General features: G+C 72.1%; 45 protein-coding genes and 2 pseudogenes (1 of these 47 running past the window's edge). 27 read left to right on the top strand and 20 right to left on the bottom strand.

What is annotated here, in order from left to right; all coding sequences use genetic code 11:
- The 3 genes from G4G93_RS10670 to bcsS form a co-directional block, all read left to right on the top strand.
- Positions 1 to 327 carry the 3' portion of a UDP-phosphate alpha N-acetylglucosaminyltransferase gene (locus tag G4G93_RS10670; RefSeq protein ID WP_165083942.1) on the top strand. Its footprint begins 891 nt before the window's first position, so 327 of the gene's 1,218 nt are visible here — the last part of the coding sequence; the start codon falls outside the window, past its left edge; its stop codon occupies positions 325 to 327.
- A 106-nt stretch (positions 328 to 433) separates the two neighbouring features.
- Positions 434 to 2,971 carry a response regulator gene (locus tag G4G93_RS10665; RefSeq protein ID WP_246736682.1) on the top strand — a complete coding sequence of 846 codons (2,538 nt, stop codon included), beginning with the start codon at positions 434 to 436 and terminating at the stop codon, positions 2,969 to 2,971.
- 201 nt (positions 2,972 to 3,172) lie between these two features.
- Positions 3,173 to 3,931, top strand: coding sequence for a cellulose biosynthesis protein BcsS (gene bcsS, locus G4G93_RS10660; RefSeq protein WP_395413816.1), 759 nt, complete (start codon positions 3,173 to 3,175; stop codon positions 3,929 to 3,931).
- 35 nt (positions 3,932 to 3,966) lie between these two features.
- On the opposite strand, the gene G4G93_RS35875 is transcribed toward bcsS, so the two are convergent.
- Positions 3,967 to 4,353 (bottom strand): tautomerase family protein, encoded by a 387-nt coding sequence (locus G4G93_RS35875; protein ID WP_165083937.1) that lies wholly within the window; start codon positions 4,351 to 4,353, stop codon positions 3,967 to 3,969.
- Between the two features lie 469 nt (positions 4,354 to 4,822).
- Between G4G93_RS35875 and bcsA the strand changes: the two genes are divergently transcribed.
- The 6 genes from bcsA to G4G93_RS10625 all read left to right on the top strand — a co-directional run bounded on the left by bcsA (position 4,823) and on the right by G4G93_RS10625 (position 15,073).
- On the top strand, positions 4,823 to 7,237 hold the full coding sequence (bcsA, locus tag G4G93_RS10650; protein WP_246736695.1) for a UDP-forming cellulose synthase catalytic subunit: 2,415 nt from the start codon (positions 4,823 to 4,825) through the stop codon (positions 7,235 to 7,237).
- Positions 7,238 to 7,244: 7 nt separating this feature from the next.
- Positions 7,245 to 9,884, top strand: coding sequence for a cellulose biosynthesis cyclic di-GMP-binding regulatory protein BcsB (locus G4G93_RS10645; RefSeq protein ID WP_165083933.1), 2,640 nt, complete (start codon positions 7,245 to 7,247; stop codon positions 9,882 to 9,884).
- A 24-nt stretch (positions 9,885 to 9,908) separates the two neighbouring features.
- Positions 9,909 to 11,141 carry a glycosyl hydrolase family 8 gene (locus G4G93_RS10640; RefSeq protein ID WP_246736681.1) on the top strand — a complete coding sequence of 411 codons (1,233 nt, stop codon included), beginning with the start codon at positions 9,909 to 9,911 and terminating at the stop codon, positions 11,139 to 11,141.
- Positions 11,126 to 13,072, top strand: coding sequence for a hypothetical protein (locus G4G93_RS10635; RefSeq protein WP_165083931.1), 1,947 nt, complete (start codon positions 11,126 to 11,128; stop codon positions 13,070 to 13,072). Before G4G93_RS10640 ends, G4G93_RS10635 begins: the two co-directional genes overlap by 16 nt.
- Positions 13,069 to 14,160, top strand: a complete 1,092-nt coding sequence (gene bcsN, locus G4G93_RS10630; RefSeq protein WP_312891877.1) for a cellulose biosynthesis protein BcsN — start codon at positions 13,069 to 13,071, stop codon at positions 14,158 to 14,160. Before G4G93_RS10635 ends, bcsN begins: the two co-directional genes overlap by 4 nt.
- 343 nt (positions 14,161 to 14,503) lie before the next feature.
- Positions 14,504 to 15,073: a PAS domain-containing protein gene (locus tag G4G93_RS10625; RefSeq protein ID WP_165083929.1), complete on the top strand. Its 570-nt coding sequence runs from the start codon at positions 14,504 to 14,506 to the stop codon at positions 15,071 to 15,073.
- 120 nt (positions 15,074 to 15,193) lie between these two features.
- Here G4G93_RS10625 and G4G93_RS10620 read toward each other — a convergent pair whose 3' ends face one another.
- The 3 genes from G4G93_RS10620 to G4G93_RS10610 all read right to left on the bottom strand — a co-directional run bounded on the left by G4G93_RS10620 (position 15,194) and on the right by G4G93_RS10610 (position 19,871).
- Entirely contained in the window at positions 15,194 to 16,930 is a 1,737-nt protein-coding gene (locus tag G4G93_RS10620; RefSeq protein WP_165083927.1) for a thiamine pyrophosphate-binding protein, read from the bottom strand.
- 184 nt (positions 16,931 to 17,114) lie between these two features.
- Positions 17,115 to 18,701: a class I adenylate-forming enzyme family protein gene (locus G4G93_RS10615; RefSeq protein WP_165083925.1), complete on the bottom strand. Its 1,587-nt coding sequence runs from the start codon at positions 18,699 to 18,701 to the stop codon at positions 17,115 to 17,117.
- A 150-nt stretch (positions 18,702 to 18,851) separates the two neighbouring features.
- Complete coding sequence (locus G4G93_RS10610) at positions 18,852 to 19,871, bottom strand: TRAP transporter substrate-binding protein (RefSeq protein WP_165084271.1); 1,020 nt, start codon at positions 19,869 to 19,871, stop codon at positions 18,852 to 18,854.
- 192 nt (positions 19,872 to 20,063) lie between these two features.
- On the opposite strand from G4G93_RS10610, the gene G4G93_RS10605 reads away from it, so the two are divergent.
- Positions 20,064 to 20,783, top strand: coding sequence for a GntR family transcriptional regulator (locus G4G93_RS10605; protein ID WP_165083923.1), 720 nt, complete (start codon positions 20,064 to 20,066; stop codon positions 20,781 to 20,783).
- A gap of 220 nt (positions 20,784 to 21,003) precedes the next feature.
- Here G4G93_RS10605 and G4G93_RS10600 read toward each other — a convergent pair whose 3' ends face one another.
- From G4G93_RS10600 to G4G93_RS10575, 7 genes and pseudogenes are all read right to left on the bottom strand, one after another.
- A complete protein-coding gene (locus G4G93_RS10600; RefSeq protein ID WP_165083921.1) occupies positions 21,004 to 22,140 on the bottom strand; it encodes a sulfate/molybdate ABC transporter ATP-binding protein in 1,137 nt (378 codons plus the stop codon).
- A gap of 1 nt (position 22,141) precedes the next feature.
- Positions 22,142 to 23,038 carry a sulfate ABC transporter permease subunit CysW gene (gene cysW / locus G4G93_RS10595; RefSeq protein ID WP_165083918.1) on the bottom strand — a complete coding sequence of 299 codons (897 nt, stop codon included), beginning with the start codon at positions 23,036 to 23,038 and terminating at the stop codon, positions 22,142 to 22,144.
- Entirely contained in the window at positions 23,031 to 23,900 is an 870-nt protein-coding gene (gene cysT / locus G4G93_RS10590) for a sulfate ABC transporter permease subunit CysT (protein ID WP_165083916.1), read from the bottom strand. The genes cysW and cysT overlap by 8 nt, the downstream gene beginning before the upstream one ends.
- Complete coding sequence (locus G4G93_RS35870; RefSeq protein ID WP_246736692.1) at positions 23,897 to 24,871, bottom strand: sulfate ABC transporter substrate-binding protein; 975 nt, start codon at positions 24,869 to 24,871, stop codon at positions 23,897 to 23,899. Before G4G93_RS35870 ends, cysT begins: the two co-directional genes overlap by 4 nt.
- 33 nt (positions 24,872 to 24,904) lie before the next feature.
- Positions 24,905 to 26,314: pseudogene (gene cysN, locus G4G93_RS35865) on the bottom strand (sulfate adenylyltransferase subunit CysN); the annotation flags it as partial.
- Positions 26,314 to 27,249, bottom strand: a complete 936-nt coding sequence (gene cysD / locus G4G93_RS10580; RefSeq protein ID WP_165083912.1) for a sulfate adenylyltransferase subunit CysD — start codon at positions 27,247 to 27,249, stop codon at positions 26,314 to 26,316. The gene cysD and the pseudogene cysN, both read right to left, overlap by 1 nt.
- Positions 27,246 to 28,079 carry a phosphoadenylyl-sulfate reductase gene (locus G4G93_RS10575; protein ID WP_165083910.1) on the bottom strand — a complete coding sequence of 278 codons (834 nt, stop codon included), beginning with the start codon at positions 28,077 to 28,079 and terminating at the stop codon, positions 27,246 to 27,248. Before G4G93_RS10575 ends, cysD begins: the two co-directional genes overlap by 4 nt.
- Positions 28,080 to 28,292: 213 nt before the next feature.
- Here G4G93_RS10575 and G4G93_RS10570 point away from each other — a divergent pair, with 213 nt between their 5' ends.
- The 3 genes from G4G93_RS10570 to G4G93_RS10560 all read left to right on the top strand — a co-directional run bounded on the left by G4G93_RS10570 (position 28,293) and on the right by G4G93_RS10560 (position 32,723).
- Positions 28,293 to 28,784: an Lrp/AsnC family transcriptional regulator gene (locus G4G93_RS10570; RefSeq protein WP_165083908.1), complete on the top strand. Its 492-nt coding sequence runs from the start codon at positions 28,293 to 28,295 to the stop codon at positions 28,782 to 28,784.
- 108 nt (positions 28,785 to 28,892) lie between these two features.
- Positions 28,893 to 30,668 carry a sulfite reductase flavoprotein subunit alpha gene (locus G4G93_RS10565; protein WP_165083906.1) on the top strand — a complete coding sequence of 592 codons (1,776 nt, stop codon included), beginning with the start codon at positions 28,893 to 28,895 and terminating at the stop codon, positions 30,666 to 30,668.
- A 240-nt stretch (positions 30,669 to 30,908) separates the two neighbouring features.
- The gene (locus G4G93_RS10560; RefSeq protein WP_165083904.1) at positions 30,909 to 32,723 is read left to right on the top strand and encodes an NADPH-dependent assimilatory sulfite reductase hemoprotein subunit; all 1,815 of its coding nucleotides are present in this window, start codon (positions 30,909 to 30,911) and stop codon (positions 32,721 to 32,723) included.
- Between the two features lie 127 nt (positions 32,724 to 32,850).
- On the opposite strand, the gene G4G93_RS10555 is transcribed toward G4G93_RS10560, so the two are convergent.
- Complete coding sequence (locus G4G93_RS10555; RefSeq protein ID WP_165083902.1) at positions 32,851 to 33,417, bottom strand: glutathione peroxidase; 567 nt, start codon at positions 33,415 to 33,417, stop codon at positions 32,851 to 32,853.
- Positions 33,418 to 33,604: 187 nt separating this feature from the next.
- Here G4G93_RS10555 and G4G93_RS10550 point away from each other — a divergent pair, with 187 nt between their 5' ends.
- Both G4G93_RS10550 and G4G93_RS10545 read left to right on the top strand, forming a co-directional pair.
- A complete protein-coding gene (locus G4G93_RS10550) occupies positions 33,605 to 33,802 on the top strand; it encodes a hypothetical protein (protein ID WP_060847913.1) in 198 nt (65 codons plus the stop codon).
- Between the two features lie 95 nt (positions 33,803 to 33,897).
- Complete coding sequence (locus tag G4G93_RS10545) at positions 33,898 to 34,527, top strand: TetR/AcrR family transcriptional regulator (protein WP_165083900.1); 630 nt, start codon at positions 33,898 to 33,900, stop codon at positions 34,525 to 34,527.
- 73 nt (positions 34,528 to 34,600) lie between these two features.
- Here G4G93_RS10545 and G4G93_RS10540 read toward each other — a convergent pair whose 3' ends face one another.
- The gene (locus tag G4G93_RS10540) at positions 34,601 to 36,034 is read right to left on the bottom strand and encodes a trehalose-6-phosphate synthase (RefSeq protein ID WP_165083898.1); all 1,434 of its coding nucleotides are present in this window, start codon (positions 36,032 to 36,034) and stop codon (positions 34,601 to 34,603) included.
- 312 nt (positions 36,035 to 36,346) lie between these two features.
- Here G4G93_RS10540 and G4G93_RS10535 point away from each other — a divergent pair, with 312 nt between their 5' ends.
- From G4G93_RS10535 to G4G93_RS10495, 9 genes are all read left to right on the top strand, one after another.
- Positions 36,347 to 36,979 carry a hypothetical protein gene (locus tag G4G93_RS10535; RefSeq protein ID WP_246736680.1) on the top strand — a complete coding sequence of 211 codons (633 nt, stop codon included), beginning with the start codon at positions 36,347 to 36,349 and terminating at the stop codon, positions 36,977 to 36,979.
- Positions 36,980 to 36,994: 15 nt separating this feature from the next.
- Entirely contained in the window at positions 36,995 to 37,420 is a 426-nt protein-coding gene (locus G4G93_RS10530; protein ID WP_165083896.1) for a phage holin family protein, read from the top strand.
- Entirely contained in the window at positions 37,417 to 37,812 is a 396-nt protein-coding gene (locus tag G4G93_RS10525) for a DUF3618 domain-containing protein (RefSeq protein ID WP_165083894.1), read from the top strand. The genes G4G93_RS10530 and G4G93_RS10525 overlap by 4 nt, the downstream gene beginning before the upstream one ends.
- A 96-nt stretch (positions 37,813 to 37,908) precedes the next feature.
- Positions 37,909 to 38,739, top strand: coding sequence for a hypothetical protein (locus tag G4G93_RS10520; protein WP_246736679.1), 831 nt, complete (start codon positions 37,909 to 37,911; stop codon positions 38,737 to 38,739).
- A gap of 242 nt (positions 38,740 to 38,981) precedes the next feature.
- Positions 38,982 to 40,103, top strand: coding sequence for a UV damage endonuclease UvsE (locus G4G93_RS10515; RefSeq protein WP_165083892.1), 1,122 nt, complete (start codon positions 38,982 to 38,984; stop codon positions 40,101 to 40,103).
- 54 nt (positions 40,104 to 40,157) lie between these two features.
- Positions 40,158 to 40,706, top strand: coding sequence for an RBBP9/YdeN family alpha/beta hydrolase (locus tag G4G93_RS10510; protein ID WP_165083890.1), 549 nt, complete (start codon positions 40,158 to 40,160; stop codon positions 40,704 to 40,706).
- 3 nt (positions 40,707 to 40,709) lie between these two features.
- On the top strand, positions 40,710 to 41,660 hold the full coding sequence (locus G4G93_RS10505; RefSeq protein ID WP_165083888.1) for a class I SAM-dependent methyltransferase: 951 nt from the start codon (positions 40,710 to 40,712) through the stop codon (positions 41,658 to 41,660).
- Positions 41,661 to 42,259: 599 nt separating this feature from the next.
- A complete protein-coding gene (locus G4G93_RS10500; protein ID WP_165083886.1) occupies positions 42,260 to 42,922 on the top strand; it encodes a hypothetical protein in 663 nt (220 codons plus the stop codon).
- Positions 42,923 to 42,989: 67 nt separating this feature from the next.
- Positions 42,990 to 45,650 carry an AbfB domain-containing protein gene (locus G4G93_RS10495; RefSeq protein ID WP_165083884.1) on the top strand — a complete coding sequence of 887 codons (2,661 nt, stop codon included), beginning with the start codon at positions 42,990 to 42,992 and terminating at the stop codon, positions 45,648 to 45,650.
- 141 nt (positions 45,651 to 45,791) lie between these two features.
- On the opposite strand, the gene panE is transcribed toward G4G93_RS10495, so the two are convergent.
- The gene (gene panE / locus G4G93_RS10490) at positions 45,792 to 46,730 is read right to left on the bottom strand and encodes a 2-dehydropantoate 2-reductase (RefSeq protein WP_165083882.1); all 939 of its coding nucleotides are present in this window, start codon (positions 46,728 to 46,730) and stop codon (positions 45,792 to 45,794) included.
- Positions 46,731 to 46,842: 112 nt separating this feature from the next.
- Here panE and G4G93_RS10485 point away from each other — a divergent pair, with 112 nt between their 5' ends.
- Positions 46,843 to 48,168, top strand: a complete 1,326-nt coding sequence (locus tag G4G93_RS10485; protein ID WP_312891869.1) for a chloride channel protein — start codon at positions 46,843 to 46,845, stop codon at positions 48,166 to 48,168.
- Between the two features lie 399 nt (positions 48,169 to 48,567).
- Here the strand turns inward: G4G93_RS10485 and G4G93_RS10480 are convergent, their stop codons facing one another.
- The 6 genes and pseudogenes from G4G93_RS10480 to mutL form a co-directional block, all read right to left on the bottom strand.
- A complete protein-coding gene (locus G4G93_RS10480; RefSeq protein WP_165083880.1) occupies positions 48,568 to 48,735 on the bottom strand; it encodes a hypothetical protein in 168 nt (55 codons plus the stop codon).
- A gap of 309 nt (positions 48,736 to 49,044) precedes the next feature.
- Positions 49,045 to 50,901 carry a GumC family protein gene (locus G4G93_RS10475; protein WP_165083878.1) on the bottom strand — a complete coding sequence of 619 codons (1,857 nt, stop codon included), beginning with the start codon at positions 50,899 to 50,901 and terminating at the stop codon, positions 49,045 to 49,047.
- A 414-nt stretch (positions 50,902 to 51,315) separates the two neighbouring features.
- Positions 51,316 to 52,050: an aquaporin Z gene (gene aqpZ, locus G4G93_RS10470; protein WP_165083876.1), complete on the bottom strand. Its 735-nt coding sequence runs from the start codon at positions 52,048 to 52,050 to the stop codon at positions 51,316 to 51,318.
- 333 nt (positions 52,051 to 52,383) lie between these two features.
- Positions 52,384 to 52,956, bottom strand: a pseudogene (locus G4G93_RS35525) (hypothetical protein); the annotation flags it as partial.
- 12 nt (positions 52,957 to 52,968) lie between these two features.
- Positions 52,969 to 53,220, bottom strand: a complete 252-nt coding sequence (locus tag G4G93_RS36570) for a Uma2 family endonuclease (protein ID WP_165083874.1) — start codon at positions 53,218 to 53,220, stop codon at positions 52,969 to 52,971.
- 62 nt (positions 53,221 to 53,282) lie between these two features.
- Positions 53,283 to 55,256, bottom strand: a complete 1,974-nt coding sequence (gene mutL, locus G4G93_RS10455) for a DNA mismatch repair endonuclease MutL (protein WP_165083872.1) — start codon at positions 55,254 to 55,256, stop codon at positions 53,283 to 53,285.
- Positions 55,257 to 55,342: 86 nt separating this feature from the next.
- Here mutL and G4G93_RS10450 point away from each other — a divergent pair, with 86 nt between their 5' ends.
- Entirely contained in the window at positions 55,343 to 55,882 is a 540-nt protein-coding gene (locus G4G93_RS10450) for a GNAT family N-acetyltransferase (protein ID WP_206289683.1), read from the top strand.
- A gap of 117 nt (positions 55,883 to 55,999) precedes the next feature.
- On the top strand, positions 56,000 to 57,610 hold the full coding sequence (locus tag G4G93_RS10445) for an outer membrane beta-barrel protein (protein WP_312891867.1): 1,611 nt from the start codon (positions 56,000 to 56,002) through the stop codon (positions 57,608 to 57,610).
- The last annotated feature ends 61 nt before the right edge of the window (positions 57,611 to 57,671 follow it).

Genomic DNA, 57,671 nt, shown 5'->3' with positions numbered 1-57,671 from the left:
TGGGCCGCCCTGCTCGTCACCTCGCTGCCGCCCGAGGGCGTGATGGGCGTCCTGCCCGACAAGCTGTTCCTGTCCGATTCCGGGTACGCCTACGCGCTGACCCAGATCGGCGTCGCCGGCATCCTGGTGGCCTGGGGCCTGTTCGTGCTCATGCCGGCCCGCAATCCGGACGGCTGGCGCCTGCGCTGCGCCATGGCGATCTACCTCTGCCTGCTCCTGGTGATCAGCGACTCGCCGTTCTCGATCAAGACCGCGGCCCTGGTGTGGTTCATGCTGGGGGCGGCGGACGGGGCGGAGCCGGGGGCGGAGTACGCCCGGGAGGCGTGATACCGGCGGCCCGGGATGCCGACGCATCGACCTCCCGCGCGGTCGTTACCGCCCGGCGCGACGACGATGCCGCAAGTGCAGACATCGTTAACCCGACCTTAAGCGGATGCCTGCCCTGGTTGCAGGACGCGAGCGCCGCCTGCGGGGCCGGGGCTCGCGGCTGGCGCGATGGAACCCGTTCATGCTGGACTCGGTCCGGATCTCGCTCAAGGTGCTGAACGCGGCCCAGCTCGCCGGGGTGGCGGCGGCGGCCTTCGGGCTGGCCTGGTTCGGGGGGGCGCTGTCGCGCGCCCCGCAGGGCGGCGGGACCGAGCGCCCCGCCCTCGTCCAGGCCGCCCGGGCCTATGCCGACGCCCTCGACGAGGAACTCGGCGCCTCGATCGCGGAGGCCCGCAACGCGGCCCTGCTCCTGCGCCTCGACGATCCCGGCGTGACCGATGCCTGGCGCGCGTCGCGGCTGCAGGACTGGCTCTCCTTCAACCCGCGCTACCGCGACGCCGTGCTGCTCGCCCCGGACGGGACCCCGCGCGCCTCCGGCCGCGGCGTCCCGCTGCCGCAGGCAGCCACGCTGGTGCCGGCCCGCCGGGCCGAGGTCGCGGTCGCGGCCGGCCCCGAGGAGGCGCCCTTCGCCCTGACCCTGGCGCTCGGGGTTCCGGGCCGCTCGGACAGCCTCGTGCTGCGGGCCGCGCCCGCCTATTTCGACGGCATCGGCGAGCGCGTCCGACACGGCGTCGGCCAGGGAGGCGGGATCCGGGACGGGATCCGCTTCGCGGTGGCCGGGGCGGACGGGCGCGCCCTCCTCGGACCGCTGCCGGCCGCCGGCGACCCGCGCCCGCACGAGGCCGCGCCGACCCGCGGCAGCCGCGACCTCGCCAGCCCCGGCTGGATCGTCACCGCCTCGTCGCCCGGGATCCCGCTCGCGGCGCCGGCGGGGCCGGACCCGCGCCTGATGGCCCTGGGCCTCGCCCTCGTGCTCGGCGCCGGCGGCCTCGGCTACGCGCTGGGCGGGCGGGTCTCGGCGCGGCTGCGGCGCCTGGCCGACGACGTCCCGGGCGACGCCCTCGACGCGGCGCCGGTCTCGCGGGTGCGCGAGATCGCGGCGATCTCCGGCACCGTCCGCGACCGGACGCTGAGCCTCGATTCCCGGCTCGCCGGGACCGGGACCGGCCTCGACCGCGTCCGCGGCCGGCTCACCACCTTCGAGGCGATGTCGGGCTGGACCTGCTGGGAGATCGACCCCGAGACCCGGCAGGTGGCGTGGTCGGATCCCGCAGGTCCCGGCGCCCTGGCGGGCGCCGACCGCGTCGCCACCATGGCCGACCTCGCGGCCCGGTTCGAGCCCGCCGACCGTCCCCTCCTCGACCTCACCCTGGCGGCGGCGCTCGAGGCCGACGGCCCCCACGACGTGGCCCTGCGCCTGCGCGGGCCGGGGCCCGACTCGGCCCGCCGCCTCCTGGTGCGGTTCCTGCGCGGCCGCGACGCCGCCGGCCGGGTGCGGGTCCACGCGCTCAGCCGGGCGATCCGCGAGGAGGACGCCCCCGACACCCCGGCCGGCGCCAACGAGCGGCGCCGCAACCTCGTCCTGCGCCGGGTCACGGACGGCATCGTCCACGATTTCAACGACGTGCTGACCGTGGTGCTCGCCAATCTCGGGGTGCTGCGGCGCCAGACCGCGCTGGATCCGCGCCAGGCGGCGCTCACCGACGCGGCGCTCGCCGGCGCCCATCGCGGCGCGGCGCTCACCCGCCGCCTGCTCGGCCTGGTGCGCGGCGGTACCGAGGCCGCGGGGAGCGATCAGCCACCCTCGCCCCTGGCCTCCTCCGACCTCGCCGCGACCGTGGCGGCGTTCCTGCCCTTCCTGCAGGCGAACGTCCTGCGCGAGGCCCCCCTCGTCACCCGCATCCCCGACGACCTGCCGCGGGCGCGGTGCGGCGAGCGGCTGCTCGAGCTGGTGCTGCTCAACCTCGCCTTCCACACCCGCGACCTCGGCCTGCACGGCTTCGCGATCGGCGCCGCCGCGCATCCGGCCGGCGCGCCGCCGCTGCCCGGGATGCCGGAGGGACCGGCCCTGCGCATCCTGTTCGCCAGCGGGCGGCGGGCGCCGGGGGCGGCGACGCGGCCCTCGCCGCGGGCGCTCGACACCGTGGCGCAGCTCGTGCGCGATGCCGGCGGCGCCTGGCGCCTCGTCTGCGACGGGCGCGGCGAGGAGGCGTTCCTGGCCGAGATCTGGCTGCGCGCCGAGGCGCGCGCGCCGGAGGTGACCGCCGCCCCGGGCCGGGCGCCGTTGCGCATCCTGCTCGTCGAGAGCGACAGCCTCGTGCGCGCCAGCGTCGCGGAGGCCCTGGGCGAACTCGGCCATGCGGTGGTCCAGGCGGCGTCGGGCGAGCACGCCCTCGGCCTGCTGGCGCAGGACGCCGCCTTCGACGCGATGATCGCCGATCAGGCGATGCCGGTGATGACCGGCCTCCAGCTCGCCGCCACCGTGGTCGAGCGCCATCCCGGCATCCGCGTCGTCCTGGCGAGCCCGCACGGGCAGCTGCCGGCCTCGGCCCGCCGCTTCCTGCGCCTCGACAAGCCGTTCCGGCCCGAGGACCTCGCCTCGGTGCTCGGCAGCGCCGGGCCGGCGGCCGACCGCGCCGCCTGATCCGCCGCCCGCCGGCCAAGGCAGGACAAGACTATTCGTTTCCCGGCCGGTAAAAATTGCCCACGTCTCTCGCGTCGAATGAAAGCTAATTTTTAACCGTCCCCCTGCATAAACCGGTGTGCAATCGTTCGGTATCTTGCAGAGGAGGCGGCGTTGATTGCCTCGGTCCAGCATCGAACCCGGCCGCTCTTCGGCGCCGGCCTGTCGGTCCTCGTCGGCGCGGTCGCACCGGGCCAAGCCCTGGCGGCCGACCTGCGGGCACCGGCGCCGGCGGCGAGCGCCGACTGGTATACCGGCGCGCAGGCCCAGGCCGTCGACGACAGCTGGGCGATCGCCGTCGACGGCTCGACCAGCGTGACCTCGAACAGCTCGGCCTTCGGCTCGATCACCGTCACGGCGCCGCTCGCCGGTCCGCCGACCCAGAGCGGGCCGCGGGTGCGGGTCGAGGCCATCGCCGGCACCTATTCCTATCCGGGCCAGGCCGTCGCCTCGCGGGTGACGGGCTACCAGGAGGAGGGCTCGGTGATGGCCGGCTACGAGTGGGTCTGGCGCGACGCGGCGCTCGCCGGCTTCATCGGCTTCAACGCCCGCAGCAACCAGCTCTCGATCCCCGATCCGGGCAACCCGGTGGTCGGCACCGGCCTCGGCCTGCGCGTGGCCGCGAACTTCTACGCCAACCCCACCGACCGTACCATGGTGTCGGCCTACGGCTCCTACTCGACCAAGTTCAACGCCTACTATTCCCGCCTGCGCGTCGGCTACATGGTCGCCGACGGCGTCTATATCGGCCCCGAGGCCCTGTTCCTCGGCGACGACTTCTTTCGCCAGTACCGCATCGGCGCCCATCTCTCCGGCGTGAAGTTCGGGCCGGTGCAGATGTCGCTGGCGGCAGGCTACGTCCAGGACCGCGTCCAGGGGTCGGGCTATTACTCGAGCATCGAGGCGCGGGCGAACTTCTGATGCCAAAGGTCGTTTCCAACGACCGTCGGTATCGCTCACACGTCGATCCTGAAGCCGAGGTCGATCCCGCTCGCCGGCTTGCCGGACAGGCCCCAGTTGACCGGATCGACGTCGACCAGGATGATCTTGATGTCTCCGGCCGGCACCTCGAAGCGGGCCAGCTCGTCCGGGATCGCCCGGTAGAGCCGGCGCTTCGCGTCCATCGACCGCCCGGAGAAGAGCGTGATCTCGATCACCGTATAACGGGGGCCCTTCGTCGGGGGCGTGATCAGCGCGTCGTCATCGAACTGTTGCAGGACGATGCAGCGGTCGTGCTCGGGGACGAGCAGCCCCGTCGACAGGGCCCGCTGCACGGCCTCGATGATGTCGCGCCGCCGGCCGGCGATTCGGCCCTGGCGGGTGCTGATACGGGTCGATGGCACCGTCGCCGCTCCCCCGATCCTCCGCCGATTCCGCGGGAAGAACCTTGTACCCGCAATGGTCTGGGAGCCGGCCTGCGATCGGCCCGCCCCTCGCCTTCCCGGCGCCGCCGGGGATCGCGCGAGGTGGCCGGTGATACAGCCGCGTTGCGGCAGCGCTTATCCCTCAAGCCCCAGGAAGCCTTCCGCAAGGTTGCCGCACGTTCCGCTCAATCCTGCGCCCGCGATGCTAACACACTAATCAAATAAAGCGTTCAGCGTATCTGCGTGGATCGCGAACGTTCTGCGTCAAGTGAGGTTCTTCGATTTGCGAGCAAATGCGACTTTTTTGCACGTGATGATGGAGATTCCAGGCTTGAGTTGCTGGTGAAAATCAGGTTCTCGTAACGAGAAATCGACATAATCTGATGGCTTAGGGGCTGGCGATTCTGGAGAGGCGGGCGTGGTGCGTGCATTGCGATGGCTGGCCTGGATGGGGACGACGGCGGCCGGCCTCCTTCTGCTGAGCCAGCCGGTCGGCACCCAGAACCAGCTCGCGATGAGCCTCGCCGCCATGGCGGCGATGGCCGCGCTCTGGCTCGCCTTCGACGGGCCGCGGGCGCGCTTCGTCTTCCTGGCGATGGGCAGCCTGGTGGTGCTGCGCTACATCCTGTGGCGGGTGACCGACACGCTGCCCTCGCCGGGCGACCCGGTCAGCTTCGGCTTCGGCCTGTTGCTGCTGCTGTGCGAACTCTACTGCGTCTTCATCCTGTTCGTCAGCCTGATCATCAACGCCGAGCCCCTGCGCCGCCGCCCGCCCCCGGCCGCGCCGGCCGCCGACCTGCCCGCCGTCGACGTCTTCGTGCCGAGCTACAACGAGGATGCCGGGATCCTGGCGATGACGCTGGCGGCGGCGCGCCAGATGAACTACCCGCCCGAGAAGCTGACGGTCTGGCTCCTCGACGACGGCGGCACCGACCAGAAATGCAACGACCCGAATCCCGAGAAGGCTGCGGCCGCGAAAGGACGGCGGGTCGAGCTGCAGGCGCTCTGCGCCGAGCTCGGCGCCCGCTACCTGACGCGCGCCCGCAACGAGCACGCCAAGGCCGGCAACCTCAACAACGGCCTTGCCGCCGCCGCCGGCGACCTCGTCCTGGTGCTCGACGCCGACCACGTGCCGTTCCGCTCGCTCCTGAACGAGACCGTCGGCTACTTCGCCGAGGACCCGAAGCTCTTCCTGGTCCAGACCCCGCACGCCTTCCTCAACCCGGACCCGATCGAGCGGAACCTCAAGACCTTCGAGCGGATGCCGTCCGAGAACGAGATGTTCTACGCGGTGACGCAGGCCGGGCTCGACAAGTGGAACGGCTCGTTCTTCTGCGGCTCGGCGGCCCTCCTGCGCCGCGCCGCCCTCGATGAATCCGGGGGATTTGCCGGTATCACCATCACGGAGGATTGCGAGACCGCCTTCGAGCTGCATTCCCGCGGCTGGACCAGCGCCTATGTCGACCGGCCGCTGATCGCCGGCCTCCAGCCCGACACGCTGACCGATTTCATCGGCCAGCGCTCGCGCTGGTGCCAGGGCATGTTCCAGATCCTGCTGCTCAAGAACCCGGCCTTGCAGAAGGGGCTCAAGCCGATCCAGAAGCTCGCCTACCTGTCGAGCATGACGTTCTGGTTCTTCCCGATCCCGCGGCTCGCCTTCATGTTCGCGCCGCTGCTGCACATCTTCTTCGATCTCAAGATCTTCGTTGCCAGCGTCGACGAGTCGATCGCCTATACGGCGACCTATATCGTCATCAACCTGATGATGCAGAACTACGTCTACGGCAAGTTCCGCTGGCCGTTCGTCTCCGAGCTCTACGAGTACGTCCAGGGCCTGTACCTGTCGAAGGCGATCGTCTCGGTGATCTGGTCGCCGCGCAAACCCACCTTCAACGTCACCAACAAGGGCGCGACGCTCGACCGCGACCACCTGTCGTCGCTGACCCTGCCGTTCTTCGCGGTCTACGGCCTCCTGCTGGTCGGCTGCCTGGTGGCGGGCTGGCGCTACCTGTTCGAGCCCGGCGTGACCAACCTGATGCTGGTCGTCGGCCTGTGGAACTTCTTCAACCTGCTCACCGCCGGCGCCGCGCTCGGGGTCTGCGCCGAGCGCCGCCAGCTCGAGCGCACCCCCTCGCTGGCGATCAGCCGCCGCGGCCAGGTCGCCCTCGGGGGCCGGGCCGTCGACGTGGCGATCGAGCGGGTCTCGGCCGAGGCCTGCACGATCCGGATGCCGGCCGCGGCCCTCGCCCCCGGCGTCGGCCACCGCCCGGTCCGCGGCACGCTCACGGTGGAGCCGGTCGCCGGCGCACGTCCCGCCGGCGCCCTGCCGGTGATCCTCGGGCCGGTCGCCCGCGCCGGGACCGACGCGGTCTGCAGCCTCGCCTTCGGGACCCTGCGTACCCGGGATTACGTCGCGCTCGCCGGGCTGATGTACGGCGACGCCGAGGCGATGCGCCGGTTCCAGCTGCGCCGGCGCCGCCACAAGGACCTGTTCACCGGGACGCTGCAATTCGTCTGGTGGGGCCTCGCCGAGCCCTTCCGCGCCCTGCGCTACGCGCTCGCCGGCGAGGCGCCCCGCCCCGCCGCCGTCGAGGCCCCGGCCGCGGCGGCGCCGGTCTACGACGAGCCCGTCCGGGATGCCGGTCCCGCGCCGGTCCCGCCGCAGCCGATCGACCTGCCCCTCGCCGCCCCCGCGCGGCCGGTCCTGCCGGTGCGCCCCGCGGCGCCGGTCCAGGCCGGGGGTCCCGCCCATGCCGAGGTCCACGCCCAGGCGCAGGACGACGGCGACTGGGTCCGCCTGATGCTCGACTACGAGAACGACCGCGCCCTCGCCGAGAGCGGCCGGCGCACCGATGCGGCGTGAGGCTGCGATGATCCCGCGCCACCCCTTTCCCCGGACGGCTCCGTCCCACAGGACCGATCGACCTCGGGCGCGTCCGGGTTCGGTCGGGTGGGAGAAGCGCGGACCCGCGATCCTGGCGCTCCTCCTCGCCGCCCTCCTCGCCCCCCCCGCCCTCGCCCAGAGCTTCCTCGGCACCGGCCCGGCCGAGCGCCTGACCCTGCCGCCCACCGGCGAGCCCCTGCGCACGCCTCCTCAGAAGCCGCCGGTGCCGGAGGCCGATCCGGCGCGTCGCGGCGTGCCGGTCGCGGCCGCGGTGGCGGCGGCGCGGCGGTTTCCCGCCGGCACGCGGGGCTACCGCCTCGCCGGCGAGGAGGCTTCGCTGCAATTCCCCGTCTACCTGACCGAGGCGCAGGCGCGGGGACAGACGAAGCTGCGCGTGTCGTACCTCTCGGCGATCTCGGTCGCGCCGGAGGCGTCCGAGTTGTCGGGCAGCGTCAACGGCACCAGGGTCGGCTGGACCCGGATCCAGGCGCCCGGCGCCGTGAAGGTGGTGGAATTTCCCCTGCCCGAGGGCCTGCTGAAGCCCGGCTACAACGCCGTCGGCCTCGCGGCGAGCCAGCGCCACCGGGTCGATTGCTCGACCGGCGCGACCTACGAGCTGTGGACGCAGATCGACCCGTCGCGCTCCGGCCTCGTCGTGGCGCAGGCCGGCGACCTCGACCTCAAGACCCTGGCGGCGCTCGAGCCCGACGAGAGCGGCGCCCTGCCGATCGCCGTGCTGCTCGCCGAGCGGCCGAGCCCGGAGCGGCTCGAACGGATGATCGGCGCCGTGCAGGCGGTGGCCCTCGTCGCGCGGCTCGCCCGGCCGGCGGTGACCTTCGGGGCGCCCCTCTCGGGCCGCGCCGGGCTCAACCTCCTGGTCGGCACCGCCGCGGAGATCCGCGGCACGGAGGGAGTGGAGGAGCTCGGGCCGATCACCGGGCCCCGGGTCGCCCTCATGCCCCCCCGCGGCAGCCGCGCGCCCGTGCTCGTCGTGACGGGTGCGAGCGCGGACGACCTGCGCCAAGCGATCCAGACGCTCGCGACCTCCGGCGACGCGGGCGGCACGCCGGTCGGCGCCCGGACCGCCGAGCTGACCCGGGGCTATCCGGTGCGGGGCGGCGAGAGCCTGACCCTGGACCAGTTCGGGGTGACGAGCCGCGAGTTCAACGGCCGGCTCCTGCGGGTCGGCTTCGAGGTGCGGTTCCCGGCCGATTTCGTCCCGGCCGATTACGGCAAGGCGATGCTGCACCTCGCCGGCGGCTACGCGGCGGGGCTCGACTCGAGCGCCCAGATCGTCGTCGACATCAACGGCCGCAACGCCGCGAGCGTGCCCCTGCCCTACGGCCGCGGCGAGGTGTTCACCGACAGCGCGATCCCGCTGCCCTTGAGCCTGTGGCGGCCCGGCCTGAACCGGGTCGAGATCAGCGCCCTGCTCCCCACCGCCGCCGACCGGACCTGCGACACCCTCGCGCCGGCCGCCCGGCGCGCCCGCTTCCTGTTCCTCGACCGCACCCGCCTCGACGTGCCGGCGCTCGCCCGCGCGGTGCGCAGCCCCGACCTCGCCGCCGTCAAGGCCGGGGCGGTGCCGTTCCTGAACCCGGATCCCTCGATTCCCGGACCCCGCCCGCGCCTGGTCCTGCCGACTCCCGACCGCGATTCCACCTCCGCCGCCGCGACCCTGGCGGCGCGCCTCGCCATCGCGGCCGGGCGGGTGATCGATTTCGAGATCGGCAGCGACGACCGCGCCGCGGGCGGCGGGGCCCGCCTCGTCGTCGCCCCGGTCCGCGCCCTCACCCCGGCCGCTCTCGACTCGGTCGGCCTCGATCCGGGCCAGGTCCGGAGCATCTGGGAGGGCCGGGCCGAGACCGTGGCCACCCCCGGCCCGTTCGGGGCCGAGGGCGTCGTCACCCTCGACCGCCTGCGCCGCAACCTGCCGATGCGCTGCGCCCTGCCGGCCTTCACCACGCCCCTGCGGACGGCCGCCGCGCCTGCGCCGGCGGCGACGCCGGTCTCGATGCAGGCGCCCCTGCCGCCGCAATCCCCCGCCGGGGCCGCCCAAGCCCCCGCCGGGCCCCCCGACGACAGCGAGGCCGACCTCGTCGCCCGCTGGGACGAATCGGCCCGCGGCGTCACGATCCCGGCCGTGCTCGCCAATGCCTGGACGGCGCTGTCCCGCTGGAGTGCGGAGGCCCGCGACCTCGGCCTGCGGGCCGCCGGCGGGCCGGCGCCGGAGGCGGTGCCGCTCAATCCCCGTGCCTCGCTGATCATCGCGCAAGGCGACGGCACCGGCGGCCGGCTCGAGGATGGCACCGTGCTGGTGACCGCCCCCAACGCCTCGATGCTGCGGGCCTCGGTCTCCTGCCTCGTCGATCCGGTGGTCTGGACCGGCCTGACCGGCCAGGCGGCCTTCCTCGACGCCTCGGACGGCAGCCTCACCACCGTGCAGCCCAGGCGCGTCGGGCTGATCGAGACCCAAGGGCGGGGCCTGGCGAACCTGCGCCTGGTCGCGGCGGCCTGGCTCTCCCTCAATCCGGGCGCCTACGTGGCGATGACGCTCGTCATGGCGCTCTGCCTCGGCCTCGCCACGACCAGCCTGGTGCGCCAGCTCGGCAGGAGAAACCCGTGATGAGGAACCCATGAGGTGGACAGCATGAGGCGCCCGATGCTCCTCGCCGCCCTGCTCCCGCTTCTGGCCCTCCGGGTCCAGGCCCAGGCGCCGCAGCCCGACCCCGCGGCGGAGCCTCCGCAGCTGACCCAGGCAGGACCGGTGCAGGGCGGGCAGGAGGCGACCCCCGTGCCCCCCGCCACCGCGGTGCCGAGCCTGCCCCGGCCGACGCCTCCGGCGGGCTCCCCGGGCGAGGCGCCCCGCGCCGCCGGGCCGGCGCTCGCCGGCAGCCTCGGCGACGATCCTTCCTGGCGCGCCTACCGGGCCCGGTTCGTCACCGAGAAGGGCCGGATCGTCGACACCGCCAACGGGCTGATCAGCCACAGCGAGGGCCAGGGCTACGGGATGCTGCTGGCGGTGGCGGCGGGCGACCGGGCCGCCTTCGAGCGGATCTGGGGCTGGACCCGCGCCAACCTGATGGTGCGCTCCGACGAGCTGCTGGCCTGGCGCTGGGCGCCGGACCAGCGCCCGGCGGTCGCCGACATGAACAACGCCACCGACGGCGACATCCTGGTCGCCTGGGCGCTGACCGAGGCGGCGGAGGCTTGGGGCGAGCCGTCCTACCGCACCGCCGCGCGGCGCATCGCCGTGGAGTTCGGCCGCAAGACGATCCTGTTCCGCGACACCCACGGCCCCCTGGTGCTGCCGGCGGTCGCGGGCTTCGCCGCCCGCGACCGTGCCGACGGGCCGCTCGTCAACCTGTCCTACTGGGTGTTCCCGGCCTTCCAGCGTCTCGGCATCGTCGCGCCCGAATACGACTGGGCCTCGGTGATCCGCAGCGGCGTCGAGATCCTGCGCCGGTCGCGCTTCGGCCCGAGCAGCCTGCCGACCGAGTGGATCTCCGCCCGGGACGAGGCGCTTCGCCCGGCCGACGGCTTCCCGCCGCTGTTCTCCTACAACGCCATCCGGATCCCGCTCTACCTCGCCTGGGCCGGCATCGGCCGGCCGGAGGACTACGCGCCGTTCCGGACCCTGTGGGGCGGGATCGACCGCGAGCGCCTGCCGATCGTCGATACCGGCGACGGCCGCCCGGTCGAGTGGCTGACCGAGCCGGGCTACACCGCCTTGCCCGCCCTCGTCGCCTGCGCGCAGGACGGCACGCCCTTCCCCGAAGGCCTGCGGACGATTCAGGACGGGCAGAACTACTATCCCACCACGCTCCACCTCCTCGCCCTGGTCGCGGCCCGGATGCGCTACCCCTCATGCCTCAGATCGTGACCACCCCCCTGGCGGTCCTCGCCATCGTGCTCGCCGCCTCGCCCGCTCTCGCGCAGGCGCCCGAGGCCGCCCCGCGGGTCGTCTACGGCGACGGGGCGCGGGCGCCGGCGATCATGGTCGATCCCGAGACCTCCCGCACCCCGGGCATGGTCGACGAGAGCGCGCTGCGCTACTACGCCTCGCAGAAGCAGACCGCTCGGATGAAGGCGGAGATCGCCCGCCTGAAGCGGCTCTATCCGGGCTGGACCGAGCCGCCGGACCTCGACAGCCTGCAGCCGAGCCCGCCCGAGGAGGCGCCGCTCTGGGACCTGTTCACCGCCGGCCGCCTGCAGGACCTGCGCGCCGCGATCAATGCCCGCCACTCCCTCGATCCGGCCTGGCAGCCCTCCGAGGAGCTGGCGCGCAAGCTGCGCCGGGCCGAGTTCCGCTCCAGCGTCGCGGCGGCTTCGGGCAAGAATCCGGAGGAGATCGTCGCGCTCTACCGCGGCGATCCGGGCGCCCTCGACCCGGCCGACGTCGAGAGCATCTGGACCATCGCCGACGGGCTGGCCGCCACCGGCGCCACCGAGGACGCCTTCACGCTCTACAAGTCGGTGCTCGACGGCAATGCCGATGCGGGGGCGCGCCTCGCCACGATCCAGAAGGCGATGGCCCACATCAAGATGGACCAGGCCGAGCGGCTGATCGCGATGGGGCGGCAGGACCAGGCGGGCCAGTCCGAGTTCGACCCGATCCGCCTCGACATCACCCGGGCGCGCATCGCCGCCTTCCTGCACGACGAGCCGGCCCAGACCCCCACGCTGTCCGACCTCACCGCCTTCCAGGCCTATGCCCGCAAGGCCGCCGAGCCGAGCCAGACGGGGCTTCTCGGCTGGTACGCCTACAAGCGGCGCCAGTTCCGCGAGGCGCTGGAATGGTTCAAGCAGGCGATCGCGCGCGGCGGCGACGCCATGGTGGCGCACGGCCTCGCCCACACCCTGCGCGAGCTCAACATGATGCGCGAGGCCGAGGAGGTGGCGTTCGCCTGGCGCGACCGCTTCGTCGGCAACGAGCTGCTGTTCATCGATCTGCTCGAACGCAAGCTGACGCTGGCGAGCCCGCCCTTCATCGAGCCGGCCCGGATCGAGCGCTACGCCCGGGTCGTCAACGCCACCGCCTCCGGCGAGGGCGCCCAGGGGCTGGCCTGGTACGCGTACAATTCCTGCCAGTTCGACGCCGCCCTCGAATGGTTCCAGCGGGCGGTCGCCTGGATGCCGAGCGAGAGCACGGTGTTCGGCTACGCCCTGACCCTGCAGCGGCTGAGGCGCCAGCGCCCCTATCTGGAGGTGGTCAACCGCTACGACGGGCTGTTTCCGAAGGTGGTCGACCTGCTGTTCCGCGAGAGCCAGGGCGGGCCGCCGCTCCCTTGCGCGGTGCAGGCCGCCGCCTCCGCCCCGGCCGGCCGGAGCCCCGCCCCGCCGGCCGGCGCCCCGCGGCAGGAGCCCCCCGCGCCGCAAGCCTCCTACGGCCGCGTGCCCCGGCCGGATGCCCCGGGTGCCGGCGGCCGGGCCGAGGCGGTGCCGGCGGCGGTCCAGCGCGGCGAGTTCCCCCTGGCGGTACCCCTCGACAACCCGTTGCGCTATCCCCCCGCCGGACTTCCCGCCGCCTCGGGCACTTACGCCCGCGAGCCGGCGACGCAGGCCCCGCCCCTCGTGGCGCGCCGGGTGCCCGGCGCCGGGGCGATGCCCTACGAGCGCTACGGCTACGCCCTGCTGCCCGGCTATAACGGCCTCGACAAGCCGGAGGGCCTGGGCGCACCCCCGCCCGGGACCCTGTGGCAGGACCAGCAGGGCGAGCGCAACCGGTCGGCGGCGCCCGAGAGCGTGCGCTTCTCGGTGCCGGCCCGCACCACCTCGGAGCGCACGCTGCCGCCCGAGAAAGGGTATCCGTGAGCGGCCGCACCCTCGCACGCCCCTTCGCCCGCCTCTTCTCGCGCTTCTTGGCGCTCGCCCTGGTGGCCGGCCCCGCTCTCTCCTCTCCGGCCTCGGCCCAGACGGTCCCGGCCCTGCGGATGCCCGGCGCCGGCCGGGTCGCAGCGGTGATCGAGACGCGCCAGCGCGACGGCTTCGACCAGCGCATTGCCTACGAGGGCGGTGACGGGCGCAACCACGCCGAGATCGCGCTGCGCACCGAAACCGGCGACCTGCTCCTCGCCTTCCCGCCGCGCCTCGCCAAGCCGAGCGAGTTCGGCATCGCCGGCGAGATCGCCGTGCGCTTCCCCGGCGAGGCGATGCGGGTGGTGGCGCCGCGGCGCAACGCCTACGGCCCGGTCGGCATGGCGCTCGGCGTCGACTGCCTCTACGCCTGGCAGTGGTTCGAGCGGCCGCGGCCCGGCGCCCAGGGGCAGAGCCGCGACGGCCTGCTCGGCCTCGCCGATCCGTCCGCCCTGCGCCGCGCCCTCTCGCTGCGGATCCGGCTCTGCCGCACCGCCCAGGCGAGCCTCGACCAGCTCGTGGCGGCGGTCGAGCGCCTGACGATCGCGCTGCCCGCCGACGGGATCGCCCGGCCGGTCCCCGCCCCGCGCCCGCCGCCCCGCCGGCGCCCACCCCGCCCCGCCCCGGAGGCCCGCAAGGCGCCCCCGCCGGATCGGACCTCGCCGGAGCGGCCGCCGCAGGAGCGCCCCGCGCCGGATCGGACCTCGCCGGAGCGGCCGCCGCAGGCGGAGCCGGCGCCGACACGCCCGACCGTCCCGGTGCCGCCGGCCGAGGGCGGGCGCCGCTACCTCGCGCCGAGGGCTCCGGACTCGCGGGCTCCGGACACCAGGCCGGCCGAGCCCCCGCCCGCCCCGGAGGCCGCGCCCCGCGGCGGCTCCCAGCGCTACATCACCGACGGCCCCCAGCCCGCCGAGCCCCCCGGCGCCACCCCGACGCCGAGCCCCGCCCCGAACGCCGTCCCCGGCCGCGGCACCGGCGAGACCCTGTCGCGCGACCTGCCGCCCGAGGCCTACCGGCCGCCGCCGGAGCGCGGCCCAGGGCGGTAGATCCAACGGCCCAGGATGCTGCCGCATCGATCCGATCTCGGGCGAGCCCGAGATCGACGGGGCCGTCGACCCATCTCGAACTTTCGCTGCCGAGGTTCGATGCCGAGGTTCGATGCCAAGCCCGGAAGTCCGGGACCGTGTCCTCGACGAGCCGGGAGCCGCTCCGTTGGAGAGCGCCCGGCCCGCAGCGTTCACGGGAAGACCCGGGTTGATCACGAAGGCGTGATCCGACTGCCACTCCTGCGTGTTCTCCTGGTTGGATTACCCTGGGTTGTCGTTCGGGATGCGGGGGTGGCGGGTGCCAAGGTCGGACCATGTGCCTCGGAAGGCGTCGCACGCTCTCGTGGCGACCGATTTCACTGACCTGACCGGCAGCTGGGTCTGGGACATCCCGGCCGACCAGGTCTATGCCGACGACGCGGCGGCCTTCCTGTTCGGGCTCGATCCGGACCAGGGGCAGACCGGCTGCCCGGTCGACGCCTTCGAGGCCGGCATCCACCCGGACGACCGGGAGGCGGTGGCGTCGCTGTTCCGTGCCACGGTCGCCACCGGCGGCGTCTTCGTCGCCGAGTACCGGACCTGCCCGCGGGACGGGTCGGTCCGCCGGGTCCTGGAGCGCGGCCACTTCTACCACGACGCGGCGGGGTGCCCGCGCCGCGCCCACGGCATCATCGTCGACATCACCGACCGCAAGCTCGGTGGCGGAGGCTTCGCGACTCGCCAGGCTCAGGGTGACGACCATCCGGCCGATCATCCGCTCGAGCGCGCGGCCGACCTCTGCATGGCAGCCCGGCAGGCGGTGCGGGAGGCCAACCGTCCCTTCCTGCTCAAGCTCGTCGACATGGTCTTGCTCGAGCTCGGCCGCGAGCTCAAGGGGCTGATGGATGCCGAGCGCCGGCGGCGGCTGAGTTGAGTCGGACCGCGGCGGCCGTGGCCGCCGGCCCGCGGCACCCCGGGTGAGGGACGGTCCGCGGATGTCCCCGTCCGCTCCGGGACGGGGACGCGCTTCGTCCGATGCCGCGAGGGCGAGCGCCTACACCGCCTCCCCGCGCCGCCGCCGCTCGGCATCGTCCCAGGCGGTGAGGGGCTGGTAGTCGGGCACGAAGCCGAGGCCCTTGCGGGCATCCGACGACACCGCGACCTGCGAGGTGGCGACGTCGATCAGCGCCGGGGCGTTGGCCAGCGCCCGCTCGATCGCCGGGGCCAGATCTTCCGGCCGCTCGACCCGCTCGCCATGGGCGCCGAGCGCCCGGGCCATCCCGGCATAGTCGGAATCGGCGAGCAGCGTGCCGACGACCCGGCCGCCGTAATTGAACTCCTGATCGTAGCGCTCGATGTTCCAGGCGGCGTTGTTCGACACGATGATGACCGGCTTCGCGCCGTGGCGGACCGCGGTGTCGATCTCCATCGCGTTGATGCCGAAGGCGCCGTCGCCGGTGACGCAGATCACCTGCCGGTCGGGATGGGCGAGCGAGGCCGCGGTGGCGTAGGGCACGCCGATCCCGAGGCAGCCGAAGGCGCCGGCATCGAGATAGGTCCGCGCCTCCAGGCCGACCCGGGCGAAGCTCAGGAGGTCGCCGCCATCGGCGACCGCGATGTAGTCGGGCGACGCGACCTGCCGGATCGCCTCGAAGATCGCCGCCGGGTGGACGCGGCCGTCCTCGCCGGTCTGCGGCACCGTCGCGCCGGTCGAGCGCTTGACGTGGCGCGCCCGCAGGCCCTCGGCCCAGGCCCTGTCGAGGGCGGGCGCCCGGTTGCCGGCGGCCTCCACGATCGCCGCGAGCGCGAGGCTCGGCGTGGCGAGCAGCTCCGGCTCGCCGCGGCGGTTGTCGACGAGCTCGCCGGCGGTGTCGGCGATGCGCACGAAGCGGGCGCTCGGGAATACGGCCGGCGAGCCGTAGCCGAGCTGGTAGTCGAGCTTGCGGCCGACCACCAGGACCACGTCGGCCTCGGTCATCGCGGCGGCCCGCATGGCGCCGACGGTCGCCGGATGGTCGGCCGGCACCAGGCCGCGGCTCTCCTGGGTGTCGAGGTAGACGGCGCCGAGGGCGTCGAGGAGGCGGACCAGCTCGGGACCGGCCGTCCTGGCGCCGCGGCCGCTCACCACCAGCGGGCGCTTCGCGCCCCACAGGACCTCGACGGCCTTCGCGACTCCGTCCGGATCGGGCGGCAGCACGCGGGGGGCCTTGGGCCGCATCCAATCGTCGAGCACCAGCTGCGGCGGCACGTGGGCGCGCAGCACGTCGGTCGGGATCTCGATGTAGACCGGGCCGGGCTCGCCGAGATCGCCCATGGCGCGGGCCACCGCCTCGTCGAGCTCGCGGATCACCTGGTCGGCGACCCGGGCGGTGCGCGACTGGCGGGTGACCGGGCGCAGGATGTCGACGTGCGGGATGTCCTGGAGCGGCCCGAGATTGGCCTGCGGCCGCGAGGTGCAGCCCCCGATCAGCAGCACCGGGACGCGGGCGAGCGAGGCGTTGGCGATGCCGGTGACGCAGTTGGTGACGCCCGGCCCGGCGGTCGCCATGCAGACCCCGAGTTCCCCGGTCAGCTCGGCATGGGCGTGCGCCATGTGGACGGCGGCACCCTCGTCGCGCACGTCGACGATGCGGATGCCGAGGCGGGCGCAATGGTCCCAGATCGGCTGGATATGCCCGCCCTGGAGCCCGAACACCCGGTCGACGCCCCGCGCCTTCAGGAACTGGGCGATCCAGGCGGCGCAGGATTGCGCGTCGGCGTTGAGGTCCTGGACGGTGGCCTGCTGGCTCATGGGTTTCTCCCTCCCGTTGTGTTGTTTTCCCCTCCCCCGGCGATCCCGGGCCTGCCCGAGATCAGTGCGAGTTGTGGGGAGGGGTCAGGGGTGGGGATGACGCCGGATCGAGCGCCGGACTTCTCCGGCACAACCCCCACCTCCAGCTCCTCCCCACGAGGGGGAGGAGAGGCGTTCTGTTCTCTTAGGATCGGGGTGGCGGCAGCGACGGCCCCTCCCCCCGCACCAGCCTTTCCTTCAGCTTCCGGTGCAGGTTCTTGCCCGTCGCCGTGCGGGGCATCGCGTCGTCGGCCATGAACGAGACGGTCCGCGGGCGCTTGAAGCCGGCGAGCCGGTCCTTGCACCAGCCGAGGATCTCGCCCTCGCTGGCTGAGGCGCCGTCGCGCAGCACGATCACGGCGTGGACGCGCTCGCCCCAGGTCTCGTCCGGCAGGCCGACCACCGCCACGTCGTGCACCGCCGGATGGCTGCCGAGCAGAGCCTCGACCTCGGAGGGATAGATGTTCTCGCCGCCGGAGATGATCATGTTGCTCTTGCGGTCGACGAGGTGGATGAACCCGTCCGCGTCGCGCCGAGCCATGTCGCCGACGGTGCAGTATTCGCCGCGGAACGCCTCCCTGGTCTTCTCCGGCAGCTTCCAGTAGCCGTCGAACAGGTAGGGATTCGAGCAGAACAGCTCGCCGGCCTCGCCGTCGGGCACCTCGTTGCCGGATTCGTCGAGCAGCCGGATCGGCGCCGAGCCGACGCATTCGCGGCCGACCGAGCCGAGCTTGGTGAATTGCTCGGGCGGGTGCAGCATCGTCGCCCAGCCGACCTCGGTGGCGCCGTAGAGTTCGTAGAGCCCGGAATTCGGGAAGAACTCCATCACCGCCCGCTTGGTGTCGGGCCGGGCCGGGGCCGAGGAGATCATCAGGCGGGTGATGCGGGTGAGGTCGTAGCGCGCCGTCGACTCCCGGCTCAGGCCCAGCATCATCGCGTAATGGGTCGGCACCAGGGAGGTGAAGCTCGCCCCGCCCTCGGCGAGCGCCCGCACGCAATGCTCCGGGTCGAAGCTCTTGCGGGAATAGACGCCGGTGACGCCGCCGCAATAGCTGAACGCTCCGAAGAAATAGAGCGAGTTGGCGTGGCACATGGGCATGACCAGCAGGGCCGAATCGCGCCGGTGGATGCCGAGCTCGATCTCGGTGATCATCGACAGCATGGCGGCGCCGCGATGCGAGCGGATCGCCCCCTTCGGCTTGCCGGTGGTGCCCGAGGTGTACATCAGCATCCACGGATCGGCCGGATCGACGGCGGTGCCGGGCTCGTCCTCGCGCGCCTTCCCGATCAGGTCCTCGTAATCCGAGAAGCCCGCCGGACAGGGCGTCCGCCCGAACCACACCACGCGGGATTCGGCGACCGGCAGGTCGGCGCGGATCTCCTCGATCGTGCCGGCGAGCTCGTCCTGGAGGATGAGGGCGGAGACCTCGGCATCCTCCAGGATGTAGCGCACTTCCCCGCCAACCAGCCGGAAGTTGATCGGCACCGCGACGAGGCCGGCCTTCGCCATCGCGGCGTAGATCTCCAGCCACTCGACGCAATTATAGGCCAGTACCGCCACCCGCTCGCCCTTTCGCAGGCCGAGGCCGAGCAAGGCATTGCCCAGGCGGCAGGCGCGGGCGTTCCACTGCCGGAACGTCATCTCGCGCTCGAGGTCGCGCGCGCCGATCCGGTCGGGCTGCAGGCGCGCCTGGACGGCGAGCATCTGCCCGGGCGTGAGCACATCCCTCATCGTGGTCGTCCTCGTCTGGTCTCTCGGTGCGAGATGGATTCGGTATTCTCGACGGCCGTGCCACCCTCCGTGTCATCCCGGGTTCCGCTTTCGCGGCCCCGGGATGACACGGTGAAACTCAAGCCGATTTGTATGCTCTGGTGATCGTGCTCAGCCGATATCCCCGGCATATTTCTGCACCAGCGCCCAGGCCTCCGGCCCGAACTTCTCGCGCCACTGGCCGTAGAACTTCGTCGCCTTGAGCGCACCCTGGAAGGCGGCCGGATCGGTGGTGTTGAACACCAGCCCCCGCCCCTCCAGCTCCTTCCGGGTGTCGCGGTTGGCCTGGGCGATGTCGTCGCGCTCCTTCAACGCCGCGGCGTTGAGGTGCTTCTCCATGATGGCCCGCACGTCGGCCGGCACGCCCTTCCAGACGCGGCCGCTCGCCATCATCCAGAACCCGTCCCAGGCGTGGTTGGTGAGCGAGCAGTATTTCTGCACCTCGTAGAACTTGGCGAAGTTGATCAGTGCCAGCGGGTTCTCCTGCCCGTCGGCGATCCTGGTCTGGAGCGCCGAATAGGCCTCGCTCAACGGGATGCTGACCGGCGACGCGCCGAGCGCCGAGAACATCGAGACCCAGAGCGGCACCACCGGCACGCGGATCTTGAAGTTCTTGAGGTCGTCGGGCGTGCGGATCGGCTTGGTGCTGGTGGTGATCTGGCGAAAACCGTTGTCCCAGGTCGTCTCGAACGGGACGAGGTTCGCCTTCTCGATCGACTTGCGGATATAGCCGCCGACTTCGCCGTCCATCGCGGCCCAGACCTTGTCGTAGCTCGTGAAGGCGAAGCCGATGCCGGTGAGCGAGGTCGCCGGCACCAGGGTCGAGACCACGGTGCCCGGGAAGGTCGCGAGTTCGAGCGCGCCGGAGCGGATCTGGGACAGCATGTCCGAGTCGCTCCCCAGCTGGTTCGACGGGAACAGGCTGATCTCGACGGCGCCGTTCGTTTCCTGGCCGATCGCCGCGATCGCCTCCTTGAGGCGCACGTTCACCGGATGCGGCACCGGCAGGTCGGTGCCGAGCTTGAAGGTGAGCTTCTGCCCTTGCGCCAGCGCCGGCCGGGGAAAGCCGGCGGCGATTGCTGCGGCGGCACCGAGGCCGGAGGCCAGCAGGTGGCGCCGGTGGAGACCCATCGGGCCGGGGGTGCTGGGGCGGGGGTGGTTCATGGCGTTTCTCCCTCGACCGAATCCCGATGCCGTCATTCCGGGAGCTTCCCGCCGCGGCATTTATTGAATTCAGAATTCGAATTTCGAATTCGGTATTGCACGAGCCTCCGGTTTGCGCAACACGTCCGGAACGAGTTTTCGCGTGAAGGGGGATCCGGCATGGCCGGCGAGTCTGATGCCCGCCAGCTGACGCGCCACCGGCTCGTCGAGCAGGTCTACGGCGCGATCTTCAGCGAGATCACCGAGGGGCGGCTGCCGCCCAACGCCCGGCTGATCCAGGACGAGCTGGCGGAGGCCTACGGGGTGTCGCGCCAGCCGGTGCAGCAGGCGCTGCTGCTCCTGCGCAACCACGGCATCGTGCGCGACGCGCCGCGCCGCGGGCTGGTGGTGGCGCCGCTCGAAGCCGCGTTCGTGCAGAACCTCTACGAGGTGCGCGGCGTGCTGGAGGGCCTGACGAGCCGGCTCGCCGCCGAGCGCAACCCGGCCCGTGCCGGCCGCGAGGGCCCTCCCCTGGTGGCCGCGGGGCGCGCGGCGGCGCAAGGAGGCTCGGTGGCGGAGCTGATCGAGGCCGACATCGCCTTCCACCGCTTCCTCGGCGACATCGCCGAGAACCCGATCATCGTCGAGACTGCGGCGCCGCATTTCAACCATCTGCGGCGGATCATGGGCGAGGTGCTGCGCGAGGACGAAACGATGCCGGCCCGCATCTGGGACGAGCACGCGGCGATCCTCGACGCCATCGCGGCGGGCGAGGCCGAGACCGCCGACCGGCTGTCGCGCCAGCACATCGCCCGGGCGGCCACGATCTTCGTCGAGCGGCTCCAGGCGCAGGAGGACGCGTTCGCCCTGGAGGCGCGGAGCCGGCGGGTGCGGCGGTAGGCGCCGGCATCCTACCGATGCGATCTGCCCACGGAGGTGCCACCCTCCGGGTCATCCCGGCGCTCGCCGAAGGCGAGAGCCCGGGATCCCAGAACCGCCGGTGGTTCTGGATCGAGCGGAGCGCGGTTCGTCCAGCCTCGAAGGCTCGGCGATTCTGGATCCCGGGCTCCGCTTCGCGGCCCCGGGATGACCTTGAACTCGGTAGAGCGGTCGCGCGAGATTATCCCCGCGGAAACACCCGCGCCGCGCCCACCGCCAGGGCCACCCGGTCGCCCGGCTCGTAGACGTCCGTCACCTTCACCTCGACCGGCGCCTCGGCACCATCCAGGAGGATCTCCGCCACGGTGCCCCGCCCGGTGCGGCGCCACTCGCGCACGGTGCCCGGCAGCGTGCCGGGCCCCTGCCCGACCGTGAGGTCCCACGGCCGCAGGCAGAGATCGACCGGCCCTTGCGGCCAGCCGGCCTCCGCGGCGATGACCGGGCGGCCGGCGACCCGGACCTCCCCGCCCGCGACCTCCGCGGCCAGGCGGGCGGTCTCGCCGACGAAGGACATCACGAAGCGCGAGGCCGGATGGTCCTGCACCTCGTGCGGCGCGCCGACCTGCTCGATGCGGCCCTTGTTGAGGATCGCGATCCGGTCGGCGAGCTCCAGCGCCTCGTCCTGGTCGTGGGTGACGAAGATCGTGGTCTGGCCGGTCTCGCGGTGGATCTCGCGCAGCCAGCGCCGCAAGTCCTTGCGGACCTGGGCGTCGAGCGCCCCGAACGGCTCGTCGAGGAGCAGCACCGAGGGCTCGACGGCGAGAGCCCGGGCGAGCGCGACGCGCTGGCGCTGGCCGCCGGAGAGCTGGCCGGGATAGCGCTTGGCGAGGTCGGGCAGCTGCACCAGCTCCAGCAGGCGCTCGACCCGGCGGCGGATCTCGTCCTCCTTCGGGCGGTGGGCCCGGGGGCGCGAGCGCAACCCGTAGGCGATGTTCTCGAACACCGTGAGGTGGCGGAACAGGGCGTAGTGCTGGAACACGAAGCCGACGCCGCGGCGCTGCACCGGGATGTCGGTGGTGTCCTGCGAGCCGAAGAACACTCTTCCGCCATCCGGGATCTCGAGCCCGGCGATGACGCGCAGCAGCGTCGTCTTGCCGGAGCCCGACGGACCGAGGAGGGCCAGAAGCTCGCCCGGCTCGATCGCCAGGCTGACGCCTTCGAGGGCCGCCGGGCCGGGGCCGCCGTAGCGCTTGACGATGCCGTCGACCCGCACCGCCGTGCCGGCATGGTGCAGGCGCTCGGCGGAGGCCGACTCGACCGGGCGGGCGGATGCCTCGCGGCGCAGGGACAGGGCGGTGGGAGCGAATCCTGCCGTCATCTCAGTGGGCTCCGCGTCCGGCCAGCGCATCGGCGTGGCGCCATTCCAGGAAAGACTTGCCCGCCAGGGTGACGAGCGCGAGGAGCGCCAAGAGCGAGGCGATCCCGAACGCCGCCACGTAATTGTACTCGTTGTACAGAATCTCGACGTGGAGCGGCATGGTGTTGGTGAGCCCCCGGATGCGGCCGGACACGACCGAGACGGCACCGAACTCCCCCATTGCCCGGGCGTTGCACAGGAGCACGCCGTAGAGCAGCGCCCAGCGCACGTTGGGCAGGGTCACGGTGCAGAAGACCCGCCACGGGCTGGCGCCGAGGGTCAACGCGGCTTCCTCGTCGGTGGTGCCCTGGTCCTGCATCAACGGGATCAGCTCGCGGGCCACGAACGGGAAGGTGACGAACACCGTGGCGAGCACGATGCCCGGCACCGCGAAGATGATCTCGATCCCGTGGCGTTGCATGAACGGCCCGAACAGCCCCTGCGCCCCGAAGATCAGCACGTAGATCAGGCCGGCGACCACCGGCGAGACCGAGAACGGCAGGTCGATGAGGGTGATGAGCAGGTTACGGCCGCGGAAGTTGAACTTGGCGATGGCCCAGGAGGCGCACAGGCCGAACACCACGTTGAGCGGCACCGCGATCGCCGCGACGAGGAGCGTCAGGCGGATTGCCGCGAGCGCATCGGGGTCCGTGAAGCTGGCGAGGTAGGGGCCTAAGCCCTTGCTCAGCGCCTCGACGAACACCACCGCCAGGGGCAGCAGCAGGAACAGCCCTAGGAAGCCGACCGCCGTCAGCGTCAGCGCGATGCGGACCGGGCGGGGCTCGGTCAAAGCCGCGTGCCGGCCGCGGGACCCGCGGGACGCGGGTCCCTGGATGGAGGGAACGGTGGTCTCAGACATGCCCGAACCTGCGGCGGCTGAAATCCTGCAAGAGGTTGATGGCGAGGAGCGCGGTGAAGGACATCAGCAGCATCACGGCGGCGATGGCCGTGGCGCCGGCATAGTTGAACTCCTCGAGCTTGATCACGATCAGCAGGGGCGCGATCTCCGAGACGAAGGGAAGGTTGCCGGCCACGAAGATCACCGAGCCGTACTCGCCGACGGCGCGCGCGAAGGCGAGCGCGAAGCCCGTCAGCATCGCCGGGATCAGGGGCGGCAGGATCACCGTGACGAGGGCCCGGAAGCGCGAGGCGCCGAGGATCGCCGCGGCCTCCTCGCTGGACTTGTCGATCTCGGCGACCAGCGGCTGCACCGTGCGGACGCAGAACGGTAGGCCGACGAAGACGAGGGCCACCAGGATGCCGAGCGGCGTGTAGGCGACCTTGATGCCAAGCGCCATCAAGGGCTCGCCGAGCCAGCCGTTCGGCGCGTAGAGGCTGGCGAGCGCGATGCCCGCCACGGCCGTCGGCAGCGCGAAGGGCAGGTCGACGAGCGCGTCGATGATGCGCCTTCCGGGGAAGCGGTAGCGGGTCAGCACCCAGGCGATCAGGAGCCCGAACACCGCGTCGATCGCCGCGGCGGCCAGCGACAGGCCGAACGAGGTCTTGAGGGCCGCGAGGTTGCGGGCATCGGTGACGAGCGCCCAGAGACCGGCCGGGCCGACGCTGGCGGCGCGCAGGAGCAGCACCGCCAGCGGCAACAGGACGATCAGGGTCAGGTAGGTGAGCGTGATCCCGAAGGTTAGGCGGAAGCCGGGAAGCGCGCTCGGTCGCCGGAAGCGGGCCGCTCCCCGCCCCGCGGGCAGGGCCGCGGCTTTGCTCATTGACGGGACTTCAGGATGGCGTCGAACACGCCGCCATCGTCGAAATGGGTTTTCTGGGCCTTGGCCCAGCCGCCGAACTCCTCGTCGATGGTGACGAGCTTCAGCTTGGGAAAGCGGGCGAGATCCGCCTTGTCCGCCGCCGCCTCGTCGCGCGGGCGGTAGAAGTTCTTGGCGATGATCCGCTGCGCCTCGGGAGTATAGAGGAATTGCAGGTAGGCCTCGGCCTGCTTGCGGGTGCCCTTCTGGTCGACGTTCGCGTCGATGAGCGCGACCGGCGGCTCGGCCAGGATCGACAGCGAGGGCACGACGATGTCGAACTTACCCTTGCCGAATTCCTCGTCGGCCAGGAACGCCTCGTTCTCCCAGGCGATCAGCACGTCGCCGAGGCCGCGCTGCACGAAGGTGGTGGTGGCGCCCCGCGCACCCGTGTCCAGCACCGGCACGTTCTTGAACAGGGCGGTGACGAACTCGCGCGCCTTGGCGTCGTCGTTGTTGTTCTTCGACAGCGCATAGGCATAGGCGGCGAGGTAGTTCCAGCGCGCCCCGCCCGAGGTCTTGGGGTTCGGGGTGATGACCTGGATCCCCGGCTTCACCAGGTCGTTCCAGTCCTTGATGCCCTTCGGGTTGCCCTTGCGGACCAGGAACACGATGGTCGAGGTGTAGGGCGTCGAGTTGAACGGCAGGCGCTTCTGCCAGTCGGCCGGCAGCTTCTTCGAGCGGGCGGCGATGGCGTCGATGTCGCTGGCCAGCGCCAGCGTCACCACGTCGGCCGGCAGCCCGTCGATCACCGAGCGGGCCTGGGCGCCGGAGCCGCCATGCGAGGCGCGCACCGTCACGGTCTCGCCGGTCTTGGCCTTCCACTCCTTGGCGAAGGCCGCGTCGATCGCCCGGTACAGCTCCCGGGTCGGGTCGTAGGAGACGTTGAGCAGCGTCTGCGCGCGAGCGGGGGCCGGGGCCCCCGCCTGCGCCAGGAGCGAGGCCCCGGCGGCAAGCGCCAGGGACGAGCCCCGGAACAGCCGGCGCAGGGAGCCGAGGAGGCCGCCGCGGGCCGGCTCGGCCTTCGCCTCGGCACCACCCTTCACATCGGTCTTCGCACCACCCTGCGGCGCGACTTGCGGCGCCTGGACGAGGCCGAGGGCCGCGGTGTCGGTGGTCGCCCGGTCGATCAGGATCAGGCTGCCGGTGTCGCGGTTCTGGCGGTAGGCGTCGACCGCGACCTTGCGGTCGAGGCTCAAGGTCACGTCGCCGATGTCGTTGGCACTCAACGACCCGGCCGGCACGCCCTGCCCGGTCTCGGTGTCGATGCGCGCGCGCACCGACTCGACCACGGCATTCGCCGTCACGGTGCCGATCTTGGCGAGGTAGGTGGCGCCGGGCGTCAGCTCGGCCTCGTTGGCCCAGAACAGCCGGACCTCGAGCCGGTCGCTGACGATCGGAGCTTGCGCCGCCGCCGTGATGACGCTGCCGCGCGAGGCGTCGACCTCGTCGGCGAGCACCAGGGTCACCGACTGGCCGGCGATGGCCCGCTCGAGGTCGCCGTCATAGGTGTAGATCCGGGCGATCGTGGACGGGGTGCCGGCGGGCGCCACCACCACCGCGTCGCCGACCGCGACGCTGCCGGAGGCGATCAGCCCCGAGAAGCCGCGGAAGTCGGAATTCGGCCGGTTGACCCACTGCACCGCCATGCGGAAGGGCGCGGCCTCCTCCTCGACATGGGCCGGCACCTCCTCGAGGTATTGCAGCAGCGGCGCGCCGGTGTACCAGGGCGCGGCCGTGCCCGGCAGCACGACGTTGTCGCCGTTCGCCGCCGAGAGCGGGATGCCGGTGACATCCGTGAAGCGCAGATCCTTGGCGAAGGCCTGGAACTCGGCGACGATCGCCTCGAACCGACTTTCGGACCAGCCGATCAGGTCCATCTTGTTGACCGCCAGCACGACGCGGCGGATGCCGAGCATCGAGACCAGGAGCGCATGGCGCCGGGTCTGCGGGCTGAGGCCCTTCCTGGCATCGACCAGCAGCACCGCGACCTCGGCGGTCGAGGCGCCGGTCGCCATGTTGCGGGTGTACTGGACGTGGCCGGGAGTGTCGGCGACGATGAAGGAGCGCCGCTCGGTCGAGAAGAACCGGTAGGCGACGTCGATGGTGATGCCCTGCTCGCGCTCGGCCTGGAGGCCGTCGACGAGGAGCGCGAGATCGAGTTCCCCGCCCCGCGTGCCGTGGCGGCGCGAATCGCGCTCGAGCGCGCTGACCTGGTCGTCGAAGATCTGCTTGGTGTCGTGCAGCAGGCGCCCGATCAGGGTCGACTTGCCGTCGTCGACCGAGCCGCAGGTGATGAACCGCAGCACTTCCTTGCGCTGGTGGGCGGCGAGGAACGCCTCGTAGCCGAAGGCGCGGGTGGATTGGTGCACGGTCATCAGAAGTAGCCTTCCTGCTTCTTGCGCTCCATGGCGCCGGCGCCGTCCTTGTCGATCACGCGGCCCTGCCGCTCGGAGGTGCGGGCCGCCAGCGTCTCGCCGATGATCTCCGGCAGGGTCGCGGCGTCGCTCTCCACCGCCCCGGTCAGCGGGTAGCAGCCCAGCGTCCGGAACCGCACCAGACGCATCTCCGGGGTCTCGCCGGGATTCAGCGGCAGGCGCTCGTCGTCCACCATGATCAGCTGCCCGTCGCGCTGCACCACCGGACGCTCGGCCGCGTAATAGAGCGGCACGATCGGGATGTTCTCCTGTTCGATGTAGAGCCAGATATCGAGTTCGGTCCAGTTCGACAGCGGGAAGACGCGCAAGCTCTCACCGCGTTGCTTCTTCATGTTGTACAAATGCCAGGGCTCGGCGCGCTGGCGCTTCGGGTCCCAGCGGTGCTGCGCGGTGCGCAAGGAGACGATGCGCTCCTTGGCCCGCGAGGCCTCCTCGTCGCGCCGCGCGCCGCCGAAGGCCGCGTCGAACTTGTGCTTGTCGAGGGCCTGGCGCAGGGCCTGGGTCTTCATCACGTCGGTATGGACCTCGGAGCCGTGGCTCACCGGCCCGATGCCGCGGGCGAGCCCGTCCGGGTTGGTGTGGACCAGGAGGTCGAGGCCGAGTTCCTTGGCGCGCCGATCGCGGAACGCGATCATCTCGCGGAACTTCCAGGTCGTGTCGATGTGGAGCAGCGGGAACGGCAGCCGGCCCGGGGCGAACGCCTTGAGGGCCAGGTGCAGCAGGACCGAGGAATCCTTGCCGATCGAGTACAGCATCACCGGGTTCTCGGTCTCGGCGACCGTCTCCCGCATGATGTGGATGCTCTCGGCCTCCAGGCGCTGGAGGTGGGTCAGGCGGTCGAGCCCGTCGGTACGGACTTTAAGGGCGGCGCTCATGCGGCCAGCTCCGGGTTGTGCTTGGTCGAGGATGATTCGGACGGTTGTCTATTGCCGGACTGTGCCGGCTCGAAGGCGCGAGGCTCCTGCCCCGCCTTGATCTCGCTGCCCGGGGCGCCCGCGACGTGCAGGCCGCATTCCTGCTTGCCCGCCTGCTCCCACCACCAGCGGCCGGCGCGCTCGGGCTCGCCGACCTTCACGGCGCGGGTACAGGGCGCACAGCCGATCGACGGGAAGCCGCGGTCGTGCAGCACGTTGTAGGGCACGTAGTTCTGGTGGATCAGCTCGGCCAGCGCCTCGCGGGTCCAGTCGGCGATCGGGTTGAGCTTGATCAGGCCGCGGGCGTGGTCGGCCTCGGCGAGCGGCGTCTCGGCCCGGTTGGCCGACTGGCCGGCGCGCAGGCCCGTGAGCCAGCCGGCGGCGCCGGCCAGCGCCCGGCTGAGCGGCTCGACCTTGCGGAAGCCGCAGCAGGCCTGGCGCGCCGCCACCGAGTGGCGAAAGCCGTTGATGCCGGATTCCTCGACGAAGCGCTCCTCGGCCTCGCGCTCGGGCGCGTAGGCGCGGATGCGGAAGCCGTAGGCGGCCTCCGTGTCGGCCCAGGTGTCGTAGGTCTCGGGGAAGAGCCGGCCGGTATCGAGAGTCACGATCTCGGCCCGCGACTTCGCCATGCGGAGCGCGTGGGTGAGGGCCTGGTCCTCGAGGCCGAAGCTCGTGGTGAAGACCAGGCGGCCGTCCACCGTCGCGTCGATCAGCGCGAGGCGCTCCGGCAGGGCGAGGGGACGCAGACGCGTCGCCAGATCCTGCGCCGCGCGGTCGAGGGAAAGGGTCATGGAGAGCCCGGGATTGGCTGCTTGTGTGAGGCGGTAACTGTTCGCTATACCGAACACTGTCAAGGCATGGCTGGGATGCGATCCCGGAGTTTTTCGCGACCCCTTGCCTGAAACCGCCGGCTATACCAGCCCTGGCGAACGCCCAGGTCGGAAATCTGTTCCCTGACCATGGGGCAACCCTAAAAGAATCTTCTCCAAAATCGGAGCCGCGCAGTGGATGCCATCGACCTGAAGATCCTCGCCCTGCTCCAGAACGACGCCACGCTGTCGATCGCCCAGATCGGGGAGCGCGTCGGCCTGTCGCAGACCCCCTGCTGGAAACGCATCCAGCGCCTCGAGGCCGACGGAGTCATCGACCGTCGGGTGGCTGTGCTCGACCCGGTGAAACTGGGCCTAGGGTTAACGGTCTTCGTCTCGATCGAGACCAGCGACCATTCCCGCGAATGGCTGGAGCGCTTCGCCGCCACCGTCTCGGCGATGCCGGAGGTGCTGGAATTCTACCGCATGGCCGGCGACGTGGATTACATGCTGCGCGTCGTGGTGGCCGACATGCAGGCCTACGACGCCTTCTACAAGCGCCTGATCGCGGTGCTGCCGCTGAAGAACGTGACGTCGCGCTTCGCCATGGAGAAGGTGAAGAGCACCACCGCCCTGCCGCTGCCGACCGCGCCCTTCGTCCAGCCGCTGGCGGCCTCCGGGAAATAATATTCTCCTGCGGCGCTCGCGAGCGATAACGATGATCTCCCGCGGACGCGTTCTTCAAAAAGAACATTTCGGTTGACTCCGGCGCGGCGCGGGCACATCTGTGCGGGCATGTCTCGCCCCGCGCTTCTCCCCCGCACGGCTCCCTTCGGCGACGCCGAGCGGGCCCATCTCGATGCCGCCCTCGGCTCCACCACCGCCCTGCAGCGCGCGTGGCTGGCCGGCTTCCTCGCCGGCCTCGACGCCGCGGGCGGTGCCGTCGCCGCCGAGGCGCCCGCCCCGGCCGCGCCGCCCCGCGCCGCGGAGCCGCTGACGATCGTGTTCGCCAGCGAGTCGGGCAACTCGGAGAAGCTGGCCGGCGACGTGTCCAAGCTCGCCCGCAAGAACGGCTTTAAGCCGAAGGTCGTCGATTTCGCCGACCTCGACGTGGCGGCCCTGGGCAAGGAGAAGCGCCTCGTCGTCATCGCCGCCACCTGGGGCGAGGGCGAGCCGCCGGCCCGCGCCGTGCGCGCCTATGGCGAGATCATGGGCGAGGGCGCGCCGCGCCTCGACGGGGTCGAGTTCGGCGTCCTGGCGCTCGGCGACACCTCCTATGCCGAGTTCTGCGCCATCGGAAAGCGCCTGGACGCCCGGTTCGAGGAGCTGGGCGCCAAGCGCGTGCTGCCGCGGGTCGATTGCGACCTCGATTTCGACAAGCCGGCCGCCGCCTGGATCAAGGACGCCCTCAAGGCGCTCGCGCCTCCTGAGCCCGCCGGCAACGTCGTGGCGGTGGATTTCGCCCGTACGGCCGGCGCCGACGAGGAGGTCGAGGTCAGCCGCGAGCCGGTCACCGTCGAGGTGATCGAGCACGTCAATCTCAACTCGTCGCGCTCCGACAAGGAGACGATCCACCTCGCCCTCGCCTTCGAGGATACCGCCCCGGCCTACCAGCCCGGCGATTCCCTCGAACTCTATCCGGAGAACGATCCGGCGCTGGTCGACCAGATCCTGAAGGCCGCCGGCCTCGAAGGCGATTCGGTGCTGCGCCAGGCCCTGCTCGCCGAGCGCGACATCACCACCCTGTCGGCCGCCACGGTCGAGCGCTTCGTCAAGGCCACCGGCCACGAGGAGGCCCGCCGCCTGATCGAGTCGAACGAGGTCCGGGCCTGGATCGAGGGCCGTCACCTCATCGACCTGATCGAGACCTATCCGGCGAAGCTCTCGGCGCAACACCTCAACGACATCACCCGGCCGCTGCCGCCGCGGGCCTACTCGATCGCCTCCTCGCGGGCCGAGGTCGGCGACGAGGCCCACCTCGCCATCGCGGCGGTGCGCTACACCACCCATGGCCGTGACCGGGCGGGCGTCGCCTCCGTCCACGTGGCGGACCGGATCCGCACCGGTGCCAAGCTGCGGGTGCGGGTGAAGCCGAACAAGCATTTCCGCCTGCCGGCGAACCCGGCGACCGACATCATCATGGTCGGCCCCGGCACCGGCGTGGCCCCGTTCCGTGCCTTCGTGCAGGAGCGCCGCGCCACCGAGGCGCCGGGCCGCAACTGGCTGTTCTTCGGCGACCGCCACTTCACCCACGACTTCCTGTACCAGCTCGAATGGCAGGAGGCCCTGGAGGACGGCTCGCTGGCGCGCATCGACGTGGCCTTCTCCCGCGACCAGCCCGAGAAGATCTACGTCCAGGACCGGATCTGGGAGCAGCGGCGCGAGCTGGTCTCCTGGCTCGACGGCGGCGCCCATGTCTACGTCTGCGGCGACGCCAAGGCGATGGCCAAGGACGTGCGGGCCGCGCTCGTGAAGGCCTTCGCCGACGTCAAGGGCCTGGACGCGGCGGCGGCCGAGGCCGCCGTGGCCGGCCTGGAGCGCAGCCATCGCTACCAACAGGACGTGTACTAGGGCCCGCGCCAGCCGGTGCGCCTCTCTCCTTTCCCCGCGGGCGGGGAGAGGAGATGGGAGCCAGATCCTGCAACGGGATAGGCTCCCTTGCCCGCAATCGATCCTGAGGGGTTACACCCTCACCCCCGCCCCTCCTCCCACCCGGGAGAGGGGTTCCCGCGTCTCTTCCGGCGGTGCGCTCGCCAGGAGAAGCCGGGTCGTCTACGCCTCGTGTGAGGCGCCCGAACGGACACCACCCCCATGGCCGACCACAAGACCGCCGAGACCCAGACCACCGAGCGCGTCTACGAGACGCCGCCGACCGAGCGTCCGATCACCGAGGCGGAAGCCGCCCGTGCCGCCAAGCTCTCGGCCAACGAGCACATCAAGATCGCCAGCGGCTACCTGCGCGGCACGCTCGCGGAAGGGCTCCTGAAGAACGCCACCGGGGCGATCTCGGAGGATGACGGGCAGCTCGTGAAGTTCCACGGGATGTACCTCCAGGACGACCGCGACCTGCGCGCCGAACGGACCAGGAAGAAGCTCGACAAGGCCTATTCCTTCATGATCCGCCTGCGCATCGCCGGCGGCGTCGTGACGCCGAAGCAGTGGCTGATCCTCGACGAGATCGCCCGCACCTATGCCAACGGCACCCTGCGGGCGACGACGCGCCAGACCTTCCAGTATCACGGCGTCATCAAGTCGAACCTGAAGCGCACGATGGCGGCGATCGATTCGGCGCTGCTCGATACGATCGCGGCCTGCGGCGACGTCAACCGCAACGTGATGGCGGCGACGAACCCGGCGCAGAAGGGCGCGCACGAGGCAGCCTATAAGCTCGCCAAGGACATCTCCGACAGCCTGCTGCCGAAGACCAATGCCTGGCGCGAGATCTGGCTCGACGGCGAGCGCGTGGTCGGCGGCGAGGATGCCGGCGAGGTCGAGCCGGTCTATGGGAAGACCTATCTGCCGCGGAAGTTCAAGACCATCGTGGCGGTGCCGCCGTCCAACGAGGTCGACGTCTACGCCCACGACCTCGGCTTCATCGCGATCCTCGACGAGACGGGCAAGGTGACGGGCTGGAACGTCACCGTCGGCGGCGGCATGGGCATGACCCACGGCGAGACCGACACCTTCCCGCGCACCGCCGACGTGATGCTGTTTTCGGAGCCGGAATACGCCCTGAAGGTCGCCGAGGCGGTGATGACCGTCCAGCGCGATTGGGGCAACCGCACCATCCGCAAGAACGCCCGCCTCAAGTACACGATCGAGCGCTACGGCCTGAAGGCCTTCCGGGCCGAGGTCGAGAAGCGGGTCGGCCGCGCCTTCCAGGATCCGAAGCCCTTCACCTTCTCGGGCAACGGCGACCGCTACGGCTGGGTCGAGGGCAACGACGGCAAGCACCACCTGACGCTCTACGTTCCGTCGGGCCGCATCAAGGACGTCGAGGGCGGGCCGCAATTCCTGGCGGGCCTGCGCCGCATCGCCGAGGTGCACCAGGGCGATTTCCGCCTTACCGGCAACCAGAACGTCATCATCGCCAACGTCCCGTCCGACCGTAAGGCGGAGATCGACGCGCTGGTGCAGGAATACGGCCTCACCACCGGCGCGGGCGCTCTTCGCCGCAACAGCCTCGCCTGCGTGGCGCTGCCGACCTGCGGCCTGGCTCTCGCCGAGAGCGAGCGCTACCTGCCGAGCCTGATCGACGAGCTGGAGGAGAGCCTGGCCTCCCACGGCCTCGCGGAGGACGACATCACCATCCGGATGACCGGCTGCCCGAACGGCTGCGCCCGGCCGTTCATCGCCGAGATCGGCCTCGTCGGCCGCGGCCCCGAGCGCTACAACCTCTATCTCGGCGCCGCCTTCGACGGCTCGCGGCTGAGCAAGCTCTACGCCGAGGACGTCACGGCCTCGGACATCCGCCCGAAGCTCGATCCGCTCTTCGCGGCCTATGCCAGGGACCGGACCAAGGGCGAGCGCTTCGGCGACTTCGTGATCCGGGCCGGCTACGTGGCGAAGACCGGCAACGGACCGGACTTCCATGCGCAGACGGGCGCGCAGAAGGCGGTGGCCTGAGAGCGGGGTCCGCGGCGGGCTCGATTGGTTCTATCGGGCCCGCCCTCATCCCGCGCACAGCCTCGGGATGAGGTTGTGGGTGGCATGAGGAGATGGCCATGCTCCGTCCTCGCGGGGCTGAGAGGCCTCACCCCGCCGCATCCAGCTCCCTCACGATCGCCGCGATCACCCTTGGATCGGTCGGCTCCACCGGCGTCGCGAAGGCGGCGGCCAGGTGGCCGTCGCGGCCGACGAGGTATTTGTGGAAGTTCCAGCGTGGGGTCTCGGCCGGCTTCTCGGACGCCGCCCAGCGGTAGAACGGGTGGGCCTGCGGCCCCGTCACGCTGGTCTTCGCCACGACCGGGAAGGTCACGCCGTGGTTCTTGCGCGCGGCCTCGGCGATCGCCAGCCCGTCGAGCGGTTCCTGGCGCCCGAAATCGGCCGACGGCACCGCGATCACCGTCAGCCCGCGGGGCCCGAACCGGGTCCAGAGCTGCTGCAGCCCGCCGAATTGCGGGGCGTAGCCGCAGGCCGTCGCGGTGTTGACGACCAGGATCGGCTTCCCCGCCTGCTCGGCCAGCGCCAGGCTGCCGCCTTCGGGTCTGGCGAAGCTGAAGGCGGAGGCGGTCACGCCGCTCTGGAGCGGTGCGGCCCGGGCCGGGACGGCGAGCGTGCCGGCGAGCAGGAACAGGGCCTCGCGGCGGGCGAGCGGCATCGGGATGCTCCTCGAAACAACGGGCTCGATTGTCTCGCGGCTTCCGCAGCCGCGCAAGCGGCCGCGTATGCTCGAGCTTGGTTCAAGTCCGGCTGGGAGCGGCGTTCCGGCGGGGTCTTGCCGTGAACTTCCCCCAGACTGTCACGTTGTCCCGCGAGAACGGCGCGAGGCGCGGTGGGAGGTCGACGTGGACCGGCACGAGATCCTGAATTACTTCGAGCATCGGCGCGACGGCGCCTGGGTCTGTACCCGGCCCGTCACCCTGACCACCGCCCGCGAGAGCGTGGCGATCCGGCCCGGGGCCCGGTTCGATTACGGCAAGAAGGTCGGCGGCATCGACCTCGCCGAGTACCTGGAGCGCCTGGGCTCGCAATTCGGCTCCTGACGGCAGTCCCGCCCGGGTGACGCAGATGCCACACCCGGGCATTAGGTCGCCGGTGCCTTTTGACCCCGATGCGATCGGCACGATAGGCTTCGCGGATGATCCCTGCCCTGTCCGCACCCCCACCGGTCGAGGAATCGTCGACCGATACCCGCTGCCGCATCCTGGCGACGGCAGAGCGCTTCTTTCGCGAGATCGGCTACCAGAAGACCACGGTCGCCGACATCGCCAAGACCCTGCGGATGAGCCCGGCCAACGTGTACCGCTTCTTCGACTCGAAGAAGGCGATCAACGAGGCCGTGGTGGCGCGCCTCATCGGAGAGGTCGAGGCGCGGATCGCCACCCTTGCCGACCGGCCCGGCCTCCCCGCCGAGGCGCGCCTGCGCGAGATCATCGTCTTCCTGCACCGTGACGCCGTCGGCCGCTTCACCGGCCATCCGCGGATGCACGAGATGGTCGAGGCGGCCATGTCCGAGAGCTGGGATGTCTGCCGCCACCATGTCGACCGGATCACCGCGGTGCTCGAGCGCGTCATCGCCGACGGCGTGGCGCGGGGGGAGTTCGCGGTCGAGGATCCGGCGGTGGCGGCGCGCTGCGTCCACACGGCGATCGTCCGGTTCTGCCATCCGGTCCTGGTGGTGCAGTGCCCGGAGGATTTCGTGCCGGCGCTGGACGCGATGCTGGCGTTCCTGATGGGGGCGCTGAGGGCGGGGCCGCGCGCGACTTAAACCCCTCCGACGTCTCACGGAAACAGCTCGTCGGGCGCCGCGCGCGAACCCTACCCCGCAGTGACGGGAGGGGTCAGGGCGTGGTGCCTTGCCGTGCCTCCGCCTCCGCCGGCGGCTCGCGCTCGACGGTGCGAAAACCTTCCAGCTCGCCGAGATAGCTCCTCGCCCACCAATCCACGTCCTCGCGCGCCATGCGCTCGAACATCGGCTTCCAGCGCTCCACCCGCTCGGCCTTGGGCATGTAGAGCGCCGCGCGGATCGCCTCCGCCACCTCGAACCGGTCGTAGGGGTTCACCAGCAGCGCCTCGGGCATCTGCCGGGCGGCGCCGGCGAATTTCGACAGCACCAGCACGCCCGGATCGTCGTCGCTCTGGGCGGCGACGTATTCCTTGGCGACGAGGTTCATGCCGTCGCGCATCGGGGTCACCACGCCGACCCGGGCGGCGCGGTAGAGCCCGGCCAGCACCGCGCGGGGATAGGCCTTGGTGACGTACTGGATCGGCGTCCAGGACGGCTCGCCGAGGGAGCCGTTGATGTTGCCGAGCACCTCGTTCACGTCGCGGCTGAGCTGCTCGTATTCCGGCACCTCGGTGCGCGACTTCGGGGCGATCTGCAGGAACACGACGTTGCCGCGCTGGTCGGGGTTGGAGGCGAAGAAGCGCTCCACCGCCTCCATCCGCTCGGGCACGCCCTTCGAGTAGTCGAGCCGGTCGACGCCGATCAGGAGCTTGCGGGTGCGCAGGCCCGCCACCGTGTCGCGCACGGTGCGGTTCATGCCGGCGCGCTCGGCGGCCTGGCGGAAGCCGTCGACGTCGATGCCGATCGGGAAGCTGCGGATGCGGGTGCGGCGCCCGTCGACCATCAGCGAGCCGCCGCCGAGCGGGATCGCCCGGAGCTCGTCGACGAGGTTGCGCGACAGGTTGTACACGTCGCTGTCGGTCTGCAGCCCGATCAGGTCGTAGTCGCAGACGGCGCGCAGCAGCTCGGTCGAGGCCGGCAGGGTGTTGAACACCTCGCCCGACGGCCACGGGATGTGGTGGAAATAGCCGATCGGGTTCGAGACGCCCAGGCCCCGCAGCTCGGAGGCGAGCGGGATCAGGTGGTAGTCGTGGACCCAGATCAGGTCGCCCGGCTCGATCAGCCCGGCGAGCGCCTGGGCGAAGATGCGGTTGACCCGCTGGTAGCCGGCATAGTCGGCCCGCGAGAACGCCGCCAGGCCGAGGCGGTAATGCATGATCGGCCAGAGCGCCCGGTTGGCGAAGCCGCTGTAATACTCGCGGTGGTCCTGGGGCGAGAGGTCCATCACCGCGTACTGTACCCGGCCCCGGTCGGCGATGACCGGTTCCGAGGACGGGTTGTCGGTGATCTTGCCGCTCCAGCCGAACCATAGCCCCTTGTAGGCCGTGAAGGCCTCCTTCAGGGCGACGGCGAGCCCGCCGGCCGCGACCGCCTTGGAGCCCGCATCCGGGACGGCGACGCGATTCGACACGATGATGAGGCGTGACACGGCGGGTATGGACTCCGGCTGCACGGACCTTGTGGGGCGGGAACGTCGCCGCGTCCATCCGCCCCCGACGGAGAAAACGCGCGGTGAGCAAGCGCGATCCCGGGGATTTGGTCAACCCTTCCGATGAATCGAGGCGGCGCCGCACCCGGACCGGCTGTGCCCGGCGCTCCACAGGAATCCCGCCGCGATTCGTCCTCGGTTAAGGCCGGAACCGGGCGCCTTGGCTGCTGTTACCCGCAATATCGTCGCATGTGGTCGGCGCGGCGGCCGTTCCGGCCCGCCCGCCGCGCCGTGAAGGATGGAGCACCTCTGATGAGCGCGGGTTACGAGAACGGACAGCACCGGGCCGACGATGGGCGCCCGACGGATTGGAACGACCTGCGCCACGACGTGCGCCAGCTCGGCGACGTCGCGATGGAACGCGGCTTCAGCCTGGTGGAATCCGCCCGCGAGCAGGTCCACGGCTACGTCGACCGCCGCAAGGGCGACGCCGCCCAGTCGGTCTCGGACCTCGCCCAGGCCCTGCGCGATTCGGGCGGCAAGCTCGATCAGCAGCCGAACGTGAAGGCGTTCTTCGACAGCGCGGCGGAAGGCCTGGAGCAGCTCTCCGGCTCGATCCGCGAGCGCAGCTTCGAGGATTTCTACAGCGAGATCGAGTCGGTGGCCCGGCGCCGGCCGGCGGCGGTCGCCGTCGCCACCTTCCTGACCGGATTCCTCGCCGCCCGCTTCATCCGGGCCTCGGCGCAGCCCGCCCACGTGCTCGACGGCCGCGAGGCCTTCCGCGATGCGCAGGCGCGCGCCCGCAGGACCGTCGACCGGACGGCCGACTCGTTCACCCCGCGGGATGCGGGCTACCGCGACGTGCCCGGCGCCCACAGCGAGCCCGAGACCGCCCGCCCCGACCCGTACCGCACCGGCGCGGCCGGCCCGCGCTACTCGGCCTGACCGGAGGACGTCGCGATGGCCGACCCCTCGACCGGCCGCCCGAATGGCGGCCCCGCCGCGCCCGGCAGCATCCAGGCCCTCCTGGGTGATGCCCTGCGCGAGACCACCGATCTCGCCCGCAAGGAGATCGCCCTCTTCCGCACCGAGATGTCGAACAACCTGAGGTCGCTGTTCCTCGGTCTCGGCATGATGGTGGGGGCCGCGGTCTTCGCCGTGGTCGCCCTCCTGGTGCTCACCGACGCCCTGGTGAAGTGGCTCGCCACGGTGGTCCAGTCCGAGGCGCTCGCCGCCCTGATCGTCGGGGCGGTGTTCCTGGCGATCGGCATCGGGCTCGCCCTGTGGGGCCGCAGCGCGATGTCCCTGTCCACGCTGGCGCCGACCCGCACCACGCGCCAGGTGCGCCAGGATGCGAGGGTCCTGTCCGAGAGGGTATCGGGATGACCCAGTCGATCAACGAGCTCGAACACGACATCGAGGAGACCCGGGCCCGCCTCGACCGGACCATCGACCAGATCCAGGGCCGGCTGTCGCCGGCCAGCCTGGTCGACGAGATGCTCGGCACGGTGCGGCAATCGCCGGCGAGCGGCCTCTACGACGGGGCGCTGGAGGCGGTGCGGCGCAACCCGGTGCCGGTGATGCTGATCGTCGCCGGGGTGGGCTGGCTCATCCACCGCGTCGCCCGCGAGTCGCAGCGCCGCCAGCATCTCGAGGCGACGATGAACGGCGCCGAGGCGGTGCCGGTGCTGAACACCGGCGCGGCCCGGGTCTACGACCCCGACCGGCCGACCGCCCACCCCGCCGCCGACCGCGTCGCCGACGGCCTACGGATGTGACGGGCGCCGGCCCGCGCCGGCGCCCTCCCCTCGATGTCTCGATTGGCCGCAGGAGTCCGACGCGACCGTCGCACCCTGCCTCGGAGTATCCGTATCATGGCAGAGCACACCATCAATCCGGCCAACCCGGGCGCGCCCTCGGCCCACACCCCCGCCACCGGTCCAGAGCGCAACCTGCACCAGGATCACGACACGGTCCGCCAGAACCTCGACGCGGCGCAAGGTGCGGCGGGCCGTGCGGCGAACACCGCCGAAAAGACCGCCCGGGACGCCGCCGACACGGTGAAGGACGTCGCGTCCGACGCCTCCGAGCAGGTGCGCGACGCGGCCTCCGCCATCGGCGACCGCATCAGCCAGACCGCCGAGCAGCTGCGCGCCAAGGCCGACGCCGCCGCCGACCGGCTGAAGCAGGGCGCCAGCGACGCGGTGAACCGCGCCCACGCCCAGGCGAGCGAGACCTACGGCGCCGTCGGCGGCCGTAGCTCGGAAACGCTCGATCGCGCCCGCGACTGGGCCAGCGACCGGATCGAGACCGGCTCGCAGCGCTACGCCGACCTGCGCGACCGCGGCAGCGAGCGGCTGGCGCAGGGCCAGAACGCCGTCGAGCGTTTCGTGACCGAGAACCCGGTGCTCGTCGGCGTGGTGGGGCTCGCCGCCGGCATGCTGCTCGGCGCGCTGCTGCCGCGCACCCGCCAGGAGGACCGCACCGTCGGCCCCTACGCCGACGAGGTCCGCGACCAGGGCCTGCGCTATGCCCGCGAGGCGACCGAGCGCGGCCGCCAGTTCGTCGAGAGCGCCCTCGACCAGGCCCAGGACGCCGCCGTCGCCGCCGCCCACGCCGCCTCGGACGAGCTGCGCAAGAGCCAGCCGGGCATGAATCAGCCGGACCAGCCGGGCACCGGCGAGCCGGGCCGGCAGACGCACTGAGCGGGGCGCCGCTGCGCCGACCCGCAACGTCACCCTGCGGTGCAGGCCGATCGGCGATCGGCCTGCCTCGACGGGCGCTCCGGATCGCCTCGCTCACGCCTCAGGATGAGGTCGAGAGTGGGGAAAGCCGCTTGAGCGATCAGGTCTCCTGGAAAAAGCCGGCCCTGCGGAGCCGGCTTTTTTCTTGGCTCCCCTCCGGCTTCCCGCCCGGACCCTGGGCGCCCCGCGCCGCGTTGTCGGCCATGATCTCCGCCTCCACCGCTCCCGGCTCCCGCCCCGCGCCCGGCCCCCGCCTCGGCTTCTGCTGCAAGTTCATCCCGGACGAGGAGCCCGGCCGGCACAAGACCCTCAAGGCGGCCAAGGACGCCGCGATGACGATGAACGTCACCACGGTGACGATCGCGCATCTGCGCCGCCTGGACCCGCCGGCGGCCCGCGAGAAGCTGGTCGCGGTGGTGACCCACAATCTCGCGGCGATGGGGCGGCAGGTCGCCTGGGTGGCGGACCGCCCGCCGCTGGAGCGCCTGCTTCGCCTCGCAAGCTCGATCCTGCCCGGCTACACCCATCCGGAGGTGCGCGGCCTCTACGCCGATCCGGCGTTCCGCCGCGCCATCGAGGCGGGCCTGGCCGCGGTCGGCGAGGCGGCGCGGGCCGGCGGCGTCCGCCTGAGCATGCATCCGGGACCGTTCTGCATCCTGGCGAGCCGCAACCCGGCGGCTTTGGAGAACGGCATCGCCGAACTCGACTACCACGCCGAGGTGATGGCGATGATGGGCTATGACGGCGGCTGGCACCCGCACGGCGCCCATGTCAACATCCATGTCGGTGCCCGCGACCCCGGGGTCGCGGCGTTCCGGGAGAACCTGGACCGGGTCTCGCAGGTCGCCCGCGACCTCGTCACGGTCGAGAACGACGAATCGGCCTTCGGCCTCGACGAGGTCCTGCGCCTCGCCGACAGGGTGCCGGTGGTGCTCGACCTGCACCACCACTGGATCCACAGCCGCGGCGGCTACATCGAGCCCGACGACCCGCGGATCGCCCGGGTGATCGACTCCTGGCGCGGAGTGCGTCCGATCGGCCATGTCAGCGTCTCGCGCGAGGACGTGCTGCCGGGCCACGATCCCGACACCCTGCCGGATTTCGCAGGCCTCACCGAAGCCGGCCTCAACGGCCGGGACCTGGCCGCCCATTCCGACATGATGTGGAACCGGGCCTTCAACGACTACACGGCGCGCCACCTCGCCTGGTGCGACATCGAGGTCGAGGCCAAGCTGAAGAACCTCGCCTCGGCGGGGCTCGCGCTCCATGTCGGCCCCGCGCTCTCGGGGTTGGCCCCGGCCGTCCCGCCGCTCGCCGCGGAGTAGCCGAGTCGGGGGGCGGGTCTCGACGCTGCGGCGTCCGCCCTGTAACGGTGCGGCATGAAATCGGCCGATTGCGACATCCTCGTCGTCCCGGGCTACACCAGTTCCGGGCCCGACCACTGGCAGAGCCGCTGGCAGGAGCGGCTCTCGACCGCACGCCGCGTGACCCAGGAGAGCTGGGACCATCCGGAGCCCGAAGCCTGGCGCGACGCCGTGATCGCGGCGGTGCAGGCGGCGGACCGGCCGGTGGTGCTGGTCGCCCACAGCCTCGGCGTCGTCTCCTGCGCCCAGGCGGCGCCCTCTCTGCCGAAGGGCGCGGTCGCCGGCGCCTTCCTGGTGGCGCTCCCGGACATCGAGCGGCCGGACACGCCCGCCGTCTTGCGCGCCTTCGCGCCGATCCCGCGCGAGCCCCTGCCCTTCCCGTCGGTCCTGGTGACGAGCCGCACCGACCCCTACACCGCCTACGACCGCGCGGCCGAGTTCGCCGCCGCCTGGGGGGCGGAACTCGTCGATGCCGGCGAGTCCGGCCACCTGAATGCCGAGAGCGGGCACGGGCCCTGGCCCGAGGGGCTGATGCGCTTCGCCGGCTTCCTGCGCGCGCTCTAGCCCGTGGTCCCCTCTCTCGACATGGTCGAGCCGGCAACGGCGGCGACCTTCCGCGAGGCCGATTACCTCGCGGCCAACCCGGACATCCAGCTCGCGGTGCGCGAGGGCCGGCTCGCCAGCGGCCGGGCGCATTTCGAGCGTCACGGCCTGCGCCAGGGCCGGCGCCAGAGCCGCCTGCCCGACGGGCTCGACGCCATGCGGGCGCAGAAGCTCGCGCGGTTGGCGCCGCTGATGCGGGACGACCTGCCCCACCGCCGCATCGGCGAGAAATACGATTACCTGAGCGAGGCGCTGCGGGCCTTGTCGGGCGCCGAGGACAGCCCGAACGTCTCGCAGAACGCCTATGACGGCCATGTCCAGGAGCTGATCGAGGCCAATCCCGACGGGCTGGTCCTCGATTGCGGCGCCGGCCGGCGCGACCGCTACTATGCCAACGTCGTCAACCTCGAGATCGCCGATTACGACACGACCGACGTGCTCGGCATCGGCGAGGTGCTGCCCTTCCGCGATGCCAGCTTCGACGGGGTGATCTCGATCGCGGTGCTGGAGCACGTCCGCGATCCCTTCGCCTGCGCCCGCGAGATCGCCCGGGTGCTCAAGCCCGGCGGGCGCCTGGTCTGCGCGGTGCCGTTCCTGCAGCCATTGCACGGCTATCCGCACCATTACTACAACATGACCGGCGAGGGCCTGCGCAACCTGTTCGCCGACCACCTCGCGGTCGACCACCAATACGTCCCGGCCTCGCTCCTGCCGATCTGGAGCCTGACCTGGATGATCCAGTCCTGGGCCGCCGGACTGCCGCCGGACGTGCGCAAGCGCTTCCTGTCGCGCCGTCTCTCCGACTTCACCGCCGACCCGCTCTCTCTCCTCAACGAGCCCTACGTGACGCAGCTGAGCGACCGGAAGAACCTGGAACTGGCGAGCGGGACGTACCTGTTCGCGCACAAGGAATAGCGCGGCGCATGGCGGGTCCTCTCGCATCATGCCCTCTCCTCGTGCGCCGGGCGACCCAAGACTATATCAGCGACTATTCTTGAGGTCAAAATAACTCTCGGTTTCGCTCGCCCGGCCGGGAGCGGAAATCTTGCGCTTGGGCTTCGATGGATTTTGTCCCTGGGCCTGCAGTTCGTATCGCCAGCCTGCGCGGCGCCTGAGCGAAGCCGATGTCCGCATCGCGACGCGATCGGTCGGTCGTCGTGTGAAACCTGCACTTCTTCCTGGCCCCACACAGCCTTGCCACCATCCCGAGCGGGGAGGTGGCGCGTCGCAGATCTGCGGGCGACCGTTCCGGCAATCCCCTGCCCCGCACCGATCGCCCCTGCTGCGCCCCCGGTTCCGGACGATCTCTGCACTTTCTAGCAGAAACATCCGTATTTCATTAATCCTGACGGCCTAGTCACAAAAATATACTGCAAGTTGCACCCGCTGGAGCGCTCGAATCTCTGGTGCAACAAGGTCATGATTCGTTATCCGCGCCTCATTACGGGTTTTAAACGCCCCTGCGTCAGGTTCGCCACTGGGACAACTCAGCGATGGATTGACGGAATCGAGCCATGTGGCCGGGATTCAAGTACGTGGCCGCCTTCATGGCCGGCCTGCCCCTCTGGGGCATCCCCAGCACCGCCTCGGTCGAGCCGCGGACGAACCCTGCGGCGGCGCCGCGGAGCGACCTGGACGCCCTGCTCTGGCCATCGGCCGGAGCCCGGCGGATCGACCAGCGCGGCGCGACCGTGAGCCCCGCCGATCTCCGCGACCGGATCGCCGTGGTGGCCTTCGTGGCGCCCGATTGCTCGATCGTCTGCGTCACCCGCGCTCTCGACCTCGACCGGGTCGCCAAGTCCCTGCCGGAGCCGATGCGCGACCGCGCGGTGTTCCTGGCGGTCTCCCTCGACGACGCGACGACGGGCGGCAGGACGAACGACGTGCCGGCCCTGCGCACCTTCGTCGAGGGCACCGTCGGCGCGGATACGCGGCTGCGGTTCCTTGCCGGCGACGCGGCCTGGACCGCGTCGCTCGTGGCGATGCTGCGCTACCCGTCAGCCTTGCTGCCGGAGCCGCCGCCGCAGGTCCTGGTCTTCGACCGGCGCGGCGGGATCGCGATGTCCTACGGCGGCGACCCGGTCGACCGCCCGCGCCTCGAACGCGACCTCCCCCTTCTCGACAGCTTCGCGGAGGGGCTCGACGCCGCCCCCGCGCACGGTTCCCGCCCCCTCTGACCGACCCGAAGCCGTTCCGGCCGGCCTCACGCCTCCCCGACCTTCCCGAAGCGAAAGATCTCCGTCGATGATTGCAGCGATCCCACCCGGACGCGCCGCCCTCCTCTCCGCCACCATCCTGGGGGCCGGGCTGCTCTCCCCGGCTCACGCCGCGCAGTTCGGCGTGGTGGTGAACCAGGTCGCCGACCCGGTGCTGGGCAGCGTCGCGCTCCCCGACAGCGCCCCGACGACGGGCGTGTTCTCGGGCGTGCAGAACTGGCCGATGAACGCCATCACCCTCGGCCTTCTGCCGAGCGGCAAGGTCGCGTCCTACGGCACGCCGGGCGGCAACCCGGGCACCCAGGACGGCCGCACCTTCGACATCTGGGATCCGGCCCAAGGCCTCGGCGGCGGCCACGTCACGCTCCAGGGCGTGACCGGCGTCAACAGCTTCTGTGCCGCGCAGGCCCTCCGGCCCGACGGGTCCCTGCTCATCGCCGGCGGCATCTTCGACAACGGCAACGACAAGGGCAGCGTCCTCCTCAACCGGACCGGCACCGGCGTGTCCGGGATCGGCGCCAAGCTCGCCAACGACCGCTACTACTCCACCATGCTGACGCTGCCGAACGGCCAGCAGCTCATCATGGGCGGCTCCTATCCCTACCAGGGCGGCTGGGCCGACCCGCAGGGCAGCATCGACAAGGGCCTGATGACCGGGATGACCCCGGAGATCCACGACGGCTCCAACTGGAAGAGCCTGTTCGGCGCCAAGAGCCGCGACGCGTTCGGGCCCGACAACAACAGGTGGTGGTATCCCCGCGCCTGGGTCGCCCCGAACGGCAAGGTGTTCGGCATCACCGCCGAGAAGATGTGGTTCCTCGATCCGAGCAACAACGGCTCGGTCACGGTGATGAACTTCAAGGAGGCGCAGCGCAACGCGAGTTCCGCCACGGATGCGCCGAATGTCGGCCCGGTCTCGACCGCGGCGATGTTCGACACCGGCAAGATCCTCCAGGTCGGCGGCAACAGCTACGACAACGGCTCCGGCTTCCTGGCGAGCAGCCGCGCCACGATCGTCGACATCACCAGCGGCACGCCGGTGGTGACCGACACCGCGCCGATGAGCGTCGGCCGCGGCTGGGCCAATGCCACGGTTCTCCCCACCGGCCAGGTCGCCGTCACCGGCGGCAGCAAGTGGAACGACCGCGGCGACGGCGACATCGTGCTGCAATCGGAGATCTGGGACCCGAAGACCGGCCGCTGGTCGGTCGGCGCCTCGGGCGGGGTCTATCGCGGCTACCACTCGACCGCGATCCTGATGCAGAACGGCGCCCTGCTGCTGGCCGGCGGCGGCGCGCCGGGCCCGGTCAACAACCAGAACGTCGAGGTGTTCTACCCGCCCTACCTGTTCGCCACCGTCAACGGCAAGACGGCGCTCGCGCCCCGGCCTCAGATCGTCAGCCTCTCGACCGTGCAACTGCAGCACGGCCAGTCGATGCAGGTCGAGCTCACCTCGCAGAACGGCCTGTCGCAGGTCGTGCTGGTCGGCCTGAGCACGGTGACCCACAGCTTCAACTCGGGGCAGCGCCGGTTCGTCGCCTCCTTCACCCAGTCCGGCAATGCCGTGACGGTGCAGGCACCGGGCAACGCCAACCTCGCGCCTCCCGGCTACTACCAGCTCGTCGCCATCGACCAGAAGGGCGTGCCCTCGCCGGGCGTCATCGTGGCGCTCGGCAACGGCGTCGCGGCGCCGAGCCAGGTCGCGGCGCCGGGCGTGGTCACCGCCTCGACCGGGCAGAACGGCGGCGGCGGCACCGGCGGGTCGGCCGGCGGCGGCACGGGCGGGGGCTCAGGCGGTACGAGCGCCGGCGCGGGCACGACCGGCACCGGCGCGGCGGTGAGCCTGCAATCGAGCAACTACACCACGAGCTACCTCACCAACGTCAACGGTGCAGCGAAGCTCATGACTCCGGCCAATGCCAGCGACAAGCAGCAGGCGACCTTCCGGCAGGTGCCGGGCCTGGCCGGCCAGGGCGTGTCGTTCCAGGCGAGCACGAATTCCAGCCAGTACCTGCGCCACCAGAACTTCCAGATCTTCCAGCAGGGCAATGACGGCGGTGACATCTTCAAGCGTGGCGCGACCTTCATCCCGCGCTCGGGTCTCGCCGGCAATTGCGGCTGCAACACCGGGCCCTGCACGTCCTACGAGTCGATCGACTGGCCGGGCTACTACCTGCGTCACACGAACTTCACGTTCTATATCGCGCAGCCGGATGGCGGCGACGTGTTCAGGCAGGACGCCTCGTTCTGCCCGGCGAACGGCCTGACCGCCACGGCCTCGGTGCTGAAGGCCGCGCATTCGGGCCTCTGCCTGTCGATCGCCTCCGGCGACGGCAGCGACGGCGGGGCCGTGACGCAGCAGACCTGCACCGGCGCGGCCGAGCAGACCTGGACCCCGACCCCCGGCAATGGCGGGACCGCCTACGTCAACCAGGCGTCGGGCAAGTGCCTCGACATGAGCCTCCTCAAGGGGCCGGCGGCGCCCGGGACGCCGATCGCGCAATGGGCGTGCAACGGTGGCAGCAACCAGTCCTGGACGCTGCGGTCCCAGAACGGCGGCAACGGCTTGGTGTCGGTCAATAACGGCAATCTCTGCGTCGACGTCTGGAACGCCTCGACGCAGGCGGGTGCGGCGACGGCGGCCTGGACCTGCCACGGCGGCGGAAACCAGACCTTCCTGTCGCAGTAACCCGGCCACGGGCGGGGACCGGCCGGCACGCCGGGGATCACGACACGCCAGGGGGGAGGACGGCGGGACCGTCCTCCCCTTTCTCGATTCGCCCGAGGGGGCCGACGCCCGTCACGTCCGCACGAGGCGTCGGCCGGCCGCTCAGCCCTGCTCCCGCGCCCGCCGGCTCTCATAGGCCTTCAGGTGGGTATAGGCGGTGGCGAGGTGTGGCCGGGCCTCGTCCGGGGCGGCGGCACGGCCGCGGGCGAGGAGGTCGCCGACGATGTGGTCGGCCTCGATCCGGGCGCCCTTCTCGATGTCGCGCAGCATCGAGGCGGTGAAGCGGGAGCCCGCCGCCGTCAGGGTGCCGCGGCTCGAGTCCAGGAACTTCTCCCGCGGCGCGTGGCCGGCCCCCGCCGCGATGGTGCGGCATTCCTCCAGCAGGCCGAGCATCAGCTCGCGCCCGCCGGGTGCGGCCACGATGTCGCCGATCGGGGCCCGCATCAGGCAGGTGCCGCAGGCGAGGGTCGCGAGGAAGACCCACTTCTCCCACATCTCCAGGAGAATCCTCTCGCTGAGCCGCGCCGTGAAGCCCGCCCCCTCCATGACGGCGGCGACCCGGGCGATCCGGTCCGAGCGGGTTCCGTCCCGCTCGCCGAAGGTCAGCGCGTGCAAGTCGCTCATCTGCACGATCTCGCCCTCCGGCGAGAGCGTCGCCGCGATGGCGCAGGAGCCGCCGAGCACGCGCTCGGCCCCGAACCGCGCATCGAGGGCGTCGAGATGCGCCATCCCGTTGAGGATCGGCAGCACCATCGTGTCGGGCCCGACCGCCGGGGCGACGTCGTCGAGGGCGCCAGCGAGGTCGTAGGCCTTGCAGCTCAGGAGCACGACGTCGAAGGGGCCGGGGATCGTGCCCGCCGTCACGGTCTTCGGCCCGTCGATCCGGAAATCCCCGAGCGGGCTCTTCACCGAGAGGCCGCCCGCGCCGAGCCGCGCCGCCCGCGCCTCCCGGACCAGGAAGGTCACGTCGCGCCCCGCTTGCGCGAGCCGCGCCCCGAAATAGCCGCCGGTCGCCCCGGCCCCCACCACCAGCACCCGCATTCCGCCCGCTCCTGCCCTACCGTCAGACCTGGTTTGTCGCGGTGGAGCTTCGCATTGCCGGCGGTTTCGTCCAAGGTGCCGGCTGGTCTGGCTGGACGAAGGGCTGCATCGCGTGCGGGGTTTGAGGGAGCGGCTGCCGGGATCGCGGGATCTCGTCGGAATCTGGGGCCGGCGCGGGCTGTTCGTGCTCGGCGGCATCGGGGTCGGCGCGGCGGCGGTGCTGATGGCGCACCTGGCCGATGCGGCGCAGGCGGGGTTCCGGGCGGTGCTCGGGATCTCGCCGCTGATCGCCCTCGTCCTCACCCCGTTCGGCTTCGGGCTCGCCGCGCTGCTGGCCGGGACGGTGTTCCCGAACTCGCAGGGCAGCGGCATCCCGCAGGTGATCGCCGCCCGGGACATCGACGACGCCGCCCTGCGTCAGCCCCTGGTCTCCCTGCGGACCGCCTTCGGCAAGATCGTGGTGATGACGCTGGGCCTGTTCTGCGGCGCCTCGACCGGGCGCGAGGGGCCGACGGTGCAGGTCGGCGCTGCGCTCATGGCGGCGGCCGGGCCCCTCGCGCCGGAGCGCCAGCGCGGCCTCCTGCTCGCCGGGGGCGCGGCCGGGGTGGCGGCGGCCTTCAACACGCCGCTCGCCGGCATCGTGTTCGGCATCGAGGAGCTGAGCCGCGCCTACGAGGCCAAGACCTCGAGCCTGATCCTCGGGGCGATCATCGCGGCGGGCCTGACCTCGCTCGCCATCGTCGGCAACTACACCTATTTCGGCACCACCGCCGACACCCTGCCGCTCGCGGCCTGGGCCGTGGTGCCGCTCTGCGGCGTGCTCGGCGGATTGTCCGGCGGGCTGTTCAGCCGCATCGTCATCGTGGTCTCCTGCGGCCGCCTGCCCGGCATGGCCGGGCGGTTCGTCGCGAAGCGGCCGGTGGCCTTCGCCGCTTTGTGCGGCCTCGGCGTCGCCCTGTGCGGCCTGGCCACGAACGGGCACGTCTACGGCACCGGCTACGAGCAGGCGAAGGCGCTGCTGCACGGCACCTCGGACACCCATCCGCTGTTCGGCCCGCTGAAATTCGTCGCCACGACCCTGTCGTCGATCAGCGGCATCCCGGGCGGCCTCTTCGCTCCCTCGCTGGCGGTCGGGGCGGGCCTCGGCGCCGAGGTCGCCCGCCTGTTCGCCGACGTGCCGGTCGGCGCCGTGGTGCTGGTCGGGATGGTGGCCTACCTGACCGGCGTCCTGCAGGCGCCGATCACCTCGTTCGTCATCGTGTCGGAGATGACCGAGAACCACGGCCTGGTGATCCCGCTGATGATCACGGCGCTCATCGCCGACGGCGCCTCGAAGCTGGTCTGCAAGCACGGGCTCTACCACGCCCTCGCCGAGTCGATGGTCGAGCGCATCACCGGGCGCCGGGCGCATGCGCCGGCGGTCGACGGGCCGGCGTGAGGGATGGTCCCGGCTCGAAGGGCCGGGACGAGGGTCGAGCGTTCGCGCAGGCCGATCCCGCCGGAGCGTTTTCCGGGAAAGCGGATACCGGTTCGTCGGAAGATGCGGCACGATCGAACATCGGCTGCAGCGCGATCGGGCGCCGCTCCGGTGATCCCGGGGCACGGCGCAGCCGATGACCCAGGACGACCAGGAGAATGTCTGCGATTTTCGACCGCTCGCCTCGCGATGCGGACATCGGATCGAGTCGGTCCGGAGTATCGGACGACGGCCCGTCATCCGACCTCCGATCGATCGCTACGCGATGCGGAAGTCGGCTTCGCTCAAGCGCGTGGAGCCGGAGGCTCCACCGCGCGGGCTGGCGATATGAAGTCCGGACGGGATCATCCGGACTTCATCTCAGAGGGGCGGCATGCCGAACTGGGCGACGCGGCGGTTGTGCTCGAGCCAGAGGCGCAGCATCGCGGCGACCATGCCGGGCTTGGTGGAAGCCTCGGTGGGGAGAGCCTTGGCGGGGGACGCCGTGGCGGGAATGCGGGTCGAGGCGATCGACGGGGAGGAGGCCATGGGTCCGGCTCCGAAGTTGGGAGGTGGGGTGGAACTCTGTGGTTCCTGTCCCCGACCATGACCGCCATGCTGCGCCGCAGCAATCATCGATCTCGCAGTTGCGATATGCGCTTACAGCATGCAAGTGACGTCATTATGCTGAATCGCCCGTCGATCATGCACGATATGCCTGACTGACGGGCGTTCAGAGACTTTTCTCGGCAGAGCGGCGGCCGATCGCGCTGCGATCGGCCGCCGCTCTCGATCTTCGCTTCCGTCGCATCTCCCGCGACGAACCGGGATCCACCCGTCGGACGATGCCCGCGGCGCTCAGCTGTCGAGGGCGGTGCGGTCGACCTCGGTGGTGACCGTGCCGAGGATCCGGGCACGGGCGTGCTCCAGGGTCTCGCAGGCCTCGGTGAGGGTGCGCAGCGGCGTGCGGCCCCACTCGGTCATCAGCACCACGCCGTCGAGGAGCGGGGCCAAGGCCACGACCGCAGCCGAGCGGCCGACCGGCGGCAGGTCGACGATCACCATGTCGTAGGCGTCGCCGAGGCTCGACAGCAGCGCCTCCATGGCCGGCGAGCCGAGCCAGTGCGGCGAGGGCAGCCGCTCGTGGGCGAGGGGCAGCACGTCGCATCCCTCGCAGAGCGCGGTGACGTAGGAGCGCCAGCGTTCGGCCGCCACCGGCCCGAAGCCGCGCAGCTCGGCGACGATCCCGTCCCCGGTCCCGAGGGCGTCGAGCGAGACCGGATCGGCGGCATCGGCGTCGATGACGAGGGTGCGGGCGCCGGAGGCCGCGAAGAGCCGTGCCAGCTCGATCGCCGCCAGCGCCTTGGTGCGCCCGCAGGTGCGCCCCGCCGCGGTGAGGCCGATGGTGCGCAGCGGCGCGGCGTGGCTCGCCGCGGCCAGCGACAGCCGGGTCCATTGCAGGCCCTCGGCGAGCCCCGCGCAGGTCCGCGCCTCGTCTGTGAGGCCGCGGCGCGGCCCGTCCGGCCCTGCCGGGATCCAGCCGAGGCAGTCCCGCCCGGTCGCCGCCCGGACCTGGCGCCGGGAGCGGGCGCGTCCGTCGAGCAGCAGGCCGGCGAGCCCGGCGGCGACGAACAGGCCGGCGCCGGCGACGGCCCCGGCCGGCATCGTCAGCCGCAGGCCGGGATTGGAGCGGAACAGCGGCCGCGTCGCCGCGGTGATGACCCGGGAATCGGCCACCGGCGCGCTCTGCCGCTGCACCGCCTCGGCCAGCACCACGAGCAGGCTCTCGTAGACCTTGCGCGAGGTCTCGGCGGCGGATTCGAGTTCCTCCAGCGTGCCGGGCTCGTCGTCGGCGGGCGGGCGCGGCACGATCTGCGCGCCGGCGCTCGCCACCGGCGCATCCGTGTCGTCGCGCCGGCCGCGCCGGATGCGGTAATTGTGGGTGGCCCGGAATTCCTGCACGGCGCGGATCGCCGTGTTCATCTGGGTCCGGAAGCGGTCGACGCGCTCGTTGAGCCAGTCGGTCGCGTAGCGCGAGGCCTCGATCCGGGCCTCCATCTTCTCGCGCAGGAACTGCTCGACCACGGCGTTGACGATGTCGGCCGCCTTCTGCGGATCGCGGGCCGCGAAGGTGATGTCGAGGGCATAGGCCAGGCCGGAGCGGCGCACGTCGAGCCGGGTCGCGAAGGTGTCGAGCAGGCGCCGGTCGGCCTCGAGGCCGCTGTCGACCTCCGCCTCGGCGCGCCCGGTCGCGCCCTTGAAGGCGGCGCGGGCCTTCTCGATCAGCGTGCCGACCCGGTCCTGCACGGCGGCGAGGACGCCCGGGAGCCGGGTCGCGGTGCCGAATTCCGGGTCGTCCCGCAGGCCGAGCTTGTCGATCACCATCCGGGCGACCTTCTCGGAGCGCAGGATCGCGATCTGGTTGGCGATCTGCCCGCTATCGATCGTGACGCGCGATTCGCCGCCCGGCTCGGCGAAGAGCGGCGGCATCTTGGAATCGATCACCAGCTGCGCCCGCGCCGTGTAGACCGGCGTCGCCGCAAGAGCGTAGAGGGCGCCGAGCGCCGCCCCCGCGAGGGCGCAGGCGAGGATGCGGGCGCGGCGCCGGCGCAGGAACGCGAGGATGTCGCGGACCTCGAGGCTGCGGGTCTCCGGCGGGTCCTCCCGCAGGCGCGGGGCCAGGGCCGGATCGGTCCAGATCGGGTTGTTCAGCAAGATCGCGCTCTCTTCGGCTCGACCGCGGCGGGGGACCTTCGGATTCGGCGGCTCCCCCGCGGGTGCTGGTGGCCGCCGCGGGTGGGTGCAGGCTCGAACGATCCCGCATCCACCCGTGACACCGACAGGGTACGTCCGCCCCGTCCCGGGCCGGAACGCCGCGGAACGGCGTAAGGACCGCCCCCGTCCGCCCGGGCGGCGGAGGCGGGCTTCGCCCGTTCGGCCGCCGTCCCGGTCCTTCGGAGGAGGCTTCTCCGCCGCCCCTCCCTCCTCCGGCGGAGCGCCCTACTCCGAACGGGGGACGCGCCGGATCCTCCCCCGCCCCGGCCGGGTGAGGCCGCCGGCGCCCGGCGCCCCGAAAGCCGGTGCTGCGGCGCCGGTCGCGGGCTGCCCGCAGACCGGCGTGACCCGCAGTCAGGGCGTCGCGGCGGCCTTCGACAGGCCGGTGACCTGGGCCGAGGGCTCCTCGCTCAGCCAGCGGTACAGGATGCCGCCGAGCGCGCCGCCGATGATCGGCGCGACCCAGAACAGCCAGAGCTGCCCCAGCGCCCAGCCGCCGGCGATCAGGGCCGGTCCCGTGCTGCGGGCCGGATTGACCGACAGGTTGGTGATCGGGATGCCGACCAGGTGGACGAGGGTCAGGCACAGCCCGATCGCCAGCGGCGCGAAGCCCACCGGCGCCTTGCCGTGGGTCGCCCCCATGATCACGAACAGGAACATCAGGGTCAGCACCACCTCGGCGAGGAAGCAGGACATCACGGAGTATTGGCCGGGCGAGTGCTCGCCGTAGCCGTTGGCGGCGAAACCCTTGGCGAGGTCGAAGCCCGGCGCGCCGGAGGCGATGACGTAGAGCAGGCCGGCGGCCGCGACGGCGCCGACGAGCTGGGCGGCGATGTAGGGGCCGACCTCCCGGCCCGGGAAGCGCCGCCCCGCCGCGAGCCCGATCGTCACCGCCGGGTTGAGGTGGCAGCCGGAGATGTGGCCGATGGCGTAGGCCATGGTGACCACCGTGAGGCCAAAGGCCAGGGCGACGCCGACAAATCCGATCCCGAGCTCCGGGAAGGCCGCCGCGACGACGGCGCTGCCGCAGCCGCCGAAGGTGAGCCAGAAGGTGCCGATCGCCTCGGCGGTGCATTTGCGCATGTCCATGGGGCATCTCCTCGTGCGGGATTTCGTGTCCGCGCCGGACTTCGCGCCGGCTTCGTGGGCGGGCGCGGGGACGTCGGCCGCGAGCAACCGGCCCGGCTGGCGGCGTCGCGCGCCGTCCGGATCCGTCGAAGGAGAGGCTGGCCCAAGGAGGGAGGCGGACTTTCATGCCCGCTCACGCTCCCTATACAGGATGCCCCATTGTAACGGAATCGGGGCATCGTGCCGCTGTACTGAATAGTGCTGCGGCGGCTCGGCCGGGGTGGCGGGGCTTGCCCGCCATCCCGGAGCACCGCGAGCAGGGCGACGCTCGCAGGCGTCAAGCCCGGCTCGGCTCTAGGGCATCCCGCCCCGGACCGTCTCCAGCCCGTCCCGCAGCCGCTCCGGCAGGACGGCCCGGCCCTGCTCCTTCGCCGGCGGGCCGCTCGAGCCGACGAGGGCCGCGACCGCCGCCGCGCATTCCTCGGCCTCCATTTGCGCGACGAGGGTCTCCACCTCGCGGGAAGCCGGCAGTCCTTTCAGGCCGGCGATGCGTACGACCTCGGCCGGGCCGAAGGTGGCGCGGATTGCGCGCGCGTCGCTCGCCGCGGCGAGCACCGGGACGACGCCGTAGGTCTCATCGACCCCGACCCCGACCCCGACCCCGACCGCGTCGAGCCGGAGCACGGCGTCCGGCGCCGGGAGGAGTTCGTGGCGCCACCCGGCGCTCTCGCGGCGGTAGGCCTCGACCCGGCGCTGGTCCTGGGCCACGAGCACGAAGTGCCGGAGCTCCGGCAGGGCCTGGTAGGCGAGCCACGTGCGCCCGTGGTCGTGCCGTTCGGTCGAGGGCGACAGCACCGCCAGGATGACGGCGGCCGAGGCCACGCCCCGGGTATCCGGATCGGGCGCGACAGAGCCGTCACGGGCGACGAAGACGTCCGGTTAGAACCGCGCCGTGCCGGCGTCGAGCCGCATCGTCTCGTGGAACGACGCGCAGGGACGGCCGGGGGCGATGCGCCCGGCGATCAGGGCGTCGAGGCGGCGCGTGAGGGCGTGATGGGCGGTCGAGCCGCCGACCGTCATGCGAAAGGCTTCGCCGTCGATGTATTCGAGCCGCTCCCCGTCCGCAGCCTCCGCGCAGAGGCGCTCGTAGCCGTCGAGATCGATGAGCGCGCCGCGCCGCGCGACAGGCATGCCGGGTCTCCCGGGAAGGATCGCCCGGTCCTACGCGAGCGGGGCGAAGGCCGACAGGCCGCTCATCGCCGCCCGAACAGCCGCTCCACGTCCGACAGCTTCAGCTCGACATAGGTCGGGCGGCCGTGGTTGCACTGGCCGGAGAACGGCGTCGCCTCCATCTCGCGCAAAAGCGCGTTCATCTCCTCCGGCCGCAGGCGGCGGCCGGCGCGGATCGAGCCGTGGCAGCTCATCCGCGACAGGACCGCGTCGAGGCGGCGGGCGAGCGGGTCGGCCCCGCCCTCGGTGAGGGCGTCGACCACGTCGGTGAGGAGCGCGCGCAAGGACCCGCCGGCAAGCGCGGAGGGCACCTCCCGCACCAGGACCGCGCCGTGGCCGAAGGCCTCGAGCACCAGGCCGAGATCCTGCAGGGCCTCGGCCGCATCGGCGAGGCGGTCGGCCTCGACGGGGTCGAGCTCGACCACCTCGGGGATCAGCAGGATCTGGCGGGCGATGCCGCCGCCGGCCCGCTCGCGCTTGAGCCGCTCGTAGACCAGCCGCTCGTGGGCGGCGTGCTGGTCGACGATGACGATGCCGTCCCGGGTCTGGGCGACGATGTAGGTCTCGTGCAGCTGCGCCCGCGCCGCGCCCAAGGGGTGCTGCTCGGCTGCGGGCATCGTCGCCTCGGGGGGCGGCGCCCGCAGGTCGGCGCTCGGGGCGGCGAGGTCGCCGGTGAAATGCGCCTGGTGGCCCTCACCGAAGCCGCCGGACGGCGGTCCTTCGTAGGCCGCTTGGGCAGGCTCCTGCGCCCCCCGGGACTCCTGTGCCCCCCACCCCGAGGCGCCGAAATCCCGCTCGAACGCCTCCATCCGGCCCGAGCCGGCCGGCCGCGACGGCGCCGTCTCGTCGCGGCGCGCGAACAGGCTCGCGGTCCGGCGCCCGGCGGGCATCGGGGCGGCCGGCGCAGGCAGCGGCGTCGAGGCCGGCCGCAGGCTCTCCAGGGTGCGGGCCGCCACGGTGGCGGAGCTGCGCCCGCCCTCGCGGCGCAGGGCCTCGTGGATGGCGCTGACGATCAGCCCGCGCACCAGGCCGGGATCGCGGAAGCGCACCTCGGTCTTGGCCGGGTGGACGTTGACGTCGACGAGGGCCGGGTCGCAGGTCAGCGCCAGCGCCAGCACCGGGTGGCGGTCGGAGGCCATCACGTCGGCATAGGCCCCCCGCACCGCCGAGAGCAGCAGCCGGTCGCGCACCGGTCGTCCGTTGACGACGAAGTGGACGTGGGTCGCCGCCGCCCGGTGGAAGGTCGGCAGGCCGACATGGCCGTCGAGGGCGAAGGCCTCGCGCTCCAGGCTCAAGGGCGCCGAGTTCTGGCCGAATTCGGGCCCGAGCACGGCGACGAGCCGGCGCAGCCACGAGCCCTGCCCGGTCTCGGCCGGGAGGACGAGGCCCGCCGACGACGCGCCCTCACCGGTCAGGGTGAAGCGGATCTGCGGGTGGGCGACCGCGAGGCGGCGCAGGATCTCGCCGACCGCCGTGGCCTCGGCCCGGTCGGACTTGAGGAATTTCAACCGCGCCGGCGTCGCGGCGAACAGGTCCGTCACCTCGATCCGGGTGCCGGGCTGGCCGGCCGCCGGCCGCACGGGCCCTTTATGGCCGGCATCGACCACGATGACGTGGCCGTTCTCGGTGCCCGGGACGCGCGAGGTGATGGCGAGCCGCGCCACCGCGCCGATCGACGGCAGCGCCTCGCCGCGAAAGCCGAGCGTGTCGATGCGCTCGAGGTCGCCATCCGGCAGCTTCGAGGTGGCGTGGCGCTCGACCGCGAGGGCGAGGTCGTCGGCGCTCATGCCGCCGCCGTCGTCGACGACCCGGATCAGCTTGCGCCCGCCGGCGGCGATGGTGACGGCGATGCTCGACGCGCCGGCATCGATCGCGTTCTCCACCAGCTCCTTGACCGCCGAGGCCGGCCGCTCGACCACCTCGCCGGCGGCGATGCGGTCGACGAGGACGGGATCGAGGCGGCGGACCTGCGGGCGTCCGGGGGATGAAGTGGCCATGACGGGAATATAAGGTTTTGCCGGCCGCCCCAGAAGGTGCGGGCGACCGCATGTCCACCACAAGTGTCCGGACGGGGATGAGGGCGATGGCGGATGACGGTGCGGTGATCCTGCGGCCTTGCGGAGAGGCCGACCTGCCGGCGGTGACGGCGATCTACGCCCACGCGGTCGCCACCGGCCGGGCCTCGTTCGAGCTCGACCCGCCGGACGTGGCCGAGATGGGCCGGCGCCGCGCGGCGCTCGTCGACGGCGGCCACCCGTATCTCGTGGCCGAGCGGGCGGGCGAGGTCGTGGCCTACGCCTATGCCGGCCCCTACCGGACCCGGCCGGCCTATCGCGGCACCGTGGAGACCTCCGTCTACGTGCGGCCGGACCAGGCCGGGCGCGGCCTCGGCCGGCGCCTCCTCGCGGGCCTGATCGCGGCGGCGACCGAAGGCGGCTTTCGCCAGATGGTGGCGGTGATCGGCGATTCCGACAACGCCGCCTCGATCGGCCTGCACGCCGCCCTCGGCTTCCGACACGTCGGGGTGCTGCGGTCGGTGGGCTGGAAGCACGGCACCTGGCTCGACACGGTGCTGATGCAGCGGGCGCTCGGCCCCGGGGACGGGGCGCCGCCGGACTCCTGAGGCGGGACGCCCTATCCCGGCGTCAGTTACGGGGACTTAACCCTGACCGTTGTACCGCTCTTAACCATGACGGTCCGGCGTTCCCGGCGGGCCCCGGCGGAGCGGAGCGGCAGGCCCGTGGCGGACGAGCGGCGAACACCCGGACAGGCCGGGCCCGGTTTCCCGGCCCTGGCGCTGGCCGCCTCCCTCCTCGCCGCGGGTCCGGCAGGAGCCCAGACCCTGGCAGGAGCCCAGGCCCTGGGAGGAGCCCAGAACGCGGGCCAGCCCGGTTCCCTCGCGCAGGCGGCCGAGTCCGGCCTCGCCGGCCCGCTCCCGGGCGGCCAGGACCCCGGCACCTTCGCGCTGCGCGGCGCCAACCCGGTTCTCCAGGGCGGCCTGCTCCGCGCAGGGGGCATCGCCCGCGCCGGCACCCGGCCACGCACGCTGCCGCAGCGGCGGACCCGTCCGCCCACCACCGCCATCACCCGCCAGGCGATCCGGCAGGGCACCGCCGACGACCTGCGCCTGCGCCCGACGGTGCAGATCCCGGTCTCGGGGCTGCCCGACATCGCCGGGGCGGCGCCGCTCCTGCGCCGGCGGCCGCTCGACCCGCTCGACCCCTACGCGCCGCTCGGCATCCGGGTCGGCGGCCTGACCCTGTTCCCGGCCCTGCAGCAGAGCGTCGGCTACGATTCGAATCCCGACCGCTCGATCCTCCGTCGCGGCTCGATGGCCCTGCGCAGCCAGGGCGAGCTGCGGGTCGACAGCGACTGGTCGGCCCATTCGCTCACCGGCGACCTGCGCTTCGGCTACCTGACCTATCCGGACAACCGCAACGCCGACCGGCCGGACGGCGACGGCGCGATGCGGCTGCGCCTCGACGTCGCCCGCGACACCAAGGTCGATGTCGAGGGCCGCTACGCGATCTCGACCCAGCGCGCCGGCAGCCCGGATCTCAACGCCCAGGTCCGCGACCGGCCCCTCGTCGCGACCTACGGCGGCACCGTCGGGGTGACGCAGAATTTCAACCGGCTGCAGGTGACGGTGGCGGGCCTCGTCGACCGCCAGACCTTCGAGAACGCGCAGCTCTCCGACGGCACGTTCCTGCGCCAGGACGACCGCAACGCCAACCAGTTCGGCCTGCGCCTGCGCACCGGCTACGAGATCCGCCCCGGCTTCACCCCCTTCGTCGACACCCTGGTCGATACCCGGATCCACGACTTCGCGGTCGACCAGTTCGGCCTGCGCCGCGACTCGGACGGCGTCACGGTGCGCGGCGGCTCGAGCTTCGAGTTCAGCCGGCTCCTCACCGGCGAGGTCTCGGCCGGCTACCTGTCGCGCCATTACGCCGACCCGCGGCTTCGCGACATCACCGGCCCGGTCGTCGACGGCTCGGTGACCTGGGCGGCGACCGCGCTCACCTCGGTCCGGCTCGGCGCCGCGACCGGCGTGATCGAGACCATCGTGCCGGGCGCCAGCGGCATCCTCACCCGCACCCTCGTCGGCGAGGTCACCCACGACCTGCGCCGCAACCTGCGCCTGACGCTGACCGGGACGCTGGTCAACAACGACTACCAGGGCACCAGCATCCGCGAGCAGGGCTACAGCGCCGGCGTCAAGCTCGATTACCGCCTCAACCGCTGGCTCGGCATCCGCGCCAGCTACGCCCGCGAATTGCTGAAGAGCACTGCGATCGGGTCGAGCTATCATTCGGATACGTATCTGGTCGGGGTCCGGGTGAATCCGTGATCCGCGTGCCGGAGGGCCGTCCCCGGATCGGGACCGGCGCGGACCGTCGCCTCTCCCCGCC

The organism is Methylobacterium sp. DB0501, assembly GCF_011043735.1.
GTDB lineage: Bacteria > Pseudomonadota > Alphaproteobacteria > Rhizobiales > Beijerinckiaceae > Methylobacterium > Methylobacterium alsaeris.
Note: the sequence above shows the minus strand (reverse complement) of the source record. Positions and strands in the feature narration are given on the sequence as shown.

Excerpts from the sequence above, each read along its gene's own strand:
- G4G93_RS10665 (WP_246736682.1), top strand. The coding sequence starts at position 434 with ATGCCTGCCCTGGTTGCAGGACGCGAGCGCCGCCTGCGGGGCCGGGGC.
- bcsA (WP_246736695.1), top strand. The coding sequence starts at position 4,823 with ATGGGGACGACGGCGGCCGGCCTCCTTCTGCTGAGCCAGCCGGTCGGC.
- G4G93_RS10645 (WP_165083933.1), top strand. The coding sequence starts at position 7,245 with ATGATCCCGCGCCACCCCTTTCCCCGGACGGCTCCGTCCCACAGGACC.
- G4G93_RS10640 (WP_246736681.1), top strand. The coding sequence starts at position 9,909 with ATGAGGCGCCCGATGCTCCTCGCCGCCCTGCTCCCGCTTCTGGCCCTC.
- G4G93_RS10635 (WP_165083931.1), top strand. The coding sequence starts at position 11,126 with ATGCCTCAGATCGTGACCACCCCCCTGGCGGTCCTCGCCATCGTGCTC.
- G4G93_RS10620 (WP_165083927.1), bottom strand. The coding sequence starts at position 16,930 with ATGAGCCAGCAGGCCACCGTCCAGGACCTCAACGCCGACGCGCAATCC.
- G4G93_RS10615 (WP_165083925.1), bottom strand. The coding sequence starts at position 18,701 with ATGAGGGATGTGCTCACGCCCGGGCAGATGCTCGCCGTCCAGGCGCGC.
- G4G93_RS10610 (WP_165084271.1), bottom strand. The coding sequence starts at position 19,871 with ATGGGTCTCCACCGGCGCCACCTGCTGGCCTCCGGCCTCGGTGCCGCC.
- G4G93_RS10605 (WP_165083923.1), top strand. The coding sequence starts at position 20,064 with ATGGCCGGCGAGTCTGATGCCCGCCAGCTGACGCGCCACCGGCTCGTC.
- G4G93_RS10600 (WP_165083921.1), bottom strand. The coding sequence starts at position 22,140 with ATGACGGCAGGATTCGCTCCCACCGCCCTGTCCCTGCGCCGCGAGGCA.
- cysW (WP_165083918.1), bottom strand. The coding sequence starts at position 23,038 with ATGTCTGAGACCACCGTTCCCTCCATCCAGGGACCCGCGTCCCGCGGG.
- cysT (WP_165083916.1), bottom strand. The coding sequence starts at position 23,900 with ATGAGCAAAGCCGCGGCCCTGCCCGCGGGGCGGGGAGCGGCCCGCTTC.
- cysD (WP_165083912.1), bottom strand. The coding sequence starts at position 27,249 with ATGAGCGCCGCCCTTAAAGTCCGTACCGACGGGCTCGACCGCCTGACC.
- G4G93_RS10575 (WP_165083910.1), bottom strand. The coding sequence starts at position 28,079 with ATGACCCTTTCCCTCGACCGCGCGGCGCAGGATCTGGCGACGCGTCTG.
- G4G93_RS10565 (WP_165083906.1), top strand. The coding sequence starts at position 28,893 with ATGTCTCGCCCCGCGCTTCTCCCCCGCACGGCTCCCTTCGGCGACGCC.
- G4G93_RS10560 (WP_165083904.1), top strand. The coding sequence starts at position 30,909 with ATGGCCGACCACAAGACCGCCGAGACCCAGACCACCGAGCGCGTCTAC.
- G4G93_RS10555 (WP_165083902.1), bottom strand. The coding sequence starts at position 33,417 with ATGCCGCTCGCCCGCCGCGAGGCCCTGTTCCTGCTCGCCGGCACGCTC.
- G4G93_RS10545 (WP_165083900.1), top strand. The coding sequence starts at position 33,898 with ATGATCCCTGCCCTGTCCGCACCCCCACCGGTCGAGGAATCGTCGACC.
- G4G93_RS10535 (WP_246736680.1), top strand. The coding sequence starts at position 36,347 with ATGAGCGCGGGTTACGAGAACGGACAGCACCGGGCCGACGATGGGCGC.
- G4G93_RS10530 (WP_165083896.1), top strand. The coding sequence starts at position 36,995 with ATGGCCGACCCCTCGACCGGCCGCCCGAATGGCGGCCCCGCCGCGCCC.
- G4G93_RS10525 (WP_165083894.1), top strand. The coding sequence starts at position 37,417 with ATGACCCAGTCGATCAACGAGCTCGAACACGACATCGAGGAGACCCGG.
- G4G93_RS10520 (WP_246736679.1), top strand. The coding sequence starts at position 37,909 with ATGGCAGAGCACACCATCAATCCGGCCAACCCGGGCGCGCCCTCGGCC.
- G4G93_RS10515 (WP_165083892.1), top strand. The coding sequence starts at position 38,982 with ATGATCTCCGCCTCCACCGCTCCCGGCTCCCGCCCCGCGCCCGGCCCC.
- G4G93_RS10510 (WP_165083890.1), top strand. The coding sequence starts at position 40,158 with ATGAAATCGGCCGATTGCGACATCCTCGTCGTCCCGGGCTACACCAGT.
- G4G93_RS10500 (WP_165083886.1), top strand. The coding sequence starts at position 42,260 with ATGTGGCCGGGATTCAAGTACGTGGCCGCCTTCATGGCCGGCCTGCCC.
- G4G93_RS10495 (WP_165083884.1), top strand. The coding sequence starts at position 42,990 with ATGATTGCAGCGATCCCACCCGGACGCGCCGCCCTCCTCTCCGCCACC.
- panE (WP_165083882.1), bottom strand. The coding sequence starts at position 46,730 with ATGCGGGTGCTGGTGGTGGGGGCCGGGGCGACCGGCGGCTATTTCGGG.
- G4G93_RS10480 (WP_165083880.1), bottom strand. The coding sequence starts at position 48,735 with ATGGCCTCCTCCCCGTCGATCGCCTCGACCCGCATTCCCGCCACGGCG.
- aqpZ (WP_165083876.1), bottom strand. The coding sequence starts at position 52,050 with ATGGACATGCGCAAATGCACCGCCGAGGCGATCGGCACCTTCTGGCTC.
- G4G93_RS36570 (WP_165083874.1), bottom strand. The coding sequence starts at position 53,220 with ATGCCTGTCGCGCGGCGCGGCGCGCTCATCGATCTCGACGGCTACGAG.
- mutL (WP_165083872.1), bottom strand. The coding sequence starts at position 55,256 with ATGGCCACTTCATCCCCCGGACGCCCGCAGGTCCGCCGCCTCGATCCC.
- G4G93_RS10450 (WP_206289683.1), top strand. The coding sequence starts at position 55,343 with ATGGCGGATGACGGTGCGGTGATCCTGCGGCCTTGCGGAGAGGCCGAC.